Here is a 56,211-nt window from a genome sequence, read left to right on the forward strand (position 1 = left end):
GATCACGGCCGAGCCGGCCGCCAACGCCAAGGACGCGCCGGTCCTCAAGCCGGTCGTGCTGAAGGTCGCCGACGGCAAGCTCACCGAGTGCAAGCTGACGGCCGAAGGCGGCAAGGACGTCAAGGGCGACACCTCGCCCGACGGGCTCACCTGGACCAGCTCCGAGCCGCTCGGCTACGGCAAGACCTACAGCTACGCGGCCAAAGCCACCGGTTCGGACGGCAAGCCGGTCGAGTTCACCGGCAGCTTCACCACGCTCGCCCCGGCCAAGCAGGTCCGGGCCACGCTCAACCCGGCCGACAACCAGACCGTCGGCGTGGCCATGCCGATCAGCGTCAAGTTCCAGTCGCCGGTGAAGAACCGCGCCGCGGTCGAGAAGGCGCTCACCGTGAAGACGGACAAGGACGTCGAAGGCGCGTGGGGCTGGCTCTCCGACAGCCAGGTCGACTACCGGCCGAAGGAGTACTGGCCGCAGAACATCACCGTGAACGTCGAGGCGAAGCTCTTCGGCGTCGACCTGGGCGGCGGCGCGTACGGCAAGGCCGACGTCACCACGAAGTTCAAGATCGGCCGCAACCAGGTGGTCAAGGTCAACACCCCCGACCACCAGATGCGCGTCTTCCACAACGGTTCGCAGGTCAAGAGCTACCCGTGCGCCAACGGCCTGGACGCCGAGGTCGACCGCAACACCCCGAACGGCACCTACATCATCATGACCCGGGAGCCGACGGCCGTCTTCGACAACGCCCGCTACGGCTACACCAACGTCAACAAGAAGTGGGCCTGCCGGTTCTCCAACCACGGCGAGTACATCCACGAGAACCAGGACAACGCGGCCAACATCGGGAAGACCAACAACTCCCACGGCTGCGTCAACCTGCTCGAAGCCGACGCCAAGGACTTCTTCGACTCCGCGCTCATCGGCGACCCGGTGGAGATCACCGGCTCGAAGCTCAGCCCGCCGATGGCCTCGGACGTCAAGGACTGGAACTACAGCTGGTCGGCCTGGCAAGGGCTGGGTGCGAAGTAGCCCGTGCGCACCGAAGTCGTCGGGCACGGCGGGGTCCGGCTCGGCCTGCGGGTCGAGGGCGCCGAGAACAGCAGGCCGATCGTCTTCGTGCACGGCTGGGCGCAGTCGGGCGGCTGCTGGGCCGCCCAGCTGGCCGATCCGGCACTGACCGAGCGGTTCCGGCTGGTCGCGATGGACCTGCGGGGGCACGGCGCCTCCGACGTCCCCTCTTCCGGGTACGACGACCCGCAGGTCTGGGCCGACGACCTCGCCGCGGTGCTCGACTTCGCCGGCCCGGACGCGATCGTCGTCGCCTGGTCCTACGGCGGCCTGGTGGTGACCGACCACATCCGGGTGCACGGCACCGCACGGCTGCGCGGGCTCGTGCTCGTCGGCGCCATCACCGAGATCGGCCGCGACCGGCCGGGCGGGCGCGTCGGCGCGCTGATGCGCGAGCACATGCGGGCGCTGCTTTCGGACGATCCGGACATCGCGGTCCCCGCGCTCACCGCGTTCAGCCGCGAGATGGTCGCGGGTCCGGTGCCCGGCGCGCAGGTCCAGGCCCTGCTCGGCGCGTTGCTGAGCGTGCCGCCGTCGGTCCGCTCCGCGCTGTTCCGCCGGGACATCGGCAGCGAAGAAGTGCTGGCGGGGATCGACAAACCGGTCCTGGTCGTGCACGGCACGGCCGACCGCGTGATCGACCCCTCGGCGGCCGAACACGCCCTCGGGAAGATTCCGGGTGCCGTCGGGCGTTGGTTCGTTGATGGGGGGCACGCGCCCTTCGCCGAGTCCGCGGCCGAGTTCGACGCGGTGCTCCGGCAGTTCGCCGAGGAACGCTGAAGTACGCAGGAGACGTGACCAGGTGACCAGCAACATCCGGAGGTTCCGGGCTGTGCCGCGCCGGATCGCGGTGCTGTCCGTGCACACCTCGCCGCTCGAGCAGCCCGGCACCGGCGACGCGGGCGGGATGAACGTCTACGTGAGCCAAACCGCGATCGAGATGGCCCGCCGCGGCGTCGAGGTCGAGGTGTTCACCCGCGCGACCGCCTCCGACCAGCCGCCGGTGGCCGAGCTGGCGCCCGGGGTGACCGTGCGGCACGTGCAGGCCGGCCCGTTCGAGCCGCTGGCCCGCGACGAGCTGCCCGCCCAGCTGTGCGCGTTCACCTCCGGCGTGCTGCGCACCGAGGCCTTCCACGAGCCCGGCCACTACGACCTCATCCACTCGCACTACTGGCTGTCGGGCCAGGTCGGCTGGCTCGCCCGCGACCGGTGGTCCGTCCCGCTCGTGCACACCGCGCACACGCTGGCGAAGGTGAAGAACGCCGCGCTCGCCGAGGGCGACAAGCCCGAGCCGCGCACCCGCGTGATCGGGGAGGAGCAGGTCGTCGCCGAGGCCGACCGGCTGGTCGCCAACACCGCGGTCGAGGCGCGCCAGCTCATCGACCTCTACGACGCCGAGCCGCACGCGGTGCACGCCGTGCCGCCGGGCGTCGACCTCGAACGCTTCAGGCCGGGATCGCAGCACGAGGCCCGCGCGGCCCTCGGCCTGGCCGACGACGACGTCGTGCTCGCCTTCGCCGGCCGGATCCAGCCGCTCAAGGCACCGGACGTGCTGCTGCACGCCGCGGCCGCGATGCTGCGCCGTCGGCCGGAGCTGGCTTCGCGCCTGGTCGTGCTGATCGTCGGCGGGCCGTCCGGCACCGGGCTGGAACAACCGCAGGCCCTGCGCGAGCTCGCCGTCTTCCTCGGCATCGCGCCGCAGGTCCGGTTCCTGCCGCCGCAGCCGGGCGAGGCGCTCGCCCGGGTCTTCCGCGCCGCCGACGTCGTCGCGGTGCCCAGCTACAACGAGTCGTTCGGCCTGGTCGCCCTGGAGGCGCAGGCCTGCGGGACGCCGGTGGTCGCGGCCGAGGTCGGCGGGCTGCCGGTGGCGGTGCCGCACGGCGTCTCCGGGCTGCTGGTGCCCGGCCACGGCGCCGAGGAGTGGGCGGACGCGCTGGCCGCCGTCGCCCTGCGCCCGGATCGGCGCGCCGAGCTCGGCGCCAACGCCGTCGTGCACGCGCGCCGGTTCTCCTGGCGCCGCACGACGGACGCGCTGCTCGACATCTATGCTCAGGCCACGAGCGCGTTCTCCCGCGCGCTGGACCTGCGCGCGGAGGTGGCGGTGTGAGCCTGGACGAGCTGATCCAGTCCACTTTGGACGCCGCGGAGCTGAAGTACGACAAGCGCGGGCCGGGCAAGTACTTCGTCACCCTGCCGGGGACCAAGAAGCTGCAGACGAACGCGTGGCTGGTCGACGGCGACCACGCGTTCTCCGTGGAGGCCTTCGTCTGCCGCCGGCCCGACGAGTCCCATGAGGACGTTTACCGGTTCCTGTTGCGGCGCAACGCGAAGCTTTACGGCGTCCACTACACAGTGGACAGTCTCGGGGACATCTACCTGGTCGGCCGGTTCGGCAAGGAAACGCTGTCCGCCGACGAGCTCGACAAGGTGCTCGGCCAGGTGCTCGAAGCCGCCGACGGCGACTTCAACACGCTGCTCGAGATCGGCTTCGCCACGTCGATCAAGCGCGAGTGGGACTGGCGCGTCTCCCGTGGCGAGTCGCTGGCGAACCTCCAGGCGTTCAAACACCTCGTCACCCCCGAGAAGCCGCACGAACCGGGCTTGACCGAGTCGTGACCATGGCCGTGCAACGGCCCTGAACCGGACATCCGTCTCCAGGCCAGTCGAAACTGGAGGGAGACGCAGGATGCGGACTCGATGGAGAGCCGGGCTCGTGCTCGCGGGTGTGGTGCTGGTGCTGGCCGGCTGCTCGGCGGGGGAAAACGGGGCGTCGTCCACGGCGGACAGTGCCGGCGTCGCGCCCGCCGTCCCCCAGCAGGGAACGGGCAAGGGCGGAGCGGAGAAGGTGACCCCGCCGCAGGCGGGCGCCACCGACCGCAAGCTCTCGCGCAGCGCGCGGCTCGAACTGACTGCCCCCAAGGTCGCCGACGTCGTCGCGCAGGCCCGCGCGATCGCGCAGGGCACCGGCGGCTACACCGGGCAGGAAAGCACCGCCGAAGACCTGGCGACGCTCAACCTCGCGGTGCCCGCGGACAAGCTCGACGGCGTGCTCGACCAGCTTTCGCACCTGGGCAGCAGCAGCCTGGTGAAGCGGGAGCTGAACACCCAGGACGTGACCGAGCAGGTCGTCGACGTCGAAGCGCGGTTGGCGACGCAGCGGGCGTCGGTGGCGCGGATCCGCGCGTTGCTCGCGCAGGCGACTTCGGTGTCCGAGATCGCTTCGGTCGAAAGCGAGCTGACCAGCCGCGAGTCGGCGCTCGAATCGCTCGAACAGCAGCGGAACTCCCTGGCGGGCAGTGTCGCGATGGCGACCGTGGCGCTGACGATCCGCGGTGTCGCCGCGCCGCCGGCATCCCCGGGGGAAGACCACAGCGGGTTCCTCGGCGGGCTGGCCGGCGGCTGGCACGCGTTCCTCGTCTTCGGCGGCGGCCTGCTCACGGTGCTGGGCGCGATCGCGCCGTTCCTGCTGTTCATCGTGCCGCTGGGCTGGCTCGGCTGGTGGGTGCACCGCCGTCGCCGGGTGACGGCGCCGGAGCCGACGCCGAGCGAGAGCTGAGCGGAACAGGCGGGACGGCTCGAGGGAGGGGGAGTCGCGACTCGAGCCGCCCCGCTGAAGTTCCCGCCGATCAGGACCCGGTGACGAGGGGGGTGTCAACGGGGCCGGCGGGCCGCGGCTCGGCAGGGGGGAGACGAGCCGCGGTCAAAGCCCGAATCCGGCCGGGGAGTGCGTGGAATCCGGCCGCTCGGGACGTAGTCAACCTGTCAGATCCCGCCGGGTAATCACAAGACTACTGGCTAGCCCGTTCGAGTGAATTTTCTCGATGTCGATAACGGTGCGCAGTCTGGGGCGGGGATTTTGCGCGTTGTTGGCCGCCGGACTGGCTGCGGAGTGAGGTGTTACTTGCAAGTAACACACTCTCGGTAGGACGTCGGGTGCGGCGGAGGTCACCCGTGGCCCCGGCGGCGCGTTCTGGCAGGCTGTGGGCATGGGCCAGATTGGGACGTTGGTGCTGCTGCGGCACGGGCAGAGCACGTGGAACGCGGAAAACCTGTTCACCGGCTGGGTGGACGTACCGCTTTCGGAGCAGGGCGAGGGCGAAGCCCGCCAGGGCGGTCAGCTCCTGGCCGGCGCCGGCCTCCTGCCGGACGTGGTGCACACCTCACTCCTGCGGCGCGCGATCTCCACCGCGAACCTCGCGCTGGACGCCGCCGACCGCCACTGGATCCCGGTGAAGCGCGACTGGCGCCTCAACGAGCGCCACTACGGCGCACTGCAGGGCAAGAACAAGAAGCAGACCCTCGACGAGTTCGGCGAGGAGCAGTTCATGCTCTGGCGCCGCTCGTACGACACCCCGCCGCCGCCGATCGACCCGAACGACGAGTGGAGCCAGGCCGGCGACGCCCGCTACGCGAACCTCGGCGACAGCGCACCGCTGACCGAGTGCCTGAAGGACGTCGTCGAGCGGCTGCTGCCGTACTGGGAGTCCGAGATCGTGCCGGACCTCCGCGCGGGCAAGACCGTGCTGGTCGCCGCGCACGGCAACTCCCTGCGCGCGCTGGTCAAGCACCTCGACGGCATCTCCGACGCCGACATCGCGGGCCTGAACATCCCGACCGGCATCCCGCTGCGCTACGACCTCACCGAAGACCTGCAGCCGCTGAAGCCGGGCGGCGAGTACCTCGACCCGGACGCCGCCAAGGAAGCCGCCGCCGCGGTGGCCAACCAGGGCCGCTGACGGCCGGCTCCGTGAAGGCCACTTGAGGAACGCCTCAGGTGGCCTTCACGGCGTTCAGGCCGTGGTGACCGGCCGGACGGCGGTCGCTTTCCAGGTGGTGCCTTCGCGGACGAGGTCGAGTTCGGTGGTGAAGGGACGGCTGGTCACCCGGCCCGCCGCGTCGGTGACCTGCAGCGTCGTGAAGAACAGCACGATCCCCCGGCCGCCGGTGAGCGCGACGGCCCCGGCCATCGGGTCCGGCCCGAGCGCCACCTTCGAACCGCTCGTGCGGATCGCCTCGACGTAGGTGACCTTCTTCGCGCGGTAGTCGCTGCGCAACGGCTCGGCCACGACCGCTTCGGCCCGCGCGTAGCTGCCGTCCGGATCGGCGCTGTCGGTCGTGAACAGCGCGCCGGCCACCGTGCGCGCGCCGGCCAGCGCCGAGTCGCGCACCCCGCTCGTGCTGCCGTCGTCGGGGTGCGGTGCGGGCCCCGGCTGGGCCGGGTTCACGGCGATGCCGGAAAGCCGCCAGCGCCCCCCTTCCCGCACCGCGGTGAGGGCGACCGTGGCCAGCCCTTTCGTGGCGCCGCTGTCCTGCGGGAGGACGGCCAGCTCGCGGACCCGGTCGCCGGTGAACTCCACCGCGGCGGTCTCCCGTACCCGGGTGACCAGGCGCACCGCCTGCGCACCCTTCCTGATCGCCTCGAACAACGCGGCGAGCTGGGTCTTCGCGGGCCCGGTGAGGTGGGTCGCGACCGCCTGGTCGTACGCGGCCGGGTTCGCGGAGTCGTAGCTGAACACCGCCTCGGCCGCGGTCTTCACCCCGTCGAGGGCCGCGCCCGTGCCGCGCGCGTCGACCAGCGCGAGGTTCCCCGTGAGCGGGACGGCGGTGCCGGTGACCGTGCACGCCGAGGTCGTCAGGGCGAGCGCCAGCAGTGCTCGTTTCACAAGAGCCCGGCTTCGCGAGCCCGTGCGCCCGCCTGGAACCGGGACGACGCGCCGAGCAGCTCCATCAGCTCCGCCACCCGCCGCCGGTAGGTCCGCAGGCCGACGCCGAGGGCACGGGCCGCCGTCTCGTCCTTGCAGCCGGACGCCAGCTGCTCGAGGATCTCCCGCGCGCCCAGTTCGGCGAACCGGGCCTGGTAGGACTCCAGGTCGGTGGCGCCGGCCCAGGCCGCCTCGAACAGCGACCGGATGCCCTGGACCAGCGCCGGGCTGCGCACGACGGTGTAGCCGCGGACGCCGCCGACGTGGTCGCCCGCCACGATCGCGATCCGGCGGTCGAGCAGGATCGTCTCGTTGATCTCGCGCTCGGTGATCCGGATCCGGGCGCCGTGCGCGGAAATCTGCCGCAGGTGCTCCGCCAGCGCCGGGTCGAACAGCACGCCGGGCTGGTACACCTTGCGCACGGTCAGCCCGCGCACCGACCGCTCGCGCTCGGGTTCGGTCGGGTGCGCCACCGACCACGTGTGCAGGTCGCGGGCCGCGCACGAGATCTCCGTCGCCGCCTCGAACAGGTGTGCCGTCCGCTCGAACAGCTCGGCCTCGCCCCGCACCATGACGACGTCGGTCACTTTCTCCACGCATTCCAGTGTGGCAGCAAACTGCCAAACCCGGTGGTCACGAGGGGCACGCCGGAAGGCTGGAGCCATGACCACGACGAACACCCTCCCCGCCGCCGCGGCGGGCACCTGGAAGCTCGGCTCCTTCGAAGTCAACCGGCTCGGCTACGGCGCCATGCGCCTGATGTCTACTTCGGACGGTGGCATCCGCGACCGCGAGACGTCGATCGCCGTGCTCCGGCGGGCCGTCGAGCTGGGCGTGAACCACTTCGACACCGCCGCCTTCTACTTCGCCGGGCCGCGCTCGGCCAACGAACTGCTCAACCGCGCGCTGGCGCCGTACGACGACCTCGTGCTCACCACCAAGGTCGGCCCCGGCCGCGACTTCGAAGGCACCTTCCACACCGCCCGCCCGGACCAGCTGCGCGCCCAGGTCGAAGAGAACCTGCGCCAGCTCGGTCTGGACCACCTCGACGTCGTCAACTACCGGATCGGCCAGAACCTCGACCGCGGCGAGGGCTCGCTCGCCGAGGGCTTCGGCGTGCTCGCCGAGCTGCGCGAAGCCGGGCTGATCCGCGAGCTGGGCATCTCCAACGTCGGCCCGGAGCACCTCACCGAGGCCCTGGCCATCGCGCCGGTCGTCTGCGTGCAGAACCAGTACGGCCTGACCGCGCGCCGCGAGGACGACGAGCTCGTCCGGATGTGCGCCGAACGCGGGATCGCGTTCGTGCCGTTCTTCGCCGTCGCGAGCGGGGCGGGGGAGGACGCGCGGGTCGCCGAGGTCGCGCGCCGCCACGACGTCACCCCGGCGCAGGTGCGGCTCGCCTGGACCCTCCACCAAGGACCGCACGTGCTCGCCATCCCCGGCACGGGCGACGTCGCGCACCTCGAACAGAACGTCGCGGCGGCGGCGCTGGAGCTCACCGGCGGCGACTTGGCGACCCTCGACGGAAACGGGTGAATTCGCCGGAATGTCTCGCCGGGGAATCGATCGGGTGAACGCCGCCTGAAGCCCCGGCGAACATGTCCTCCGCAGGTGTCGCGGTGCTCACGACAAGGCGGACAACGCTAGGCCGAAGGGCCACATCACCGCTTACGATCGGCCTGTGACCACGCCTGTTTCCCTCGCACTGGCCATCGGCGCACTGGTGGCCGGTGCGGTGGCCGGATACCTCATCGCGCGGGCGAGGACCCGGCGGGAAGAGGCCCGGCCGCCAGGCCCGACCGTCGCGGAACTCCTCGAGCGGCTGGTCCGGTCCTCCGGCAACGGCGTCGTCGTGCTCAACCGGTTCGGCGACCTGGTGCTGCACAACCCGCGTGCCTACGAGCTGGGCCTGGTCCGGGTCAACCAGGCCGACCCGCGGGCCCGCAAGGCCGCGGAGCAGGTCGCCGAGACCGACGAGCCGCTGGAAATCGACCTTTCCCCGCTCGAAGCGCGCGGCCGCCAGCCGGAAGCGGTCCTCGGCCAGGTCCGGCCCCTCGGGGACGGCTTCACCGTCGTCGAGGCCGTCGACCACTCCGAGGCCATCCGGCTGGAGGCCGTGCGCCGCGACTTCGTCGCCAACGTCAGCCACGAGCTCAAGACCCCGGTCGGCGCGATCGCGCTGCTCACCGAGGCCGTCCTCGACGCCGCCGAGGACGTCGAAGAGGTCCGCCGCTTCGGCGGCAAGATCCTGCGCGAGTCCACCCGGCTCGGGCAGCTCGTCACCGAGCTGATCGCGCTGTCGCGGCTGCAGGGTGCGGAGCGGCTGCCCGACCTCAACGTGGTCGAGGTCGACGCCGTCGTCCGCGAGGCGCTCGGCCGCACGACGCTCTCGGCGGAATCCGCCGACATCAGCATCACCACCGACCACCCGAGCGGCCTGCTCATCGAGGGCGACCGCACGCTGATGGTCACCGCGCTGTCGAACCTGCTGGAGAACGCCGTCGCGTATTCGCCGGCAGGCAGCCCGGTGTCGATCTCCCGGCGGCTCGCCGACGGGATGGTCGAGATCGCCGTCACCGACCGCGGCATCGGCATCGCCGAGGACGAGCAGCAGCGCGTGTTCGAGCGCTTCTACCGCGCCGACAAGGCCCGCTCCCGCGCCACCGGCGGCACCGGCCTCGGCCTGGCGATCGTCAAGCACGTCGCGGCCAACCACGGTGGTTCGGTCGGGCTGTGGAGCCGTCCCGGCACCGGCTCGACGTTCACCCTCCGCATCCCCGCGCACGTGAGCCCCGAACCGGCCGCCGAGCCGGCGCGGGCCACCAAGACCCCGCCGGCACCGCGGCAGGAGAAGACCCCCGAGCGCACCCCGAGGCTCGTGGTTACCGGGCAGGACAGCCCAGATCATGGAGGAAACCTGTGACCAGGGTTCTCATCGTCGAAGACGAGGAGTCGTTCGCCGACCCCCTCGCCTTCCTGCTGCGCAAGGAAGGGTTCACCGCGGCCGTGGCGGGCACCGGCCAGGCGGCGCTGGAGGAGTTCGACCGCAACGGCGCCGACATCGTGCTGCTCGACCTCATGCTGCCCGGGATGAGCGGCACCGACGTCTGCAAGCAGCTGCGCCAGCGCTCGGCCGTGCCGGTGATCATGGTGACCGCCCGTGACAGCGAGATCGACAAGGTCGTCGGCCTGGAGCTGGGCGCGGACGACTACGTCACCAAGCCGTACTCGGCCCGCGAGCTCATCGCCCGGGTCCGCGCGGTGCTGCGCCGCGGCGGCGAGCCCGGCTCGGACGGCGAACTGGCCCCGCTGGTGCTTTCGGCGGGCCCGGTCCGGATGGACGTCGAGCGGCACGTCGTGACCGTCGGCGGCGCCGAGGTGTCGCTCCCGCTCAAGGAGTTCGACCTGCTCGAGTACCTGCTCCGCAACGTCGGCCGGGTGCTGACCCGCGGCCAGCTCATCGACCGGGTGTGGGGCGCGGACTACGTCGGCGACACGAAGACGCTCGACGTCCACGTCAAGCGGCTCCGCTCGAAGATCGAACCCGACCCGGGCTCGCCGCGGCACCTGGTGACCGTCCGCGGCCTGGGCTACAAGTTCGAGACGTAACCCCGCCACTTTCACGTGAAAGTGATCCGGAGCCCTCAGCTCCACGTCGCTTTCACGTGAAAGTGCCGCTTTGGGCGAAGGGGAGGCGCGCCGGGGCGAGTGTTGTTGGTTACATGTTCGAGACCTGGCGCTGGGGCCGGTACGCTGGACCCCCGTGCGCCTAGGGGTCCTCGACGTCGGTTCCAACACCGTCCACCTGCTGGTGGTGGACGCCCACCGTGGCGCCCACCCGACGCCGATGCATTCCGAGAAGTCCGTGCTCCGGCTGGCCGAGCAGATCACCCCCGGTGGCGACCTCGCCAAGGCGGGCGCCGACGAGCTGGTGACCGCGGTCGAATCCGCGAAGGAAGCCGCCACCCGGCTCGGCTGCGAAGAACTGATGGCGTTCGCCACGTCCGCGGTCCGCGAAGCGAAGAACTCCGCCAAGGTCCTGGCTCGCGTGGCCGACAAGACCGGCGTCGAGCTGCGGGTCCTTTCGGGCACCGACGAAGCGAGGTTCACCTTCCTCGCCGTCCGCCGCTGGTACGGCTGGTCGGCCGGGCAGCTGCTGGTGCTGGACATCGGCGGCGGCTCCCTCGAGGTCGCGATGGGCCGCGACGAGGAGCCCGTGCTGGCCGAATCGCTGCCCCTCGGCGCCGGCCGCACCACGCGGACCCGCTTCCGGCACGACCCGCCGACGCGCTCGGAGCTCGTCGCGACGTCCGCGTGGCTGGACGACCAGCTCACGGATCTGGCCCGCAAGGTCACCAAATGGGGTGAACCCGACCGGGTCGTGGCGACGTCGAAGACGTTCCGTTCCCTCGCCCGGCTGACCGGCGCCGCCCCCTCGGCGGCGGGTCCCCGCGTGCGACGTACCCTCACGGACACCGCATTGCGCCAGCTCCTGGCCTTCGTTTCGCGGATGCCGTCGGCCGACCTCGCGCAGCTCGAGGGCGTCAGCTCGAGCCGAGCGCACCAGCTGGTGGCGGGCGCGCTCGTCGCGCAGGCCACGATGCGGGCGCTCGGCGTGGCGGAACTCGAGATCTGCCCGTGGGCTCTGCGAGAGGGTGTCATCCTGCGGCGGCTGGACCATTCCAACGGCGCGGATGAAACTGGAGCCGCCCTCGCCGGGCGCTTCGTCGCACAGGAGGACCGGTGAAAGCACACGGCTGGACTTCGCACACAGGAGACAGGCACGGTGGAGAGGTGACGGACATGCAGAGGTCGGCGTACACCACGCGCGGCGCCGCCGGTGTGCCGTCGGGTACCGCTTCGCCGAGTGCCGACGGTGACAACTCGGTGCACGCAGGGGACTACCAGGTATGACGGACCAGACCGGAGGCGACCAGCCGCAGAAGACCGTGGCCGAGCTGCTCGCCCAGCACGGCGCCCAGGTCGACGGCGGCCGCCGTCGTCGTCGGCGCGCGGCCGACGACGAAGACGAACCCGGCACCCCCGAAGCCCCGCCCCCCGCGACCGGCTCGCACCGGCGGCCCGGGGTGAGCGACACCGGTCCGCAGGCGATCATCGACCGGGTGGCCGCCGAAGGCCCGCCGTCTCCGCAGGCACCGCCGCCGCCCGGGCGTCCGGCCGGCCGGCGCCGCGCCGAGCCGCCGCCCGCACCCCGCGCGGTCCCGCAGGACTCCCAGCCACTGCCCCGGCCGGTGCCGCCGCCTCCGGCGCGGCCCGCCCCCGGCGGTGCCGAGTCCGGCCAGTACGCCCGCCCGGTCCCGCAGGAGTCCGGGAAGTACGCCCGGCCACCGCAGGAGTCCGGGCAGTTCGCGCGCCCGCAGGAACCACCGCAGCCGCCGCGGCCGCCCGAGTCGGCCCAGCTCCCGGTGCCGCCGCGCGCCGCGCCGCGCCGCCAGCCGCCGCCCCCGCAGCCGTCACAGCAGCTGCCGGCACCACCCCAGCCGTCGCAGCAGCTGCCGGTCCCGCCCGCGGCCGAGGAGACCCGCGCGGCCGTCCCGCCGGTCCGGCGCCGCCCCGGCCCGCCGCAGCCGTCACAGCAACTGCCGACGCCGCCGCAGCCGTCCCAGCAGCTGCCGGTCCCGCCACCGCCCGGCGGGCCGCTGTCGGCCCGGCTCGACGGCCTCAACGGCACCCCGGACGCCGACATCGACGTGCCGCCGGGTCCGCCCGCCGGGTCGTTCCCGCCGCCGCCCGCCGCGCCCGGCCGCCCGCGCCGCGCACCGGCACGCCGCCCGGAGCCGAAGCGTGAGGACCACACCGAGCAGTTCTCGGCGGTCGCCGACGACGAGCCGCTCGCCCCGCCGGTGCCGCCGAAGGGCAAGAAGCCCGAGCCGCCGGAGCCGTCTTCGCCGGCAGGCCTGGCGAACTGGCGCAAGCGGCGGCAGAAGGAGCAGATGGAGGACACCGAAATCGGCGTGATGCCGGTGGTGCCCACCGATGCCCCGGACGACGGCTACCCCGAGGACGACTTCGAACCCGACGGCTTCGCCCCGGAGAGCAGCGGCTACCAGGCCGCCTACGACGCGGGGCCGCCGACCGGCGGGTACCCGCCGCCGATGCCGTTCGCGCCCGGCGACCGCGCCTCGCGGACGCCGATCCCGGACGACCTCGAGCCCTACGAGCGCGAGTTCGCCGACGACTACCCGGCGGACGGCCCGGACTTCGAGCAGGACGACTACGCCTACGAGCAGGGCGAAGGCTACGAAGACGACGAGTACGACGACGTCCCCGAGCCGGCCCTGGAGCCGGAGCCCGCGGCCTCGCCCGGCAAACAGTGGCTGGCGCTGGCCGGCCAGCTGGCGATGGGCGTCGTCGGCGGTGCCGCCGTCTGGCTCGGCTTCAACTGGCTCTGGGTGAACATCCCGGCCGCCGCGCTGATCGCGGCGCTGCTGGTCGTCGTCGCGCTGGTCTGGATCGTGCGGAAGATCCGCCGCGCCGAAGACCTGCAGACCACGGTGCTGGCGGTGCTGGTGGGCCTCGTGGTGACGGTCTCCCCGGCCGCGCTGCTGCTCGTCGGCCGCTGACCCGGCCGCTGCCGCCGCCGGCCCGCTCCGGCGGGCGGTGAGCCGGGCCGGTGCCACGCGGTGATCCGCGTCCCGTTAGCGGCCCGGCGGCGCCGCGCACCGTCGGTGACGAGGCAGGATGGCGCGCGTGACAGACGAGCAGCCGATCCCCGTGGGACTCAGCACGGCGTCCGTGTGGCCCCTCAAGGCGGGGACGGCCTTCGAGCTGGCCGCCGAACTCGGCTACGACGGCGTCGAGGTGATGGTCTGGGCCGACGCCGTCAGCCAGGACGTCACGGCGCTGCGGCGGTGGTCGCGGCGCACCGGGGTGCCCGTGCTGTCGGTGCACTCGCCGTCGCTGCTGATCACGCAGCGGATCTGGTCGCCGGACCCGGCCGTGCGGCTGCGGATGTCCGTCGACGCCGCCCTCGAGCTCGGCGCGCGCACGGTGGTGGTGCACCCGCCGTTCCGCTGGCAGCGCCGGTACGGCGATGCGTTCGGCGATCTGGTCGACGAACTGGAGGAGTCCAGTGGCGTCGAAATCGCCGTCGAAAACATGTTCAAGGTCCGCCCGCCCGGCGGTTCGCGGAATTCCCGCATGTCCGCGTTCCGGCCGTCGATCGATCCGACCGACGTCGGGTTCCGGCACTACACGCTCGACCTGTCCCACACAGCGGCAGCGGAGATGGACGCGCTGGCACTGGCGGAGCGGATGGGCGAGGGCCTCACCCACGTCCACCTGGCCGACGGCACCGGTGTCCCCAAGGACGAACACCTGGTACCCGGGCGCGGCGGCCAGCCCTGCGCCGAACTGCTCGAAAAGCTGGTCAGCAACGGTTTCGGGGGCCAGATCGTGCTGGAGATCAACACCCGGCACGCCGTCACCCCGGCCCAGCGGGTGCGCGATCTGGCCGAGGCGCTGTTGTTCGCGCGGTTCCACCTCGGGCAATAACCGAGCACGTTCCGACAGGACACAACTGCGCCCGAGTGCATTTCCGCGGGTCGAACCCGTAAAGTTCGGACCGTGAAACCGTCGCTCTCGTTGCTCGTCACCTACCCCGATTCCCGAAATGGCGCGGACCGTTCGTGAGCGGAATGGACGGCACCGCCGTGTCCTTCGACACGGCGAGTGCGGCGCGGTCGCTGGGGGACGGCACCTTCACCGCGGTGCTGCGTGCGGAATGGGCCATCGGCTCGCACCCGCACGGGGGTTTCCTGCTCGCTCTGCTGGCGAAGGCGGCGATCTCCGCACTGCACGAGCGCGGTGAGCCGCACGCGGAGCCCCTCGTCGTCAGCGCCGAGTTCCTGCACGCCCCCGCGCTCGGCCCGGTGCTGCTGCGCACGGACGTCCGCAAGGTCGGCCGCCGCGCGACGGTTGTCGAGGTCCGGCTCGAACAGCGCGGCCGCAGCTGCGTCGAGGCCAGGATCACCACGGGACGGCTGCCGATGCGGCGCCCGGAGTGGACGGACGTGCCGTCGATGCCCGCCGAGCCCCCGCCGGGCGCGCTCGCCATGTCCGACAGCGCCGAAGGCCCGTTCAACCTGGCCAAGGGCTGCGAGGTCCGGCTGGATCCGGCGACCGCGGGCTACCTGAGCGGCCGCACGGGCGAGCCGCCCCGGATGCGGTTGTGGGTCCGGCCGCGCCACGGCCTGGCCGACCCGTACTTCACGCTGCTGGCGTCCGATGTGAACCCCCCGGTGGTGATGAACCTCGGCCGGATCGGCTGGGCACCCACGGTGCAGCTGACGGCCCTGTTGCGAACCCGCCCCGCGCCGGGCTGGCTGCGGGTGCTGGTCGAGTCGAGGTCGGTGCACGAGTCGTGGTTCGACTCCGACGCGACGGTGGTCGACGCCCAGGGCCGGCTGGTGTGCCAGGCCCGCCAGCTGGGCCTGGCACCGGCACCGGGCGGCTGAGCGGCCCGAGCGACATCGGGGTGCGCGCGGCCGCTCCTGGTTCCGGGGGTGGCAGCCGCTTTGGTGCCCTGCGCCCCGGCACCGGGCCGCCGAGGCGCGTTTGGCACGCTGGGAGCCATGACGGTCATCGCGGTGCTGGGTGCGGGCAAGATCGGCGAGGCGTTGCTTTCGGGGCTGCTGCACGGCGGCCACGAGCCGGGCGCGCTTCTCTTCACCGAGCGGTATCCCGCGCGCGTCGAGGAGCTCACCGCGCGCTACGGCGTCCGCGGCGTCGAGGTCGAGGAAGCCGCGAAGCGCGCCGACATCCTGGTCGTGGCCGTGAAGCCGCAGGACATCGAGCCGGTGCTGGACGAGCTGGCACCGCTGCTCGGGCCGTCGTCGCTCGTCGTGTCGCTGTGCGCCGGGCTGCCCACCTCGCTGTACGAACGCCGGCTCGCCGAGGGCGTCCCCGTCGTGCGGGTGATGCCGAACACGCCGATGCTGGTCAACGAGGCCATGAGCGCCATCTCCGCGGGCCGGTACGCGACCGCGGACCACCTGGCCGTGGTGCGGGACCTGCTCTCGCACGTCGGCCGGGTCGTCGAGGTGCCCGAAGCGCAGCAGGACGCCGTCACGGCGCTGTCCGGGTCCGGGCCGGCCTACTTCTTCTACCTGGTCGAGGCCATGATCGACGCCGGGATCCTGCTGGGTCTGCCGCGGGCGCTGGCCGGGCAGCTGATCATCCAGTCGGCCGTCGGGGCGGCGAAGATGCTCGCCGAGTCCGACGAGCACCCCGTGCTGCTGCGCGAGGCCGTGACCTCGCCCGCGGGGACGACCATCAACGCCATCCGCGAGCTGGAGAAGCACGGGGTTCGCGCGGCGATGCTGGCGGCCATCGAGGCGGCGAAGGACCGGTCGGTGGAGCTCGGGAAGGCCCACGAGAGCTGACCCGACGGCCCCCGATTCGCCGGAAAGGGCGATTCCGGAGGTCTTGCACGAGCGGGTGCTTGTGCGTTAGCGCTGGTAGGAGCCCATCTCGGTGACAGGCGTCGCATTAGTCCCACCAGTCCCGCTACTCTCGATAGAGCACGTGCGTGTCGATACCACAGGTGGGGAAGCCTCGTGGCGCGACACGTGTCGAAGGACGCGGTAAACATGTCGCCGAACAAAAAGGAGGATTTGCCCGCAGTCGGGCAGGTCCAGTTCTTGACGGTCGCCGAAGTGGCCACGCTGATGCGGGTCTCCAAGATGACCGTCTACCGTCTCGTGCACTCGGGTGAGCTGCCCGCCGTCAGGGTCGGGAAGTCCTTCCGGGTGCCGGAAAAAGCAGTGCACGAGTACCTGCAGGGTGCCTATTACGACGTGGGCTGACGGTCGCCGGGCACGCCGTGGCCTGCGGCGCGCAGCGCTACAGCGTGCCCGCTGACCGGCCCGCGAACCGTCACGGGTAACCTGGAAAACCGCTCGTGCCTGTGCGCTCCACCCGTTGGACGCTGCGCCGGGCAGCGTGACCGACGTCGACCTAAGGAGCGCCCATGGGCTCTGTGATCAAGAAGCGCCGCAAGCGCATGTCGAAGAAGAAGCACCGCAAGTTGCTTCGCCGCACGCGAGTGCAGCGTCGCAAGGCCGGCAAGTAAATCCGGCTTAGCGCAACCGTGGCCCGTCCAGTCTCTGGGCGGGCCACGTCCATGCGGTGGGCACGTCCGCCCGTTCGAGTGAGGCGTGCGTCGCTTTCCGGCGAACCGTGGGCAATAGCACGTGAGACAGGCCCGAGCTACCACTGAAGAGCGGTAACATCTCAACGGCGTCCGCGCGATGCTTCCAGTGAGTGCAGGTTCGCGCGCCTCGGGTGACCGTCCACCCCGCCACACGCCCTACGCCGCAGGGAGTCGCATGCCCTCGAACATCGTGCTCGTCACCGGGGTCGCCGGGGAACTCGGCGGGAAACTGCTCGCCAGGCTGGGCAACAACCCCGACTTCGAACGGGTCATCGGTGTCGACACCGTCCCCCCGCACAAGACCGTCCTGCAACGCATGGGCCACGCGGAGTTCGTCCGCGCCGACATCCGCAACCCGCTGATCGCCAAGGTGATCAGCACGGCCGGGGTCGACACGGTGGTGCACGCGTCCTGCACCGTCCACCCCGCCGGACCGGGCCGCCGCACGGCGATCAAGGAAGTCAATGTCATCGGCACCATGCGGCTGCTGGCCGCCTGCCAGCGGTCCCCGCTGGTCCGCAAGCTGGTGGTCAAGTCGACGGCGGCCGTCTACGGCGCCGGCGCCCGCTCGCAGGCCGTGTTCACCGAGGACTCCGAGCTCATCCCCACCTCGACCAGCGGGTACGCGAAGGACGCCGTCGAGATGGAGGGGTACGTGCGCGGCCTGGTGCGCCGCCGCCCCGACATCACCACGACGCTGTTCCGCTTCGCCAACATCATCGGTCCCGAGACCGACACCGTCCTCGCCCGCTACTTCGCGCTGCCTGTGGTGCCGACGGTCTTCGGCTACGACGCGCGCATCCAGCTGCTGCACTCCTCGGACGCGTTGTCCGTGCTCGAGCGGGCGACCTTGATCGACAAGCCCGGCGTGTTCAACGTCGGCGCGGAAGGGGTACTCACCCTTTCGCAGGCGATCCGGCGAGCCGGCCGGGTCGAGCTGCCGATGCCGCGGAGCGTGGTGCCGTCGGTCGGCAAGGTCCTGCGCGGCGCCCGCGTGGTGGACTTCTCCGCCGACCAGGTCCGGCTGCTGAACTTCGGCCGGGTCGTCGACATCGCCAAGCTGAAGCGGGAGTTCGGGTACACCCCGCGGTGGACCACGCGGGAGGCGTTCGACGACTACGTCGTGGGACGCGGGCTCCGCCCGGTGCTCGACGGCGGCAGGCTGGCCGGACTGGCCGGCAAGGTGCTCGTCGCCGCGGCGACCGGGCAGAGCCGATGAGCAGGCCTTTCGGGGGTCCGGGTGGCGGAGCCCCCGGCCGGGAGCGAAGCTCCGATGGGCATGGCAGGCCTTCCGGCGGGCCGGGACGGCCCAGCAGACCGCAGGACTTGGACGACTTCGAAAGCGAGGCGGAGACCGTGGGCGGTGCCGAGGCGCAGGTCATCCCCCTGCACGGACCGGGCCGGGAGAAGCCCGAAGCGGTGACCGCGGAGCAGGATCTGCGCGAAGGAGAAGCAGCCCGGGAAAACGCGGCGCCGGTCGTCGCCTTCCCCGGCGCCGATCAGGAGGCGCAGGCCCCCGAGGTCCTTTCGGACGCGGCCCGCTCCGCGCTCACCTTCATCCGCGACCGCCTGACGGGCGACTACACCGTCGACGAGTTCGGCTTCGACGCCGAGCTGACCGACGTCGTGTTCCTCCCGCCGCTGCGCGCGCTGTACAAGAAGTGGTTCCGCGTCGACACGCACGGCGTCGAAAACCTCCCCGCGTCCGGCGGCGCGCTGCTGGTGTCCAACCACTCGGGCACGATCCCGCTCGACTCCCTGATGACGGCGGTGGCGGTCCACGACGAGACCGGCGGCCGGCACCTGCGCGGTCTGGGCGCCGACCTGGTGTTCCAGGTGCCGCTGGTGGGGTCGTTCGCCCGCAAGTCCGGTCAGACGCTGGCCTGCCACGCGGACGCCGAACGCCTGCTGCGCCAGGGTGAGCTGGTCGGGGTGTGGCCGGAGGGCTTCAAGGGGGTCGGCAAGCCGTTCGCCTCCCGCTACAAGCTGCAGCGCTTCGGCCGCGGCGGCTTCGTGTCGGCCGCGCTGCGCGCCGGCGTCCCGATCATCCCGGTGTCGGTCATCGGCGCCGAGGAGATCTACCCGAAGGTCGGCGACATCAAGGTGCTGGCCCGGATGCTGGGGCTGCCGTACTTCCCGGTGACGCCGTTCTTCCCGATGCTGGGCCTGCTGGGCGCGGTTCCGCTCCCGACGAAGTGGAGCATCGAGTTCGGCGAGCCGATCGCGACCGACTCCTACGGCCCGGACGCCGTCGACGATCCGATGCTGGTGTTCCAGCTGACCGACCAGGTGCGGGAGTCGATCCAGCAGACGCTTTACCGGCGGCTTTCGCAGCGGAAGTCGGTCTTCCGCGGCTGAGCTGCCCGGTGCTCTATCCTCTCCGGGATGGCCACCGAGGACGCCCGGCCGTGGCACCCGGTCGTCCGCGCCCGTGCTGCGCTGGACGCGCTGGAGCGGCTCGTCGTGGGCATGGGCACCGCCGTGCTGGCGGTCGCGGCCTCGCTGTGGGTGCTCGGGACGGCAGTGCTGTGCGTGGCCGGCGTCGGCATCCTGCTGGTGCCCGCCGCTCTGCGCCTGGTGCGCACCGTCGCCGACCGGGAGCGGACGCGGCTGGAGGTCCTCCACCCGCCACCCGTACCGGGGAACCCGCGTGCCGCCCTCGCCGAGACCTCCGTCCGGCGTGAACTGGGCTGGGTCGTCTGCCACGGCACGTTCGGGCTGCTCCTCAGCCTGACCGCCCTCACCCTGGCCGTGGACGTCATGCACGACGCCTCGTTCCCGGTGTGGTGGTGGTTCGTCGCGCCCGGCGACGCCACTCCGGCCCAGGGGTTCTTCACGGCGACGGACTGGGGGGACGCCTTCGCGATCTGCCTGTTCGGCGTCGCGACGCTGGTCGTCACGGTCGTGGTCGTGCCGGTGCTGGACCGGTGGCAGGCGTGGCCGGGGAAGCGGCTGCTGTCGCCCCACCGCGGGATGGACCTCGCACTGCGCGTCGTCGAGCTCACCGCCACGCGCGCGGCCGCACTCGACGCCCACGCCGCCGAACTGCGGCGGATCGAACGGTCGCTGCACGACGGCACGCAGAACCGGCTCGTCGCGGTGAACGTGCTGCTCGGTGCCGCGAAGCGGGCGCTGGCGCGGGATCCCGCCGCCGCCGAGGAGATCATCGGCCGCGCCCAGGACGCCGGCGAGCAGGCGCTCGCCGAACTGCGCGGGGTGGTGCGCACCATCCTGCCGCCGGTGCTGACCGAACGCAGCCTTCCCGACGCGCTCACCGCGTTGGCCGCCGACTGCCCGGTGACCTGCCGGATCGACGCCGATCTGCCCGCCCACCCGGCGGTCTCGGTCCAGGTGACCGCCTACTTCGTGGTCGCCGAGGCGCTCACGAACGTCGCCAAGCACAGCGGGGCGAGCGCCGCCACGGTCCGGCTCCGCCACGAGCGGGATCGAGACCGGGTGCAGGTGGAGGTCACCGACGACGGCCGCGGCGGGGCGGATGAGGACACCGGGTCGGGGCTCACCGGCATCCGGCGCCGCGTCGAAGCCCACGACGGGACCTTCGCGCTGGCCAGCCCGGCCGGCGGCCCGACGACCCTGGTGGTGAGCCTGCCGTGCGGATCGTGATCGCCGAGGACGACCCGCTGCTGCGCGAGGGTGTCGCGATGCTGCTGCGCGCCGAGGGTGTCGACGTGCGGGCCGCCGTGGCCAACGCCGAGGACTTCCTCGCCGCGGTGGACGAACACGCGCCGGACCTGGCCATTGTGGACGTCCGGATGCCGCCGACGCACACCGACGAGGGGATCACCGCCGCCGTCGAGGCCCGCCGCCGTCAGCCGGGGCTCGCGGTGCTCGTGCTCTCCGCCCACGTCGAGCAGGCGTTCGCCACCGAGCTGTTCACCGACGGCGGCGCCCGGCTCGGCTACCTGCTCAAGGAGCGCGTCGGCCGGGTCGAGGAGTTCCTCGACGCCCTGCACCGGGTCGTGGACGGCGGCACCGCGATCGACCCGGAGGTCGTCGCCCAGCTGCTGACGCGCAGCCGCCCGGGCAACCGGCTCGAGCGGCTCAGCGCGCGAGAGCGCGAAGTGCTGGCGCTCATGGCGGAAGGCCTCGGCAACGGCGCCATCGCCGAACGGCTCGTCGTCACCGACGGCGCGGTGCACAAGCACATCCGCAGCATCTTCGCGAAGCTCGGCCTCACCCCGGCGGATCGAGCCGACCGCCGGGTCACCGCCGTGCTGCACTACCTCAGGGACACCGCCCGGCTCGGCCGGTGAGACGTCAGGGCGCGGGTTCCGTCGCCGCACGCTGGTAGCCGAGGCGCCCCCGGGTCGCGACGAGCAGCACGAGCGACACCACGCCCGAGGCCAGCAGGAACGCGTGCGTGGTGTCCCGGGCCGTCAGCCCCGGGAACATCTCCGACCAGGCGAGCGAGAAGAAGTTGTTGACGCTGGTGTGCAGCAGCATGGCCAGCGGCAGGCTCTGGCCGGTGCGGTTGAACACCCAGGTCATCACGATGCTGAAGGTGACGCAGGTGGCGATGAACTCGATCGGCGTCAGCCAGGTCACGTCCGGCCAGCCGCCCCACTCGGTGAAGAACAGGGGCAGGTGCCACACGCCCCACAGCGGGCCGAGGATCAGCGTGCCGCCGAGGGGTCCGTAGCGGCGCTGGAGGCGGGGCAGGGCGAAGTCCCGCCAGCCCGGCTCCTCGGCGAGACCGGTCGTGACCATTTGCAGGAGCAGGCCCGGCAGGTACGCCGCCAGCGTGGCCACGGCCGGCACGAGGGGGTTCTGCTCCGACAGCGCGATCGTGGCGCCCGTGAGGACGGCGGGCACGCTCAGCACGACACCCACGTACCAGAGCCAGTGGACGCGCCACTTGAACAGCCGCCCCGTCCAGCGGCGGAGCCCGGCGCGGCCGTCGGCGACCGCGGTCACCAGGAAAGCCGCGCCGATGGGGCCGAGGTAGGCGCCCGGCAGGACGCCGGCGAACTGCGCCGTGCCGAGGACCTCCGGGAAGCGGAAGTGCAGGACGCCCAGCCCGTTCTCCGACAGGATGTAGGGCGTCCACGCGATCCAGCTCAGCAGGTTGGCCAGGCCGAAGAACCACGTCAACGGGTGACGGCGGATCCGATCTCGCCACCCGGTACCGCCGTCGGTCCGCTCTTCTCCGATGTCCACACGGGTCGTCACCACACTGTCCCTTCGGGAGCCGCTGTTCCGGTGGACGAAGCACACCAGCCGGCGGGGGGTGAGGTCACTCCCGCGGACACCCCGAAGGCCGGTACAGCAGGCTGTACCGAAGACAGCGTCAGCGGCGGCGGTAGGCCATCCCGGCCGCCACCGCGCCGGCCAGCGCTCCCGCGCCCAGCACCGACGGCACGCCGATCTTCGCCGCCTTGCGGCCGGTGCGGAAGTCGCGGATCTCCCAGCCGCGCGCCCGGGCCACGTCGCGCAGCCCGCCGTCCGGGTTGACCGCCACCGCCGTGCCCACCACCGACAGCATCGGGATGTCGTTCGCCGAATCCGAATACGCGGTGCAGCGCTTGAGGTTCAGCCCCTCGCGCGACGCCAGCGCCCGCACCGCGTGGGCTTTCGCGCGGCCGTGCAGCAGGTCGCCGACCAGGCGGCCCGTGTACACACCGTCACGCGTCTCCGCCACCGTGCCGAGCGCGCCGGTCAGCCCGAGCCGGCGGGAGATGATCGCCGCCAGCTCGATCGGGGTCGCGGTCACCAGCCAGACGCGCTGGCCCGCGTCCAGGTGCATCTGGGCCAGTGCGCGCGTGCCGGACCAGATCTTGTCCGCCATCAGCTCGTCGTAGATCTCTTCGCTGATCGACGTCAGCTCCGCCACCGTGCGGCCGGCCACAAAGGACAGTGCGCGCTCGCGGTGGGTCTTGATGTCCTCTTTGTTCTCGCGGCCGCCGAGCCGGAACTTGATCTGGCCCCAGACGAACCCGGCCAGGTCCGAGGACGTGAAGAACTTCCGCGCCGCGAGCCCGCGGGCGAAGTAGAAGATCGACGCGCCCATCATCATCGTGTTGTCGACGTCGAAGAACGCGGCGGCGGTGAGGTCCGGCGGCGCCGGCGGGGCGGGGGGCTCAGCGGCTTCGGAGACCACGCGGGCATGGGCGGCCTCGGCCGACGCCTCGCCCGCGAGCGCGGCGAGCCGTTCGAGCTCCTGACTCTTGTCCCTGCCACGCCAAGCTGACACGCACACCGCCTCCACGACTGCCCACGTCTGGCCACGTCCCTGCGGACGTCCGGTCCTTTGCACAGGGTAGCGAGCCGCCCACCGCGTCGTCGCAGGTGTGGGCCGGACCTCAGCCGATCACGATCGGCGGGAGACCCGGCAGCAAGGGCGGGATCGAAACCAGCGGCGGCGCGGGTGTCGTGGTGGTCGTCGCCGGGGGCCGGGACGTCGCCGGCGGCTGGCCGTACACCGGGGGCGGGGTCACCCCGCCGGTCGGAGCGGGGATACCGGGGGTCGCCGCGGCGTCCGGCGGCGGCAGCTGCGTGCCGGTCGCAGCCGGGTCCGTGCTCCCCGCCGACGACGGCGCGACCGAGGCCGACGTCGGCTGGCTGCCCGCGGCCGGGAGCGGCCGCCGCGTGCACTCGCCGGTCGCCGGGAGCGGGCCGAGGTCGTCGGACGTGCCGGTGGTGATCTGGTAGCAGTTCATCCGCGCCGCCAGCCCGCTGGTGCGCTGCTGGACCTGGCCCAGCAGGTCCCGGACGTCGCCGAAGACCGGGGCCGCGTCGGCCGGCAGCGGCTGCGCCGCCAGTCTCGCCGCCTGGTTGCGCGCCCACAGCCGGACGTCGGAGAGCGCTTGCGCCCCGCCACCGTCGCTGGTCGCCACGGCCGACATCTGGGCGACGCCGGCCCGCAGGTCGGTGGCGAAGTCGTCGTAGGCGGTCCGGTAGTCGGCTTCGCTCGCGTCCTGGGTGGCCAGCTCGCCGAGCTCGGTGATCCGGTTGGTGGCGAACTCGAGGTGCTTGCGGGCCTTTTCCTGGTCACCGAACGTCAGGCCCAGCGCTGTCGACTCGCCGGCGCGCTTCACGCCGTACAGCGGGTCACCGGGCAGCGCGGTGCGGGAGAGCACCAGCGTCAGGCCGGAGAGGACGAGGAAGAGGAAGAGCGCGGCGGCCACCAGGTCGGCGGTCCGCGGCCGCCACCTCCGACGTGGGGTGGTGGCCGCCGCCGTCTCCAGGCGGTCCGCGATCTCCGCGCGGATCCGCTGCCGCGTCTCCAGGTCCGGGGCCCCGGCCGCGCCGAGTTCGCGCAGCGCGCCGACGAGCGCGAGTTCGCCGGCGAACTCGCCGTCCCGGCTCACCGGCGACGGTTCCAGGGCGCGCGCGAACCGCTCGCTCTCGGCTCGCTCACGCGCAAACCTCACGGCGCTGCTCTCCATCCCGGGCTTCGGCCGGTCCTGACACCGGTCTGCGTGGGGTAACGATCCAGAAGCCGTGAGGGTTACCCGATTCGGCCGACGAACGGAAAAGTTCGCGGGTTCAGCGCAATCCGGTGGGCAGGAGTTGTGCCAATCGGCGTACCGCGCGGTGCTGCAGCGCCTTGATCGCGCCTTCGTTGCGGTTCATGATCTCGGCCGTCTCGGCGACGGACAGTCCCTGCAGGAACCGCAGGATGATGCATTCCCGCTGGTCGGCGCCGAGTTCCGCGACGCAGCGCAGCAGCTCGGCGCGGGTGGCGCGGCTGATCGCCTCCTGCTCGGGGCCCACCTGGGCGGTCGCGCCGACGCTGAACGGCGCCGAACCGGGTTCGGTCACCTCGTCGGTGACCACCTCGAGCTTGAACCGGCTCGATTTCACGTGGTCGAGCACGAGGTTGCGGGCGATGGTGACGAACCAGGCGCCGACGTCACGTCCCTGGTAGCTCACCGACGTGATGCGGCGCAGCGCGCGCAGGAACGTCTCGCTGGTGACGTCCTCGGCGAGGTCGCGGTCGCCGAGCCGGAACAGCACGTAGCGGTAGACGACGTCGACGTAGCGGTCGTAAAGCCGGCCGAAGGCGGACGAGTCGCCGTCCTGCGCGGCGCGCACCAGGTCCCAGGCCTCGGCCTTCGCCGCTTCGGCGCTCTCGTCGTCGGACGCCTGCCTGCTCAGCGGCACGGCCGACGGCCGCCCGAAGACGCGCTCGGCGAACATCGAGACGGGGCCGCGGCTCACGGCGGTCGGCACGGTCATCGGGCGGCACCTCCGGCGGCGGCTTCGACCCAGCGGGCCACGGTACCCCCGGCACCCGGACGAGCAGGGGCCTGCCGTCTCGCATGCCCCACGAACTCGTGGGCAGGCAAGTTCGTCACGGCGACTCCCTCTCTCCGGTCGCGGCGGTGATCAACGCCACCGGGCGCGACGCAGTGCAGCATACGTGTGGTTACCGCTAAGTAGGTAGTGGTTCCGGGGTTGCGCAGACGCGACGCTGCCGCTCGGCACCCATGACGTCGCTTCAGATGACAGACTTGCAACGGTTCGCGCCGGGCGAGGAGAGGCGGGTCGCGGGTGAGTGCGCAAGAGGCGACGCAAGCGGGAGTCGGCGGGCTGCTCGCCCGGGCCGTGGCCACGTGGCCGGACCACCCCGCCGTGCTCGAGACCGGCACCGGGAGAGGACTCACCTACCGCGAAGCCGACGCGGCCGCCCAGGCCCAGGCCCGCCGGCTGGCCGACGCCGGCGTCGGGCCCGGCGACCGGGTCGGGCTGCGGCTGCCGACGTCGGTGGACTTCGTGGTCGCCTTCTTCGGCGCGCTGCGGGCGGGGGCCGTGGTGGTGCCGCTGTCGCCGCAGGCGCCCGGGCCCGAACTGGGGAAGCTGCTCGAGCACAGCGGGGCGAAGGTCGTCATCCAGCGCGAAGCGGACGAGGCCCTGCCGGACGGCGTGAGCGGTCTCACGCCGGGAGGTGACCCGGACGGAGGAGGCGAAGGCGCCGACGCCGGCCGGGCCGGTGAGGACATCGCGGTCATTTCGTACACGTCCGGCACCACCGGGCCGCCGCGCGGGGTGATGCTGTCGCACCGCGCGCTGCTGGCGAACCTGGCGCAGATCAGCGCGGTCGACGGGGTGCTCGAGCACGACGACCGCGTGCTGATCACCATCCCGCTCTTCCACGTCTACGGCCTCGGGCCCGGCCTCCTGCAGGCCACCGCGGCCGGCGCGACCGCGGTCCTCTCGGAGCGCTTCGAACCGCAGCGCACGCTGGACGACTGCGCCGAACACCGCGTCACCTCGATCACCGGCGTCCCGACGATGTACGGCGAGTTCGCCGCGCTCGGCGCCGACGCACTCCGCCGCGGCCTCGCCACCGTGCGGCGGATGACGTCCGGCGCGGCGCCGCTGCACCCGAAGGTGCTGACCGCCATCCGCGAGGCCGCCGGCCTCGACGTCTACGAGGGCTACGGCCTCACCGAATGCGCGCCGGTGGTGACCTCCACGCTGGTCACCGGCTACCCGAAGCCCGGCTCGGTCGGCAGGCCGCTGCCCGGGATCGAGCTGCGGCTGGTGGACAGCGACGGCACCGACCAGTCCGTGCCGCTCGACCCCGACGACGTCGACGACGTCTTCGAGGCCGACGGCGAGACCGGGCTGGTGTCGATCCGCGGCGCCAACCTGTTCTCCGGGTACTGGCCCGACGGCGGCCAGGGGCCGGACGCCGAGGGCTGGTTCCGCACCGGCGACGTCGGCTACCTCGACACCGACGGCGACCTGCACCTGGTCGACCGGGCCAACGACCTGATCATCGTCAACGGCTTCAACGTCTTCCCGCGCGAGGTGGAGGCAGTGATCGATGAGCTGCCGGAGGTGACCGAGGCGGCGGTCGTCGGGGTGGTGGACGAGCGAAGCGGCGAAGCGGTGAAGGCGTTCGTCGTGCCCGCGGCCGGGGCGTCGCTGTCCGAGCAGCAGGTCGTCGACCACTGCGCGGCCCACCTGGCCGGCTACAAGGTGCCGCACGCGGTGGAGTTCGCCGAGTCGCTGCCGCACTCGGCCACCGGGAAGCTGCGCCGGCTGCGGCTGCGGTAGGAAGGACGGTATGGCGCACGAAGTGACGGTCATGGGCCGGGACGGCTGCCACCTCTGCGAGGTCGCGGAGGCCGACGTCGCCCGGATCTGCGGGGAGCTCGGCGTCGCCTGGAAGGCCGAGGACGTCGACACCGACCCGGAGTGGCGCGCCGAGTACGGCGACCGCGTGCCGGTGATCCTGGTCGACGGCGCCGAGCACGGGTACTGGCGCGTCGAAGAGGACCGGCTGCGGCGCGCGCTGGCCTGATCCGTAACACGTCCGTAAGCCACATCGGGCCGCCTTCCGGAGCGAGTGCTCCGAAGATGGAGGCGTGAGCACTCTCCAGGACGCGCCGCCCGAGACGCCGAAACGCCTGTCGCTGCCGGTCGCGACGCTGATCGGCCTGCTGGCGCTGGCCGCCGCCCTCGGGGTGGGCCACCTCGTCGCCGGTTTCGTCGGGTACACGGCTTCGCCGTTCATCGCGGTGGCCGACTACGTCGTCGACCACAGCCCGAGCGGCATCGTGAAGTGGGCCGAGCGGACGCTGGGCACCTGGGACAAGCCGGTGCTCAAGCTCGGCCTGGCGGTGGTGCTGGTCCTGCTCGGGCTGCTGGCCGGGCAGCTCTCGCGCCGGACGCCGCGGGCCGGGCAAGTGCTCGTCGTCGTGCTCGGTGCCGCCGGGGTCGCGGCGGTGTTCGCGCGCAGCGACCTCGGGCAGGTGTCGCTGCTCGCGCCGGTCGCCGCCCTGGTCGCCGGCCTCACAGTGTTCACCTTCCTGCACCGAGCGGCACTTTCACGTGAAAGCGACCACCAGGGGGCGGCACTTTCACGTGAAAGCGGCGCTTCGGGGGCGTCGCGGCGCAAGTTCCTGCGTGCCGGGGTCGGCGTGGCCGCGGGGTCGGGCGTCGCCGCCGTCGTCGGCCAGGTGGCCGGGACCAGCTCGAACGCCGAGGACTCGCGGATCGCCGTCGGGCCGCTCGTGCCCGCCCGCACCGCCCCGCCGCTGCCCGCCGACGCCGACTTCGTGAAGCTCGGCTCCCCGCCGTTCATCACGCCGAACGCGGATTTCTACCGCATCGACACCGCGCTGGTCGTGCCGCAGGTCCGCGCCGAGGACTGGAGCCTCCGCGTGCACGGGATGGTCGACCGCGAGGTGACGTTCTCGTACGCGGACATCCGCACCCGGCCGCTGGTCGAACGCCGGGTGACGCTGACGTGCGTCTCCAACGAGGTCGGCGGCCCGCTCATCTCGAACGCGACGTGGATCGGCGTCGACCTCGCCGGTCTGCTGGACGAGGCCGGCGTGCAGGCGGGCGCCGAGCAGATGTTCGCCACCAGCGTCGACGGCTGGACGTGCGGCACCCCGGCGAACGTCGCGCTCGACCCGGAGCGCGGCGCGATGCTGGCGATCGGGATGAACGGCGAGCCGCTGCCGGTCGAGCACGGCTTCCCGGCGCGGATCGTCATCCCCGGCTTGTACGGCTACGTGTCGGCGACGAAGTGGGTCAAATCCCTCGAATTCACCCGATGGGATGCCCGGCAGGCGTACTGGCTCAGCCGGGGGTGGGCCGAGCAGGCGCCGATCAAGACCGAATCGCGGATCGATACGCCGAGCGGGTTCGCCGGCGTCACCGCGGGCAAGGTCCGGCTCACCGGCACGGCCTGGGCGCAGCACACCGGCGTCGCGAAGGTCGAGGTCCGGCTCGACCAGGGGGAGTGGCGGGAAGCCACGCTCGCGGCCGAGGTGAGCAAGGACACCTGGCGGCTGTGGTGGATCGAGCTCGACGTGCCGAAGGGGACGCACCAGGCGTCCGTCCGGGCCACCGATGCGGGTGGTTACACCCAGACGGAGAACCGCGCGGACCCGGTGCCGGACGGGGCCACCGGCTGGCACTCGATCACCCTCGACGCCCACTGAGCCACCCCGCCCGCAGCAGTCGCGGCCCCGGGATGGCGCCCGGCTCGCGGGAGCCGTTCACCGCGCAGGCCGGTCCGCTCGCCGCGCCGGCGAGGGCAGCCACGGGCACGCACTCGATCACCGTCGACGCCCGCTGAGCCCGGAAGTGCCTGGCGGACAAGGATTCTGACGCCGTGTCGTGATCGCCGCCACCCGCGCGCGGCTCCCGAACCGCCTCCGACCTGTGACTTTGTGCGTGCGTTCACAAGTGGTCTACCGTAGGGCCATCGCCCGGGCGGCCGGTATCGAACCGGACGCCGGGTCCTGGGTCAAGACACAGTTCCGAATGGTCGTGGCGATGCCGCCAGTCGGGCACAGCGGGCAGGAGACAACGGCGTGGTGACACAGCGGGGGAGGCGCGACGCGGCGGACGCGGCGGCTCCTCCGGGGCGAACGCCACGACGGCCTCGCCGTCCGGCCACCCCGGACGCCGACAACGCACCGACCGCCGAGATGCCCGCGGTACCCGCCGAGGCGAACGGCCGCAACGGGGATGCCCCCGAGGCCGTCCGGGCGAAGTCCATTCCCGAGGCCGCGGTCGCCCGGCTCGCCGTCTACCTCCGCGTTCTGTCCGGAATGTCCGAGCAGGGTGCGACGACCGTTTCGAGCGAAGAGCTCTCGCAGGCGGCGGGCGTCAATTCCGCGAAGCTGCGGAAAGACCTCTCCTACCTGGGTTCCTACGGCACCCGCGGGGTCGGTTACGAGGTCGGCGTCCTGGTCAGCCAGATCGAGCGCATCCTCGGCCTGACCCGCCAGCACAAGGTCGCCGTGGTCGGCATCGGCAACCTGGGCCACGCGCTGGCCAACTACGGCGGCTTCCCGGGGCGCGGCTTCCCGGTCGAAGCGCTGTTCGACCTGGACCCGGACCTGATCGGCGTGCCGGTCGGCGGCCTCCCGGTGTCGCACATGGACGACATCCCCCGGATCTGCGCCGAGCGGGGCGTCTCCATCGGCGTGATCGCCACCCCGCCCACCGCCGCGCAATCGGTGTGTGACCGGCTGGTCGCGGGCGGTGTCCAGTGCATCCTCAACTTTGCTCCCGTCGTGCTGCAAGTTCCGGCTCACATTGAGGTCCGGAAAGTGGATTTGGCCGTGGAGCTGCAGATACTCTCGTTCCATGTGGCCCGCCGAGCGGACAGTGAAGCCTCAGCCGCCGGTAATCAGGGCAATTCCGGATTATCGGGTGCGGTGCTTCCGGCCGAGAATGGCAACGGCAGGCGGAACGGCACGGGTCCGGACGGCGGACGGGGAATGGTGGTGCGCTCATGAGCGTGTTGGCGGTCGGTCTTTCGCACCGGAGTGCGGAGCTGAGCACGCTCGAGCGCGTCGCGGTGCCGACGCCCGAGGTGGGCAAGGTGCTGGACGAGCTGCAGCAGGCCGAGCACGTCAGTGAGGTCATGCTCGTCTCGACCTGCAACCGGATCGAGGTCTACGCGGTCGTCGAGACCTTCCACGGCGGCCTCAACGACGTCTCCGAGGTGCTGGCCCGCCAGGCGGGGATGGCTCCGGCCGAGCTTTACGACAGCCTGTACGTGCACTACGCCGGGGCGGCCGTCGAGCACCTGTTCTCCGTCGCTTCGGGCCTGGACTCGATGGTCGTCGGCGAGACGCAGATCCTCGGCCAGGTCCGGTCGGCCTACGCCACCGCGCGTGAAGCCGGCACGCTCGGCCGCACGCTGCACGAGCTGATCCAGACCACGCTTCGCGTCGGCAAGCGCGTGCACACCGAGACCGGCCTCGACGCGCTCGGCGCGTCGGTCGTCTCCGAAGCGCTCGCCGCGGCCGGGGACATCACCGGCAAGCACGCCGTCATCGTCGGCGCCGGCTCGATGGGGGCGCTGAGCGCGTCGCAGCTGCGGAAGGCCGGCATCGGCGAGATCACCGTGGCCAACCGCACCGACGCCCGCGCCCGCCGGCTCGCCGCGAACGTCACCGAGCAGGGCGTGCCCGCCCGCGCGATCCCGCTGTCCGCGGTCACCGACGCCGTCCGCGAGGCCGACGTCGTGATCTGCTGCACCGGCGCGCAGGACGCCGTCTTCGGCCCGGAGCAGGTGCTGCCGCGCGGCGGCAGGCCCCTCGTCGTCTGCGACCTCGGCCTGCCCCGTGACGTCGACCCGGCGGTCGGCGAGCTGGCCGACGTGCGCGTCGTCGACCTGGCCACCATCCAGCGCCGCATGCGCGAGGCCGGCACGCCGACCACCGAGCGCCAGACGGCCAAGGCGACCGGGATCGTCCTCGACGAGGTGCGCGACTACCTCGCCGCGCAGCGCAGCGCCGAGGTGACGCCGACCGTGACCGCGCTGCGCCGCCGCGCGGCCGAGGTCGTCGACGCCGAGCTGCTCCGGCTGGACAACCGCCTCCCCGAGCTCGACGCCGGGGTCCGCGAGGAGGTCGGCCGCACGGTCCGCCGGGTGGTCGACAAGCTGCTGCACGCGCCGACGGTGCGGGTCAAGCAGCTGGCCGCCGAGACGGCCGAGACCGACTACGCGAACGCGTTGCGCGAACTGTTCTGCCTCGACCCGCAGGCGCCCGCCGCGGTGGCGAGCCCGAAGCCCCCACCAGAGAAGAAGTAGTAGTGACCAGAGTCATTCGCATGGGTACGCGCGGTTCGAAGCTCGCGCTCGCCCAGACCGGGACCGTCGCCGACGCCCTGCGCGCCACCGGCGCCGAGGTCGAGATCATCAAGGTGACCACGCCCGGTGACCAGTCCTCCGCCCCGATTCCCACGATCGGGGTCGGCGTCTTCACGTCGGCGCTCCGGGAAGCCTTGCTGCGCAACGAGGTCGACGTCATCGTTCACTCGTACAAGGACCTGCCGACCGCGCCCGAACCGGGCATCGCGCTGGCCGCCGTGCCGCCGCGCGAGGACCCGCGGGACGCCCTGATCGCGCGCGACGGGCTCACGCTCGGTGAGCTGCCGCCCGGCTCCAGCGTCGGCACGGGCTCCCCGCGGCGCACCGCGCAGCTGCGCGCGCTGGGTCTCGGTTTGGAAATCGTGCCGATCCGCGGCAATATCGACACCCGCATGCGCAAGGTCACCGACGGCGAGCTCGATGCCGTCGTCCTCGCGCGTGCCGGACTGGCCAGGATCGGCCGGGCCGAGGCGATCACCGAGACCCTCGACCCGATCCAGATGCTGCCCGCGCCCGCACAGGGAGCGCTGGCGGTGGAGTGCCGGTCCGCCGACGTGGACCTCGAGCAGCTGCTCCGGTCCACACTGGACGACGAGGGTACGCGGGCCGCGGTGACGGCCGAGCGGGCTCTGCTGGCCGCGCTCGAGGCGGGGTGCAGCGCGCCGGTGGGTGCGCTCGCCGAGATCGTCGAAGATCTCGACGCCGACGGCAAGGTCGTGGAACGGATCTCGCTGCGCGGCACCGCCGCCGCGGAAGGCGAGAACGGTGCGGTGGACATGGTCCGGGCCATCGCACTGGCAGACCTGGACCAGGCCGCCCAGCTGGGCAAGGACCTGGCCGCCGAGCTGCTGGACCTGGGGGCCGGAGCACTCTCCGACCCCGCCGAGTGACCTGGGCGTCACCCATCCGAACGTAGGAGACCTGTGGCCGGGCGATCCCGCACGGCCGCCGCAAGAGGAGAAACGCACAGATGACCCCCGCGCGAAAGACCACCGGGCGCGTAGCCTTCGTGGGCTCCGGGCCCGGCGACGCCGGCCTGCTCACCGTCCGCGCCCAGGAACTGCTCGCCAAGGCCGAAGTCGTGGTCACCGACCCCGACGTGCCGCAGGCCGTGCTGGCCATGGCCGCCGAGGGCGCCGAGGTCCGGCCCGCCGTCGGCGAGGCCGCCGAGGTCGCCAAGGACCTGACCACCGAAGCCAAGTCCGGCCGGCTCGTGCTGCGCCTGATCGCGGGCGACCCGCTGACCACCCCGGCCGTGGTGGCCGAGGTCCAGGCGGTCGCGCGCACGAGCGCCGTGTTCGACGTCATCCCGGGCGTCTCCCCGGCCGCGGCCGTCCCGGCGTACGCCGGCGTCGCACTGGGCGGCACGCACACCGAGGTCGACGTCCGCGGCGACGTCGACTGGGCGGCCCTGGCCGCCGCGCCCGGCCCGCTGGTGCTGCACGCGACGTCGGCGCACCTGGCCGAGGCCGCGTCGGCGCTCACCGGCAACGGCGTCCCGGCGTCGACCCCGGTCGCGGTCACCGCGAACGGCACCATCAACACCCAGCGCACCCTCGACACCACGCTCGAGAAGCTCGCCAACGACGCGGGCGAGCTCGTCGGGCCGCTGATCGTCACGATCGGCCAGGCCGCCGGGCAGCGCTCGAAGCTGTCGTGGTGGGAGTCGCGCGCGCTGTACGGCTGGAAGGTCCTGGTGCCGCGCACCAAGGAGCAGGCGGGCGAGATGGCCGAGCGCCTGCGCGGCCACGGCGCGACGTCGCACGAGGTGCCGACCATCTCGGTCGAGCCGCCCCGCAGCCCGGCGCAGATGGAGCGTTCGGTCAAGGGCCTCGTCGACGGCCGCTACCAGTGGATCGTCTTCACCTCCACCAACGCGGTGCGCGCGGTGTGGGAGAAGTTCGAGGAGTTCGGCCTGGACGCCCGCGCGTTCTCCGGCGTGAAGATCGCCTGCGTCGGCGAATCGACCGCGGCGAAGGTGCGTTCGTTCGGCATCATCCCGGAGCTGATCCCGTCCGGCGAGCAGTCGTCCGAGGGCCTGCTGGCCGAGTTCCCGCCCTACGACGACGTCCTCGACCCGGTCGACCGCGTGCTGCTGCCGCGGGCCGACATCGCCACCGAGACGCTGTCGGCGGGCCTGCGCGAACGCGGCTGGGAGATCGACGACGTGACGGCCTACCGGACCGTCCGGGCCGCCCCGCCGCCCGCCGACACCCGCGAGATGATCAAGACCGGCGGTTTCGACGCGGTCTGCTTCACCTCGTCTTCGACCGTGCGGAACCTGGTCGGCATCGCCGGCAAGCCGCACACCCGCACGCTGGTCGCGTGCATCGGCCCGAAGACCGCCGAGACCGCGGTGGAGTTCGGGCTCCGGGTCGACGTCCAGCCGGAGAAGGCGGACGTGCCGCACCTGGTGGACGCGCTGGCCGAGCACGCCGCCCGGCTGCGCGCCGAAGGTGCGCTGCCGCCGCCGCGCAAGGCGAAGCGGGCCCGCCGCTCCTGAGTCCGTGGTTCGTGAAGGCCACCTGGAGGAACTTCGAGTTCCTCGAGGTGGCCTTCACGGCTTTCCGGGCACCCTTGCGGAACCGGGGCGAAAGCGGCGGGAGTAACTTGGAGGGGTGTTCCCCGAGCATCGTCCCCGCAGGCTTCGCACCACCCCGGCCATGCGCAGGCTGGTGGGCGAAACGACGCTGCGGCCACGCCAGCTGATCCTCCCGATGTTCGTCGGCGAAGGGCTCGACGCGCCCCGGCCGATCTCGAGCATGCCGGGCGTCGTCCAGCACACCCGCGACACGCTGCGGAAGGCCGCCGTCGACGCGGTCAACGCCGGGGTCGGCGGGCTCATGCTGTTCGGCATCCCCACCACCCGGGACGCCGAGGGCTCCGGGGCTGTCGACGAAAACGGCATCCTCAACGTCGCCCTGCGCGACCTGCGGCAGGAGCTGGGGGACGCCACCGTCCTGATGGCCGACACCTGTCTCGACGAGTTCACCGACCACGGCCACTGCGGCGTCCTCGACGCCGACGGCGCGGTCGACAACGACGCCACCCTGCGGATCTACGCCCAGATGGCCGTCGCGCAGGTCGAAGCCGGGGCGCACGTGCTCGGGCCGTCCGGGATGATGGACGGCCAGATCGGCGTCATCCGCCGCGCGCTCGACGAGGTCGGGCACAAGGACGCGGCGATCCTCGCGTACGCCGCGAAGTACGCCAGCGCGTTCTACGGCCCCTTCCGCGAGGCCGTCGATTCACAGCTCAAGGGCGACCGCAAGACCTACCAGCAGGACCCGGGGAACGCCCGCGAGGCGCTGCGCGAGATCGAGCTGGACCTCGCCGAGGGCGCGGACATGATCATGGTCAAGCCCGCGCTGTCGTACCTGGACGTCGTCAAGGCGGCCGCGGACATCTCCCCGGTGCCGGTGGCGGCGTACAACATCTCGGGCGAGTACGCGATGGTCGAAGCCGCGGCGGCGAACGGCTGGCTCGACCGCGAACGCACGGTCCTCGAGGTGCTGACGTCGATCCGCCGCGCGGGTGCCGACCTGATCCTCACCTACTGGGCCGCCGAAGCCGCAGCCTGGCTGGACTGACCGGCTAGAGTCACCGCCGTGGCGGACAAGGACACCGAAGACCTCAGCGGTCTCACCGACGACGAACGGCGCCAACGCGGCCGTTCGCCCGATCCCGTGCTGCCCGGCGAGCACGCGCCGAAGGCCGCGCCGCCGCGCCCGGTGGCCATTTCGTTCTGGCTGTGGGTGGCCGGCGGTGTCGTGCTGATCCTCGGTTACGTGCAGCTGCTGGCCGGCAAGTCCGCGGTCATCGACCGGTACGTCGAGGGGACCACCGATCCGAAGATCACGCCGCAGATGATCGCGGACGGGGTCACGGCGATGCTGTGGTACCTCTTCGGCGGGTCGATCGCGTTCGTCCTGCTGTTCCTGCTCTTCGCGTACAAGGCCCGCGAAGGGACCCGCTCGGCCCGGACCGTGCTCACCGTCCTGCCGATCGTGATGGTGCTGCTGATCTTCACCTTCGCGCCGGTCCTCACCTACCTGACGCTCGTCGCGGTGCTGTTGTTCGTCATCGCGCTGGTGCTGCTGTACCTGCCGTCGGTGAGCGGCTACTTCCCCAAGGCCGGCAAGCGGCCGTGAGCGACCGGCTCTACGCCGAGTCCGGCGTGAGCTGGGCCGCCATCGGGTGGGGCCCGGTGTTCGCGCTGGTGGGGGCCCTCGCCGAGCTCGTCACCGGCGGCCCGGTGCACTACGTGGGCTGGCTGATGGTCGGGGCCGGGCTGTGCGTCATCACCATGCCGTGGGTGTACGCGCGGCGCCGGTTCCTCTCGCTGGAAGTCACCACCGAGCACCTGCGGCAAGGCCGGGAGCAGCTGACGGCCGCGCAGATCGCCGAAGTCGCCGACGTCGGCACGCCGGTCGGCGCGCGGGTGCTCGGCGGTGGCTGGTCGGTGCCGCGCAAGTACGACTCGCTGCCGGTGAAGCTCGCCGACGGCACGGTCGTGCTCGCCTGGGCGAAGGACGTCGAGGCGCTCCAGGACGCGCTCGACCGGCTCGTCCGGGCGACGCCGCGTGAAGCATGAGAAAATCGCCGGTGTGATCGACCTTCCGCAGCCCACCGGCGCCGAGCTCTGGCCACCGGACGAACCCGGCCCGCACGCGCGGCTGCACAAGCCGTGGCGGGGGCTGGTCGCCGCCGTGGAGGTCGTGCTGGCCGTGCTCGCCGGCTGGGCGGCCTACGCGTGCTGGCACAGCAGCGTCGCCACCGTCGTCACCCGGACCGACGACGGCGCGGTGCTCGAGTCGCACCGCTACTTCGGCGGGCTGCTCGCGGCCGCCATCGGGCTCGGCACGGTGGCCGCGCTCCTGCTCGTCGACGCGGTCCGTCAGCTGACGCTCGCGGTCCGTGCGCGGAGTTCCCGGGCCGAGGGCTGATACACAGCTCGTACACAGGCAACGAACAGTCAATTGCTAAGCACCGGCACGACTGTTGCCGCATGACGCGCGTGCGTGCCTCGAAGGCATGGCTGATCAACGGAGCTCTGGTCGTTCTGCTGGCCGGGGCGGCATTCGGGATATACCAGGCATTCAGCCCCGCACCGAGCTCGGCGCAGGCCCAGAGCCGCAGTACCCCCGTCCGCCGGGCGACGGTCACCGAGACCATCTCGGCCGCCGGGACCCTCGCCAGCAGCTACACCGGTGCGGCGAACTTCTCGTCGGCCGGCAAGGTCACCTCGATCGACGTGAAGGTCGGTGACGTCGTCAGTGCCGGGCAGAAGCTCGCCACCATAGACAGCACCCAGGCGGCGAAACAGCTTCAAGTCGCGAAGGCGAACCTCGCGGTCGCGCAGGACAACCTCGACACCGCCGAGACGGCCGAAGACACCCCGGCCACCTCGCAGAACAGCCAGAACGGCCAGAACGCGCAGAACAGCGCCCAGTCCGCGGCCAACAACGTCACCTCGGCGCAGGCGAAGCTCGACCAGGCCCAGCTCGACGTCCAGACCGCGCAGCAGGCGCTCGACAACACGACGCTGTACGCGCCCGGCGCCGGCACGGTCACCGCGGTCAACGGCTCGGTCGGGCAGCAGTCCTCCAGCGGCTCGGCGGCGAGTTCCCAGTCTTCGAGCGGCAGCGGCCAAGGCGGCCAGGGTTCGTCGTCGAACTCCAGCTCCGCCTCGTCGAGCAGCAGTAGCAGTAGCAGCTCCGGGTTCATCACGATCACGAACCTGAGCGGCCTGGTCGTCAACACCTCGGTCGCCGAGATCGACGTCAGCAAGGTCAAGGCGGGGCAGAACGCCACGGTGACGCTGAACGCGCTGCCGGACAAGCCGATCCAGGCGACCGTGTCGAGCGTCAACCTGACCCCGACCACGAGCGGCAGCGTCGTGTCCTACGGCGCGCAGCTGGCGCTGACCAGCCCGCCGGACGGGCTGCGGCCCGGCCAGTCGGCGAGCGTCGTGATCACCGTCGCCGAGGCGCAGAACGCGCTGAGCGTGCCGGCCGCGGCGGTGCAGACCGTCGGCAGCACCAACGTCGTCACGGTGCAGGAAAACGGCCAGAACGTCAGCAGGCAGGTGCAGGTCGGCCTGCGCGGCGAGTCGACGGTCCAGATCACCTCCGGGCTGACCGAGGGCGAGAACGTCGTCCTCACCGCCACGGCCGCGACCGGCTCCACCGGCGGGACCAACCGCACGGGCGGGACCGGGGGCACCGGTGGGTTGGGCGGGACCGGCGGTTTCCCGGGCGGCGGCCAGCGCGGCACCGGCACCGGCACCGGCGGCTTCGGCGGACGCGGATGAACCCCGTGATCGCGGTCTCCGGACTGCGCAAGACCTACGGGGCGGGCGAGACGGCGGTGCACGCGCTGCGCGGCGTCGAACTCACCGTGTGGCCCGGCGAATACGTCGCGATCATGGGCGCGTCCGGCTCCGGCAAGTCGACCCTGCTGAACATGCTCGGCTGCCTCGACGTCCCGACGTCCGGCCAGTACCTGCTGGACGGCTTCGGCGTCGGCAAGCTGAACGAACGGCAGCTGGCCCTGCTGCGCAACCGGAAGATCGGTTTCATCTTCCAGTCGTTCAACCTGGTGCCCCGGACGTCGGCGTTGTCCAATGTGGAGCTTCCGTTGGTCTACAGTGGACTCCGCCGGGCCGAACGGCGCCGTCGCGCGCTCGCGGCGCTCGACATGGTCGGCCTGTCCGACCGGGCCAAGCACCTCCCGAGTGAGCTCTCCGGCGGCCAGATCCAGCGCGTCGCGGTGGCGCGCGCGCTGGTCACCGGCCCGGCGATGCTGCTGGCGGACGAGCCGACCGGCAACCTCGACCGGCGCAGCACCGAGGACGTCCTCGGCGTGTTCGACCGGCTCAACCGGCTCGGCCGCACCATCGTCGTGATCACGCACGAGGACGAGGTCGCCGAGCACGCGCGCCGCGTGGTCCGGGTCGATGACGGGCTGATCGTGTCGGACGAAGTGACGCGCGTGACCGGCACCGTCGGAGCCGTCTCGTGAACCTCCTCGAAATCCTGCGGTTCGCCGTGCGCGGGCTCACGGCGAACAAACTGCGCTCGGCGCTCACCACGCTCGGCATCACCATCGGCGTGGCGGCGGTGATCCTGCTGGTCGCGGTCGGCAACGGCGCGTCGGCGGCCATCGCGGCCAGCATCCAGGGCCTCGGCACCAACGTCGTCAACGTCTCCCCGGCGCGCGGCGGCGGGCAGGGCGCGTCGGCGCGGCCGCTGACCGTGCAGGACGCCCACGCGCTCGTCGACCCCGTCGGCGCCCCCGACGTCAAGGCCTCCTCGCCGGTGGTCAACACGACGGCGACCGCGACCTACGGGCAGACGTCGTACGACATCTCCAGCGTCGCCGGCACCGAACCCGCGTACTTCACGACGACCAACCGCGACCTGGCCGAAGGTCAGCTGTTCACCAGCGAGGACGTCACGGCCGCGCGCAAGGTCGTCGTCCTCGGCCCGACGACGGCGGAGTCGATCTTCGGCAGCGCCACGGACGCGGTCGGCAAGAACGTGTTGCTGAACAGCATCCAGTTCACCGTGATCGGCGTGCTGCAGGCCAAGGGCAGCACCGGCCTGCAGAACGCCGACGACGTCGCCATCGCACCGATTTCGGCGGTCCAGAACTCCCTCGCCGGGTACGGCAGCCTCAGCCAGATCGCCGTCCAGGCCACCAGCGCGGACTCCGTCTCGCTGGCCCAGTCGGAGATCACCGCCATCCTCAACGCCCGCCACGGCATCCGGCTCGGCGGCACCCCGGACTACCAGATCCAGAACTCCGAGCAGCTGCTCGCGACGCGGACGTCGGCGACCGAGACGTTCACCGTGCTGCTGGCGGCGGTCGCGGCGATCTCGCTGCTGGTCGGCGGCATCGGCGTCACCAACATCATGCTCGTCACGGTGACCGAGCGGATCCGCGAGATCGGCATCCGCAAGGCCATCGGCGCCCCGCGCTCGGCCATCCTCGGCCAGTTCCTCGCCGAAGCGACCATGCTCAGCCTGTTCGGCGGGCTGCTCGGCGTCGCGATCGGGCTGATCGGCAGCCGGTTCACCATCTCCGGGATCAAACCGGTCGTGGTGCCCTCGTCGATCCTGCTCGCCTTCGCCGTATCCGCCCTGATCGGGCTGTTCTTCGGCAGCTTCCCGGCGAACCGGGCCGCCAAGCTGCGGCCGATCGACGCCCTGCGTCACGAATAAGGAGTTCCCGATGTCTTCGTCCACCGAACCGTCACTTTCACGTGAAAGTGCCGCTTTGCCGCACAAAGTGGAGCTTTCACGTGAAAGTGCCGCTTTGGAGCCGACCGCCGAGCAGATCGTCGCCAGCCCGGCGGTCGACACCGACTTGAACGCGGAGATGCACCGCGCCGCGAAGCCGTTCTCCCGGAGCACGCTGGTGCTGGCCGGGCTCGTCGTGCTCGCGATCGCCTTCGGCGGCGGCGCCTGGACCCACGCGGCGTTCGGCTCTTCGACGTCGTCGTCGCCCACGCGGCCGTCCGGGGGCACCCCGGGCGGCACCGGGCAGACGGCAGGCGCCGGGCAGCAGGGCGGCGGCTTCCGCGGAGCCGGCGGCCGCGGCACCACGGGCACGGTGGACCGCGTCGACGGCACCACGGTGTACGTGAAGACCGCGCAGGGCACCGACGTCAAGGTGTCCACATCGGACTCGACCACGGTCGGCGTGACCCAGCAGGGGAAGCTCTCGGACCTCAAGCCGGGCTCGACGGTCGTGGTCCAGGGCCAAGCGGGTGACGACGGGACGGTCGCCGCGCAGGCCATCACCCAGCAGGCGGCGCGCTAGTTCAGGACGACGATCGCGGTGGTGAGCGCCGTCGCGTAGAGGATCCAGCCGAGGTAGGGCACCAGGAGCGCGGCGGCGGCCTTCGACCGGCGGCCGAACAGGACGATCGTGATGACCACGACGACGTCCAGCACCACGATGTCGGCCAGCGCGAGCCCGGCCGCGCGGCCCTCGAAGAACAGCGGCGTCCAGAGCAGGTTGAACAGCAGGCCGATGCCGTAGGCGGCGAACCCGCGCGTCTCGCCGTCGGTGCGCCAGTACAGCCAGCCGGACACCGCGATGGTGACGTACAGCACCGTCCACACCGGACCGAACAGGGACGCGGGCGGCGCCCACGGCGGCTGCTCGAGCCGCGCGTAGACGTCCTTGGCCGACGTCGCGGCCAGTGCGCCCACCACGGCCACCACGGTCACGACGGCGAGGAAGCCGGCCAGCACCAGCCACGGGTTGCGGTGGGGGACGCGTTCGGTCACCGGCTGTTCCCCCTCCCGGGCGGCTGCCCGCCATCCTAGGCGGGTTTGCGAGACTGAACCTCATTCTGGTCAGGCCGGCGCTACGGATCGTGACCGACCCGCCTCCGGTGACCTGTCGCGCCGGTCGACGGCTGAATGAGGTTCACTGAAGGGGTGAGCACTGGAACCGAGCAGTCCAAGGCATGGTTCGAACGCGCGAAGGCGGCCATCCCGGGCGGGGTGAACTCGCCGGTCCGGGCGTTCAACTCGGTCGGCGGCACCCCGCGGTTCATGGTCCGCGGCGAGGGCCCGCACCTGTGGGACGCCGACGGCAACCGCTACGTCGACCTGGTGTCGTCCTGGGGGCCGATGATCCTGGGCCACGCGCACCCGGCGGTCGTCGAGGCCGCGCGCCGGGCGGCGACGTCCGGGCTCTCGTTCGGCACGCCGACGATCGGCGAGGTCGAGCTGGCCGAGGAGATCATCGGCCGGGTCGCGCCGGTCGAGCGGGTCCGCCTGGTCAACTCGGGCACCGAGGCCACGATGAGCGCGATCCGGCTGGCCAGGGGGTTCACCGGCCGGTCGAAGATCGTGAAGTTCGCCGGGTGTTACCACGGTCACGTCGACGCGCTGCTCGCGCAGGCGGGCTCCGGCGTCGCGACGCTCGGCCTGCCGACGTCGCCGGGCGTCACCGGTGCCCAGGCCGCGGACACGCTGGTGCTGCCCTACAACGACCTCGACGCCGTCCGGAAGTCCTTTCTGGACAACCCGGGGGAGATCGCCGCGGTGATCACCGAAGCCGCGGCGGGCAACATGGGCGCGGTCGCGCCGGAGGCCGGGTTCAACGAGGGACTGCGCGAGATCGCGCACGAGCACGGCGCGCTGCTGGTCATGGACGAGGTGATGACCGGCTTCCGCGTCTCGCGCGCGGGCTGGTTCGGCCTCGAAGGTGTGGCGGGCGACCTCTACACGTTCGGCAAGGTGATGTCCGGCGGGCTCCCGGCGGCGGCGTTCGGCGGCCGCGCCGACGTGATGGCCAAGCTCGCCCCGGGCGGGCCGGTCTACCAGGCCGGGACGCTGTCCGGGAACCCGGTCGCGGTGGCGACCGGCCTCGCGACGCTGCGTGCGGCCGACCACGCCGTGTACGCGGCTCTCGACGCCAACGCGAAGCGCCTCGGCAACCTCTTCCGCGCCGCGCTCGGCGAAGCCGGGGTCGCGCACCACGTCCAGTACGCGGGCAACCTGGTGAGCGTGTTCTTCGGCGAGACGCCGGTCCGCGACTACGCCGGTGCGCAGGCGTCCGAGACGTGGCGGTTCCCGCCGTTCTTCCACGCGCTGCTCGACGGAGGCGTGTACGCGCCTCCGAGCGCGTACGAGGCGTGGTTCGTCAACGCGGCCATGGACGAGGAAGCGTTCCAGGTGATCGAAGCGGCCCTGCCCGCGGCGGCGCGTGCGGCGGCCGGGGCCGTCCAGTGACCACCGTCGTCCACATGCTGCGGCACGGCGAAGTGCACAACCCCGAGAAGGTCCTCTACGGCCGCCTGCCGGGGTACCGGCTGTCCGAGCGCGGGCAGCGGCAGGCGCTGACGGTCGCCGAGGCGGTCGCGTCGCACGACCTCGCGCACGTCGTGGCGTCGCCGCTGCAGCGGGCGCAGGAGACGGCGGCCCCGATCGCCGCCGCGCACCGGCTCGACATCGCGACCGACGAGGGCCTGATCGAGGCCGGCAACCAGTTCGAAGGCCTGCACGTGGCCGTCGGCGACGGCGCGCTGCGGGAGCCGAAGCACTGGCCGAAGCTGATCAACCCGTTCAAGCCGTCGTGGGGCGAGCCCTACCTCGAAATCGCGCACCGGATGCTCGGCGCCGTCCACCGCGCGCGGGAGGCTGCGCTGGGTCACGAAGCCCTGTGCGTGTCGCACCAGCTGCCGATCTGGACGCTGCGGCGGTTCCTCGAGGGCAAGCCGCTGTGGCACGACCCCCGGCGTCGCCAGTGCTCGCTGGCGTCGCTGACGTCGCTGGTGTTCGACGGGGACGAGCTGCGGGAGATCGTCTACAGCGAGCCCGCCGGCGCCACCGACCCGAAGGTGACCGGGGCGTGAAGCGGCTCCTCGCCGGGGTGGTCGCGGTGCTGGCACTCGCCGGCTGCAGCGCGGGCAAGGACGCGGTGGTCCAGGGGAGCAGCTTCAGCTTCGTCTCCCCGGGCGGCAAGATCGACATCGCCTACGACGCCGCCCAGCGCCAGACGGCCCCGGTCCTCGACGGCGAAGACCTGATGAACGAGGGCAAGCACCTGTCGCTCGCGGACTTCCCCGGCAAGGTCGTGGTCCTGAACCTGTGGGGCCAGTGGTGCGGCCCGTGCCGCACGGAGGCGCCGGAGATGGAGTCGCTGGCCAAGCAGGGCGTCCAGGTGGTCGGCATCGACGTCCGCGACCCGGCGCGGGAGGTGGCCCAGGACTTCGTCCGGGACCGCGGCCTGACGTACCCGTCGATCTACGACCCGGACGGCCGGGTGCTGCTCAAGCTGAGCGGCTACCCGCGCAACATCATCCCGTCGACGATCGTGCTGGACAAGCAGCACCGGGTGGCGGCGGTCTTCCTGCGGCCCGTGCTGGCCCAGGACCTGCTCCCGGTGGCGCAGCGGCTGACGGCGGAAGCCTGAACCCCGCCCACATGACCACCGAGGAAGTGCTGCAGGACCAGCCGCACCGGCGGGTCGTCCGCATCGGCGACACGGTCCGCCGGCCGGTGCACCCGTGGACACCGGCGGTGCACGCCCTCCTCCGGCACCTGGCGGACGCCGGCTTCCCCGCGGCGCCCCGGGTGCTGGGCATCGACGACGAAGGCCGCGAGGTGCTGACCTACCTCCCGGGCGAGTCGGGTCCGGACGGCTGGGGCAAAGTCGTCGGCGAAGCCGGTCTGGCCGCGTTCGCCCGGCTCCTGCGGGACTACCACGATGCGGTGGCCGGCTTCCGGCCCGCCGCGGATCTCACGTGGTGCACCGGCACGACCGCCATCGGAGACGGCGAGGTGATCTGCCACGGCGATTTCGGTCCGTGGAACACCGTCTGGCGGGGCGAGCGGCCGGTAGGGATCCTGGACTGGGACTACGCCCGGCCCGCCGCCCGGATCCACGACGTCGCTTATGCGCTGGAGTACGTCGCCCCATTCCGGGACGACGCCGAATGCCTGCGCAACCTCCGTCACCCGGTGCCGCCCGACCGGCGCCGTCGCCTCGAACTGTTCGCGGAGGCCTACGGCCTCACGTCGACGGCGGGACTGGTCGACGCCGTCCTCGACGTCCAGCGGTCGGTGCGGGAGGAGGTCCGGCGGGCGGCGGCGCGGGGTCACCAGCCCCAGGCCCGATGGGCGGCCGAGGGGTACCTCGACGAGCTGGCGGCCAGGTTCGCGTGGAGCCGCACCCACCGGCACCTGTTCGAGGGCTGAGCGGGACCAAGGTCCTGAACTGCGGTGACCGAGGTCCTGTGAACTGCCCCCGGCGTTCTCACCAGGACCTCACTGCCTACCCTCAACGGGGTGAACTCCGTGACCGAGCTGGCGATCTCCGGACCGCTGCTGCTCGCCGCGGGTGTCGCGCTGCTGGCCGGAGCGATCTCCTTCGCCTCGCCGTGCGTGGTGCCGCTCGTGCCGGGGTACCTCGCGTACCTCGCCGCGCTGGTCGGTGCGGAGGCGCCCGCCGTCAGCGCCGACGAGGAGCGCAAGCGGGGACGCTGGGCCGTGGTCGGGGCCGCGCTGCTGTTCGTGCTCGGGTTCACCTTCGTGTTCGTCGCCACCTTCGGCACGCTCGTCTGGCTGACCGCCACCCTCACGCTCAACCAGGACCTCCTGCAGCGCCTCGGCGGCGTCCTGACCATCGCCATGGCGCTGGTCTTCCTCGGCTGGATCCCCGGCCTGCAGCGCGAGGTCCGCTCGCACCACGTGCCCCGCGGCGGCATCTGGGGCGCTCCGCTGCTCGGCGCCGTCTTCGGCCTCGGCTGGACACCCTGCATCGGCCCGACGCTGTCCGCCGTCACCACCCTGGCCAGCGCGACCGGCGGCGCCGAGATCCGCGGGTACGTGCTGATCGCCGTCTACTGCCTCGGCCTCGGGCTGCCGTTCCTGCTCATCGCGCTCGGCGCCCGCTGGGCCGTGCGCGCCACCGACTGGGTGCGCCGGCACGGCCGCCAGGTGCAGATCTTCGGCGGGGTGCTGCTGATGATCGTCGGCATCCTGCTGGTCACCGGCGTCTGGGGAGATCTGATGGGCTGGCTCCGCAACGAGCTCGCGGTCGACTTGAGGCTGCCGCTGTGACGCCCGCCGACGTACTTTTTCCCGCGGAGGCGGCATGAGCACAGTCGAAGCCCCGCCGAAGACTCCGCCGAGCCCCCGGCACACCACGCCAGGGAAGCGCGTGTGGGCGTTCGTGCGCAACACCTGGCGCGGCCTGACGTCCATGCGCACCGCACTGGTGCTGCTGTTCCTGCTCGCACTGGCCGCCCTGCCGGGTGCGCTCCTGCCGCAGCGGAAGCTCAACGCGCCCAAGGTCGCCGAATACATCGCCGCCCACGGCTGGTGGGGCACCCTGCTCGACAAGCTCGAGTTCTACGACGTCTACTCCAGCATCTGGTTCTCGGCGATCTACCTGCTGCTGATGATCTCGCTGATCGGCTGCCTGACGCCGCGGAGCTTCGAATACGTCAAGGCGATGCGCGCCAAGCCGGTGCTAACGCCGCGGAACCTGGCCCGGATGCCGCACTACCGGCTCGGCCGCCGCGACGCCGATACCACCGCCGACGTCGCCGCCGAGCTCGCTGCCGTCCACAAGCAGCTCTCCGGCTGGCGCCGCGTCGAGCGCGAGGAAGCCGACGGCGTCCGCACGATCTCGGCCGAACGCGGGTTCCTGCGCGAGACCGGCAACCTCGTCTTCCACTTCAGCATGCTCGGCCTGATCGTGTTCTTCGCCCTCGGCAAGCTCTACGGCTACGAGGGACAGGTCATCGTCCAGGCGAACGGCGACAGCTTCTGCAACGCCGGCATCTACAACTACGACTCGTTCAACGCGGGCCTGCGCGTCGACGGCACCGACCTCGACCCGTTCTGCGTGAAGGTCAACGACTTCACCGCGCGCTACACCGAGTCCGGCCAGCCCGACTACTACCACTCGAACATCGAGTACCAGTCCGGCCCGGACCTCGAGACCGGCACCTGGCGCCCGTACGGCCTCGAGGTCAACTCGCCGCTGCGCACCGTCGGCGACCGCGTCTACCTGCTCGGCCACGGCTACTCGCCGAAGTTCACGGTCACCTTCCCGGACGGCTCGCAGCGCACCCAGAACACCCAGTGGCGCACGGTCGACCCGACGACGATGCTCGCCGAGGGCGCGACGAAGTTCGACCAGCCCGGCATCACCGACGAGGTGCAGCGGCGGACCCGCCAGCTGGCCATCACCGGCCTCTTCGCGCCGACGGCCTTCCTGCACGGCAGCGTCCTGACGTCGTCGGCGCCCGAAGCGAAGGACCCCGCTGTCGCCGTCGACGTCCTGCGCGGCGACCTCGGCCTCGACGCCGGGCGCGGCCAGTCGGTGTTCGAGGTCGACCAGACCCTCGTCGACGACGGCAGGCTGAAGAAGGTCGCCCGCGAGAACCTGAAGGCCGGCCAGGAGATCAAGCTCGACGACGGCACGAGGGTCCGCTTCGACGGCGTCGGCCAGTGGGTCTCACTGCAGGTTTCCCACGACCCGACCCAGGGGTTCGTGCTCGGCTTCGCCATCGCGATGTTCCTCGGCCTCGGCGCGTCCCTGCTGGTCAAGCGGCGCCGGCTGTGGGTGCGGGTGAAACCGGGGACCGAGGGCGACCCGGGTACCGTGATCGAGGTCGCCGGGCTGGCCCGCACCGACCAGGCCGGGTACGGCGAAGAGTTCCAGCGGGTCAGTGAACGCCTGATCAGTGGTCAGAAGGGCTGAGGCATGCCGATCAACGAGACGCTGTCGACCTACAGCGACTGGCTGTACACCACCGCGGCGGCGATCTACGTCGTCGCGCTGATGTTCACCCTGATCGAACAGGGCTTCGGCGCCAAGGGCCGGCTCGCCACCGAGCGCGCCAAGCTCCGGGCGCGCGAGCTCGTCGGCGCCGGCGGCCCGCCGGTCGAGGAGCTCCCGGCCGCCCAGCGCGAGGTCGGCCGCCCCGAGCGGATCGGCCGGATGGGCGCGTCGCTGCTCGTGCTCGGCGCGCTGCTCCAGCTGACGGCGATCGTGCTGCGCGGCCTCGCCGTGCACCGCGCACCGTGGGGCAACATGTACGAGTACGGCATGGCGGTCACCTTCATCACGGTCCTCACCTGGCTGATCGTGATGTCGAAGTTCCCGGTCCGGCACCTCACCGGCTTCCTGCTGCTGCCCGTCGTGATCCTGATGTTCATCAACGGCACGCTGCTGTACACCACCGCCGCGCCGGTGCAGCCCGCGCTGCAGTCGTACTGGCTGGCCATCCACGTTTCCGCGGCCATCATCGGCTCCGGCGTCTTCCTCGTGCCGGGCGTCGCGAGTGTGCTCTTCCTGTTCCGCGCGGCTCACGAAAAGGACGCCACGAAGTTCGCCCGGTTCGCCTCGAAGCTGCCCGCGGCCGACGTCCTCGACCGGATCGCCTACCGGACCACCATCTTCGCCTTCCCGGTGTTCACCTTCGGCGTGCTCTGCGGCGCGGTCTGGGCCGAGTCGGCGTGGGGCCGGTTCTGGGGCTGGGACCCCAAGGAGACCGTCGCGTTCATCGCCTGGGTCGTCTACGCGGCCTACCTGCACTCGCGGGCGACCGCGGGCTGGCGCGGGGCCCGGGCCGCGGCCATCAACATCGTCGGGTTCTCCGCGATCATCTTCAACCTGTTCTTCGTGAACCTCGTCACCGCGGGCTTGCACTCCTACGCCGGGGTGGGCTGAGCATCCCGCGCGTCCGCCGACTACCGTCGACATCGGGGGCGGAGTGTCAGGCGGAGTGCGTGGAGGTTTTCACCGGTGACCGGACCCAGCGAAGAATCGGCTCCTGGCCACCGCGAACAGGCTGAGCCGGCCGCTGCCGCGCCGCAGCAGGGCCTGTTCGCCGACGATCGGACGGACTCACACCCGCACCCCGAGGCTTCGGGGGCGTACGACGTGCAGCCCACGCAGGCGGTGGCCCCGCCGCCCAACCCGGCGGTGTCGGGCCCGCACCAGGTGCCCAACCCGGCCGTGTCCGGGCCGCATCCGGTGCCCCATCCCGGCGTCTCGGGGCCGCACCAGGTGCCGCCGCAGTACGGCTACGACCAGAACCTCCCGCCGCTGCAGCCGCAGTACGGCGACCCGGCGCAGCAGTACCCGCAGGCCCAGTACCCGCAGCAGCAGCAGCAGCAGCAGCCGTCCGGCCTGCCGCAGCCACAGGGCGGCCGGCACGTGGCGCCGCCGCAGCCGGGGCACGGGCACGACCTGGCGACCGCGCACCTGGTCAAGCAGGTCAAGCGGCCTCCGCAGTCCGGCTGGCGCAAGGCCGTCTACGTCGGCACCGGGAAGCTGGTCAACCCGGGGGAGAGCCCGGCGGACACCCGGCGCCGCGAGCTCATCGGCCGCGTCAACCAGCCGCTGCGCGGGTGCTACAAGATCGCGATGCTGTCGCTCAAGGGCGGCGTCGGCAAGACCACGGTGACGACGACGCTCGGGGCGACGTTCGCCTCGCTGCGCGGCGACCGCGTGGTGGCCGTGGACGCGAACCCGGACCGCGGCACGCTGTCGCAGAAGCTCCCCCTGGAGACGACGGCGACGGTCCGCCACCTGCTGCGCGACGCGGCCCGCATCACGCGCTACAGCGACGTCCGGTCCTACACGTCCCAGGGCGCCAGCCGGCTGGAAATCCTCGCGAGCGAGCAGGACCCCGCCGTCTCCGAGGCGTTCTCCGAGGAGGACTACCGGCGCACGGTCAACCTGCTGGAGCACTTCTACAACATCGTGCTCACCGACTGCGGGACCGGTCTGATGCACTCGGCCATGAAGGGCGTCCTGGACGTCGCGGACGCGCTGGTCGTGGTGTCGTCCGGCTCGGTCGACGGTGCCCGCAGCGCCTCGGCGACGCTGGACTGGCTGGAAGCCCACGGTTACGGCGAGCTGGTCAAGCGCTCGGTGGCGGTGATCAACTCGGTCCGGCCCAAGGGCGGCTCGGTCGACCTCGACAAGCTGTCGGCGCACTTCGGCGCGAAAGTCCGGGCGGTCTGCAAGGTGCCGTTCGACCCGCACCTGGAGGAAGGCGCGGAGATCGAGCTGGACCGGCTGACCGGCGACACGCGCCTGGCGCTGCTGGAACTGGCGGCCACCGTCGCCGACGGCTTCGCGACCCCGCTCTCCCAGGGCTACCGCTGACCCGTAACTCGCGTGATCAGAGCCGGAACTCGCGTGATTGAAGCCGGAACTCGCGAGTTCCGGCTTCAATCACGTTGGTGACGGGCTGGATCACGCGAGTTACGGGTTCGGTGAAGGTAAAGGCCTGCCTAAAGGTCTTCGTCCCGGCGTTTGCGCTGCTGTTCGGCCAGCTGGCGCAGGAAGTCGGGGTCGTCGTCCGGGGCGAGGGGAGCGCGGCGCGGAGCCGAGGGCACCCCGATCCGCTGGCCGGCGAACGACCGCCACAGGAGCAGGGCGACGATCAGTGCGCCGACCGCCGCGAGCAGAGCGAGCATGCCGGATCCTTCCGTATGGCTGCCTGTCCCCCGAGGTTAACCGGTCCGGCCGTGTGGTGGGTCTCAAGCCGGGCCACCAAATGCACGAGGGCCGTGCGGGACGGGATGGTTCCCGTACCCGACACGGCCCTGGTGTCCGGATGGTTCAGGCGTTGCGCGCCGGTTCGCTGGCGTCGGTGGTCAGCTCGGCGAGGAGCTCGTTCACCTCGGACTCGCGGAACCGCCGGTGCCCGCCCGGGGTCCGGATCGAGCCGATGCGGCCCGCGGTCGCCCACCGCGTCACCGTCTTCGGGTCCACCCGGAACAGCGCTGCCACCTCGCCTGGGGTGAGCAGGCGTCCGCCCATCGTCGCGGTCATTTTCCGCCTCCTTAACGAACTCACTGCTATACCGGGAGGCGTCCGGGCCTTCTGCCCGTCGCGCCGGGGTAGCCAACAGCGCAATCGTTGCACTTCACCCGTCGGGTACTCGAACGGTTGTCCACGAGTAAAGAGCCCTTAAAGGTCAAAACGGACAGTTTGTTTGGGGTCGGCAACTACCTGCGGTCATCTGACGTGCAAAAACACCGCACCATCGGTCGCCGGCGGCGGGGCGTGGTGCCAATGGGGGATTGTCCAACCGCATAGAGTGATCCCGTGGATCAGTTGGACCGGAAGATCATCGCAGCGTTGCGCATCAACGGACGGGCCACTTACGCCGACCTCGGGCGAGCCGTCGGGCTGTCCGCGTCGTCGGTGCACGAGCGGGTGGGCAAGCTGGAAGCGGCCGGCGTGATCACCGGCTACCACGCGGTCGTCGACCCGAACTCGGTCGGCCTCGGGGTCACCGCCCTCGTCAGCATCCATCCCACCGACACCGCCACGGAGGACGACGTCGCCGACGCGCTCGCCGAACTCGACGAGGTCGAGAGCTGCTACGCGGTGGCAGGCGACGAGGCGTTCGTCGTCAAGGTGCGCGTGCCGACCGTCGACGAGCTGGAGCGCACGCTCGGCAGGCTGCGCCGCATCCCCGGCGTCGGGCGGACGAACACCACGGTGGTGCTCTCGACCCGCTTCGAGGGCCGCCCGAACAACGCGGGCCTGCAGAAGGACCGGTCAGGCGGGGCGTAGCCTGCGTTGATGTGAGCGACGTGAAGGCCGACCACCTGCCCCGTGACCTGACGCTGTACCTGCTGGCGCGGTTCGTGCTGGTCGGGGTGATCGCGTGGGTGCTGTCCCTGACGGGGGTGCCGCTGCTGGTCGCCCTGGTGATCGGCCTGGTCGTCGGGCTGCCGCTCGGCCTCCTGCTGTTCCGGCCCCTCAACGCCCGTGTGACGGCCGGGCTGGCGAAGCGCAACGAGAAGCGGGCCCGCGCCCGCGCCGAGCTGCGCGCGCAGCTGCGCGGCGAGGGACAGCCCGAGTGAGCCGCCTGCACAACCGCAGCTGGGTCCGCGAGGCCGTCCGGATCATCGAGGCCGACGCCAACCGCAGCGCCGACACCCACCTGCACGTCTTCCCGCTGCCCCCGGAGTGGGGTATCGACCTCTACCTCAAGGACGAGTCGGTGCACCCCACCGGCTCGCTGAAGCACCGGCTGGCGCGGTCGCTGTTCCTGTACGGGCTGGTCAACGGCCAGATCGGGCCGGACACGGTGCTCGTCGAGGCCTCCAGCGGGTCGACCGCGGTCTCCGAGGCCTACTTCGCCCGGATGCTGGGGCTGCGCTTCATCACCGTCGTGCCGCGGCGCACGTCGAAGGAGAAGATCGCGCTCATCGAGTTCTACGGCGGCGAGTGCCACTACGTCGACCAGGCTCCGGCGATGTACCCCGAGGCGGAGCGGCTCGCGGCCGAGTGCGGCGGGCACTACCTGGACCAGTTCACCTACGCCGAGCGCGCGACGGACTGGCGCGGCAACAACAACATCGCCGAGTCGGTGTTCGCGCAGATGCGCTCGGAGCGCCACCCCGTCCCGGCGTGGATCGTCGTCGGCGCGGGCACCGGTGGCACGAGCGCGACCTTCGGCCGGTACGTCCGCTACAAGCGCCACACGACGAAGGTCTGCGTGGTCGACCCGGAGAACTCGTCGTTCTACGGTGCCTGGGAGACCGGGGCGCTGGACTACGGCACCGGCATGCCGTCGCGGATCGAGGGCATCGGACGGCCGCGCTGCGAGCCGTCGTTCGTCCCCGGCGTCATCGACGAAATGTTCCAGGTCCCCGACGCCGGCTCCCTGGCGGCCATCCGGCTGCTGCGCGAGCGGACCGGGCACTGGGCGGGCGGCTCGACCGGCACCAACCTCTACGGCGCGTTCCGGCTCATCTCCCGGATGGTCGAGGACGGCCAGGCGGGCAGCGTCGTCACCCTGCTGTGCGACGGCGGCGAGCGGTACGCGCACACCTACTACAACGACGAATGGCTGGCCGAGCAGAACCTGGATCTGGCCCCGCACACGGCGTTGTTCGAGGAGTTCCTGACGACCGGGAAGTTCGTCCCGGAGAGCTAGAGGTTCAGGCCGACCGCGGCCAGTACCGCCCACGCGAGCATCGCGAGCCCGGTGTCGCGCAGGGCCGGGATGAGGTCGCGGCCGGTCGCGTCGTGGCGGATCGCGTTGACCGACGCGATCAGCATCGGTGCGCTGAGCAGCGGCAACCCGGCGAGCGGGTGCGTGACGAACGCCAGCACGATCGCGAGCACGTACGGCACCGCCACCAGCACCAGGTAGAGCCGTCGCGTGCCCTGGTCGCCCAGGCGGGTGGCCAGGGTGCGCTTGCCGGCCTCGACGTCGGTCGGGATGTCACGCAGGTTGTTGGCGGTCAAGACCGCCGTCGAGAAGCAGCCGACCGCGACCGCGCACGCCAGCGCCGCCCAGCTGACCCGGCCCGCCTGGACGTACACCGTGCCCAGGACACCGGCCAAGCCGAAGAAGACGAACACGGCGATCTCGCCGAAGCCGTAGTAGCCGTAGGGCTTCTTGCCGCCGGTGTAGAACCACGCGCCGACGATGCACAGCGCGCCCATCGCGAGCAGCCACCAGTACCCGCTGACCGCCACCAGGACCAGCCCCAGCACCCCGGCCAGGCCCAGCGCGACCAGCGCGGCGGTCAGCACGGCCTTCGGCTGGGCGACGCCCGAGCCGACCAGCCGCAGCGGACCGACGCGGTTTTCGTCCGTGCCGCGGATGCCGTCGGAGTAGTCGTTGGCGTAGTTGACGCCGACGATCAGCGAGAGGGAAACGAGCAACGCCAGCGCCGACCGCCACCAGGAGAACGCGTCCAGCGCGATCGCCGCGCCGGCGCCCGCCACCACCGGCGCCACCGCGTTGGGCAGCGTCCGGGGCCGGGCCCCTTCGATCCACTCGCTCAAGCTCGCCATGGCGTCATTCAACGCCATGGCGATCACGCCTGGCCGCCGAACCCGGGAAGTCAGTCCGAGGTCGGCAGCTGCCAGACGAGCGACCCGCTGTTGGGATCCACGCTGTCGGCGAGCGCCGCGCTCGCGGGCAGGAGGATCCCCAGCGTGACGGCGATGCTGATGAGGGCGGTGCGAAGCCAGCGCGTCATGGTGAGTAGCCAAGCTGGCGCACCCCGTCAATGTCAACGAAGTCCCGCCATTCAGCCGCCCGAACCCGGCTGAAGCCGGGCTTTCACCGCCGCCCGGTCGATCTTGCCCGGCCCGCGCAGCGGCAGTTCGGTGCCGAATTCGACGCGCTTCGGGGTCGCCGCCGCGCCCAGCTCCGCGCGGACCGCCGCGCGCAGGTCTCCGTGCGCACCGTCCGGGACGACCAGCGCCACGACAGCCTCGCCCCACTCCGGGTCCGGCACCCCGACCACGCACGCGTCCCGCACTCCCGGCTGCGCGCAGAGGCACCGTTCGACGGCGTTCGCCGAGACCTTCACGCCACCCGTGTTGATCATGTCGTCGGCCCGGCCGAGGACCTCGATGCGGCCGTCGGCGTGCCGGACCCCGCGGTCGGACGTCGTGAACCAGCCGTCCGAGAAGGACTCCGCCGTCAGGTCCGGCCGGAGCCGGTAGCCGTGCGCGAGGACGTCCCCGGCGATGCGGATCCGGTCGCCGGAGAGGTCGACGCGGACGCCGTCGAGGGGAAAGCCGTCGTAGACGCAGCCGCTCGCCGTCTCGCTCATCCCGTACGCCGGCACGATCCGGACCCCGGCGTCGGCGGCGCGTTCCCGCAGGGCCGCCGAGGTCGCCGCCGCGCCGACCACGATGGCGTCGAACGTCTTCGCCGCGGCCAGGCCGGGGCCGCCGTCGTCGAGCAGGCGGACCAGCTGGGTCGGCACCAGCGCCGTGTACCGCCGGCTGCCTTGCACCGTCGCGGCCACGGCGGCGAAGTCGTCCGGCCGGAAGCCGCCGCCCGTCATGACGGCGGGCTCGGTGCCGGCCAGCAGCGACCGGACCAGCACCTGTAGCCCGCCGATGTAGTGCGCCGGGGTGGCCAGGAGCCAGTGTCCCGGGCCGCCGAGGCGGGCGTGCGTGGCCTCGGCGGACGCGGTCAGCGCGCCGGCCGACAGCAGCACGCCCTTGGGCGCGCCGGTCGAGCCCGACGTGGCGATGACCACGGCGGTGCCCGGCTCGGCGGGCTCGTCCGGCGCCATGGCGCCGCGCAGGGCGGGATCGGTGAACGGCAGCACCGCCGGGCCGTCGGCCAGCGCGTCCGCGACGGCTCCGCGCAGCGTCCGCAGTGCCTCCCGGGAGCCGTCGAGGTGGATCGGGAGCAGCTCAGTAGTAATAGGGGACGTCCTTGAAATCGGGGTCGCGCTTCTCGAGGAACGCGTCACGGCCTTCGACGGCTTCGTCCTGCATGTACGCCAACCGGGTGGTCTCGCCGGCGAACAGCTGCTGGCCGACCAGGCCGTCGTCGGTCAGGTTGAACGCGTACTTCAGCATCCGCTGCGCCGTCGGCGACTTGCCGGCGATCGTCCACGCCCAGTCCAGCGCCTCTTTTTCCAGGTCGGCGTGCGGGACGACGGCGTTCACGGCCCCCATGCGGTGCATCTGCTCGGCGGAGTACTCCCGGCCGAGGAAGAAGATCTCCCGGGCGAACTTCTGCCCGACCATCTTCGCCAGGTAGGCCGAGCCGTAGCCGCCGTCGAACGAGCCGACGTCGGCGTCGGTCTGCTTGAACTTCGCGTGCTCGGCCGAGGCGAGGGTGAGATCGCACACGACGTGCAGGGAGTGCCCGCCGCCCGCGGCCCACCCCGGCACGACCGCGATCACCGGTTTCGGCAGGAACCGGATCAGCCGCTGGACCTCGAGGATGTGCAGCCGGCCCGCCCGCGCGGGGTCCACCGTGTCGGAGGTCTCGCCGCTCGCGTACTGATAGCCGGACCGTCCGCGAATACGCTGGTCACCACCGGAGCAGAACGCCCACCCGCCGTCCTTGGGCGAGGGGCCGTTCCCGGTGAGCAGGACACAGCCGACGTCGGCGCTCATCCGGGCGTGGTCCAGCGCCCGGTAGAGCTCGTCGACGGTGTGCGGCCGGAAGGCGTTGCGCACCTCCGGGCGGTCGAACGCGATGCGCACGACGCGTTTGCCCCCGCGGCTCTCAGCGGAGCGGTGGTAGGTGATGTCGGTGAAGGCGAAACCTTCGACCTCGGTCCACGCGGCCGGATCGAACAGCTCGGAAACTCGGGCGTCATCCACGTTTGGGAGAATAGGACCTGTGGACACAGAGGATCTGTTGGGAGCTTGCCGGTGAACCCTTCCACCGCGCAGGCCAGGGTCATCGTCGACGAACTCGTCCGCAACACCGTTTCGCACGTCGTCCTCTGCCCCGGCTCCCGCAACGCGCCGCTGTCGATCGCGCTCTACGACGCGGCGGCGGCCGGGAAGCTCCGGCTCCACGTCCGCATCGACGAGCGCGGCGCCGCCTTCCTCGCGCTCGGCATCGCCGCCCGCACCGGCCGTCCGGTGGCCGTGCTCTGCACGTCCGGCACCGCGGCCGCGAACTTCCACCCCGCCGTCCTGGAGGCCGACCGGGCCGGCGTGCCGCTGATCGTGATGACCGCCGACCGGCCGCCCGAGCTGCGGGCCGCCGGGGCGTCGCAGGTCATCGACCAGCACCAGCTCTACGGCGACGCCGTCCGCTACTTCGACGAGCTGGCCGTCGCCGAGCGGCGGGCCGGGCAGAACTCGTACTGGCGCAGCCAGATCTGCCGGGCCTGGAACGCGGCCTACGGTGAGTGGCGCTGCGGGCCGGTGCACCTCAACATCCCGTTCCGGGAGCCGCTGGTCCCGGATCTCGACGACAGTGGTGCTGCTGGCGAGTGGTACGAGTCCCTCGACGGCCGCGCGGACGGCTCGCGCTGGACGGAGCTGCCGGACTTCGGCGCGCTGCCGTCGTTCGTGGTGCCCTCGGCGCGCCACGGCCTGGTCATCGCGTGCGACACCGGCGTCCAGGCGGCCAGCGAGTGGGCCGAGCTGCACGGCTGGCCGGTCGTGTCGGAGACCGGCGGCCTCGGGCTGTCCGGCGGCACGGCGATCTCGTCCGGGGCGTGGCTGCTGGCCGTCGAGGAGTTCATCAGCAAGCACAAGCCGGAGCAGGTGCTGTGCCTCGGCCGGCCGACGGTGTTCCGGCAGATCCAGCAGGTGCTCTCGGACGCCGACGTCGAGGTGCTGCTGGTGCGCCCGGACTCGGACTGGCCGGCGCCCGCGCACAACGTCCGGCAGGTCGGCCAGTGGTTCGACGAACCGACCAAGCCCGCCG

General features: G+C 72.0%; 60 protein-coding genes (2 of these 60 cut by a window edge). 47 read left to right on the forward strand and 13 right to left on the reverse strand.

The genetic code is table 11. The features are described 5' to 3' along the window. The 6 genes from AB0F15_RS01240 to AB0F15_RS01265 all read left to right on the forward strand — a co-directional run. Positions 1-1,030, forward strand: the 3' portion of a protein-coding gene (locus AB0F15_RS01240) for an Ig-like domain-containing protein (RefSeq protein ID WP_360263332.1). The gene continues 152 nt to the left of window position 1, outside the view; the window shows 1,030 of its 1,182 coding nt (coding positions 153-1,182); its start codon lies beyond the left edge, outside the window; its stop codon occupies positions 1,028-1,030. 3 nt (positions 1,031-1,033) lie between these two features. Beyond that, positions 1,034-1,849: an alpha/beta hydrolase gene (locus tag AB0F15_RS01245; RefSeq protein WP_360263335.1), complete on the forward strand. Its 816-nt coding sequence runs from the start codon at positions 1,034-1,036 to the stop codon at positions 1,847-1,849. Positions 1,850-1,871: 22 nt separating this feature from the next. Beyond that, positions 1,872-3,176 carry a D-inositol-3-phosphate glycosyltransferase gene (gene mshA, locus AB0F15_RS01250; protein ID WP_360263338.1) on the forward strand — a complete coding sequence of 435 codons (1,305 nt, stop codon included), beginning with the start codon at positions 1,872-1,874 and terminating at the stop codon, positions 3,174-3,176. Continuing rightward, positions 3,173-3,685, forward strand: a complete 513-nt coding sequence (locus tag AB0F15_RS01255; protein WP_360263341.1) for a YbjN domain-containing protein — start codon at positions 3,173-3,175, stop codon at positions 3,683-3,685. Before mshA ends, AB0F15_RS01255 begins: the two co-directional genes overlap by 4 nt. 70 nt (positions 3,686-3,755) lie before the next feature. Beyond that, positions 3,756-4,625, forward strand: coding sequence for a DUF4349 domain-containing protein (locus AB0F15_RS01260; protein ID WP_360263343.1), 870 nt, complete (start codon positions 3,756-3,758; stop codon positions 4,623-4,625). 430 nt (positions 4,626-5,055) lie between these two features. After that, complete coding sequence (locus AB0F15_RS01265) at positions 5,056-5,805, forward strand: phosphoglyceromutase (RefSeq protein ID WP_360263346.1); 750 nt, start codon at positions 5,056-5,058, stop codon at positions 5,803-5,805. 54 nt (positions 5,806-5,859) lie between these two features. On the opposite strand, the gene AB0F15_RS01270 is transcribed toward AB0F15_RS01265, so the two are convergent. Next, on the reverse strand, positions 5,860-6,732 hold the full coding sequence (locus AB0F15_RS01270; RefSeq protein ID WP_360263349.1) for a hypothetical protein: 873 nt from the start codon (positions 6,730-6,732) through the stop codon (positions 5,860-5,862). Continuing rightward, positions 6,729-7,367 carry a DUF6879 family protein gene (locus AB0F15_RS01275; protein WP_360263351.1) on the reverse strand — a complete coding sequence of 213 codons (639 nt, stop codon included), beginning with the start codon at positions 7,365-7,367 and terminating at the stop codon, positions 6,729-6,731. Before AB0F15_RS01275 ends, AB0F15_RS01270 begins: the two co-directional genes overlap by 4 nt. 67 nt (positions 7,368-7,434) lie before the next feature. On the opposite strand from AB0F15_RS01275, the gene AB0F15_RS01280 reads away from it, so the two are divergent. The 14 genes from AB0F15_RS01280 to AB0F15_RS01345 all read left to right on the forward strand — a co-directional run bounded on the left by AB0F15_RS01280 (position 7,435) and on the right by AB0F15_RS01345 (position 21,219). Next, positions 7,435-8,307 carry an oxidoreductase gene (locus AB0F15_RS01280; RefSeq protein WP_360263354.1) on the forward strand — a complete coding sequence of 291 codons (873 nt, stop codon included), beginning with the start codon at positions 7,435-7,437 and terminating at the stop codon, positions 8,305-8,307. A 145-nt stretch (positions 8,308-8,452) separates the two neighbouring features. Further along, positions 8,453-9,694, forward strand: coding sequence for an ATP-binding protein (locus tag AB0F15_RS01285; RefSeq protein ID WP_360263356.1), 1,242 nt, complete (start codon positions 8,453-8,455; stop codon positions 9,692-9,694). Next, entirely contained in the window at positions 9,691-10,380 is a 690-nt protein-coding gene (locus AB0F15_RS01290; protein ID WP_360263359.1) for a response regulator transcription factor, read from the forward strand. Before AB0F15_RS01285 ends, AB0F15_RS01290 begins: the two co-directional genes overlap by 4 nt. Positions 10,381-10,534: 154 nt before the next feature. Further along, on the forward strand, positions 10,535-11,518 hold the full coding sequence (locus AB0F15_RS01295; protein ID WP_360263362.1) for a Ppx/GppA phosphatase family protein: 984 nt from the start codon (positions 10,535-10,537) through the stop codon (positions 11,516-11,518). 163 nt (positions 11,519-11,681) lie between these two features. Further along, the gene (locus AB0F15_RS01300; RefSeq protein WP_360263365.1) at positions 11,682-13,355 is read left to right on the forward strand and encodes a hypothetical protein; all 1,674 of its coding nucleotides are present in this window, start codon (positions 11,682-11,684) and stop codon (positions 13,353-13,355) included. A 118-nt stretch (positions 13,356-13,473) separates the two neighbouring features. Continuing rightward, complete coding sequence (locus tag AB0F15_RS01305; protein WP_360263368.1) at positions 13,474-14,286, forward strand: sugar phosphate isomerase/epimerase family protein; 813 nt, start codon at positions 13,474-13,476, stop codon at positions 14,284-14,286. 143 nt (positions 14,287-14,429) lie between these two features. Continuing rightward, a complete protein-coding gene (locus AB0F15_RS01310; RefSeq protein ID WP_360263840.1) occupies positions 14,430-15,248 on the forward strand; it encodes a thioesterase family protein in 819 nt (272 codons plus the stop codon). A gap of 117 nt (positions 15,249-15,365) precedes the next feature. Continuing rightward, positions 15,366-16,175 carry a pyrroline-5-carboxylate reductase gene (gene proC / locus AB0F15_RS01315; RefSeq protein WP_360263371.1) on the forward strand — a complete coding sequence of 270 codons (810 nt, stop codon included), beginning with the start codon at positions 15,366-15,368 and terminating at the stop codon, positions 16,173-16,175. A 207-nt stretch (positions 16,176-16,382) separates the two neighbouring features. Next, on the forward strand, positions 16,383-16,598 hold the full coding sequence (locus AB0F15_RS01320; RefSeq protein ID WP_013222402.1) for a helix-turn-helix domain-containing protein: 216 nt from the start codon (positions 16,383-16,385) through the stop codon (positions 16,596-16,598). A 164-nt stretch (positions 16,599-16,762) separates the two neighbouring features. After that, on the forward strand, positions 16,763-16,864 hold the full coding sequence (locus AB0F15_RS01325) for an AURKAIP1/COX24 domain-containing protein (RefSeq protein WP_007030867.1): 102 nt from the start codon (positions 16,763-16,765) through the stop codon (positions 16,862-16,864). A 256-nt stretch (positions 16,865-17,120) separates the two neighbouring features. Beyond that, positions 17,121-18,164: an NAD-dependent epimerase/dehydratase family protein gene (locus tag AB0F15_RS01330; RefSeq protein WP_360263374.1), complete on the forward strand. Its 1,044-nt coding sequence runs from the start codon at positions 17,121-17,123 to the stop codon at positions 18,162-18,164. A 107-nt stretch (positions 18,165-18,271) separates the two neighbouring features. Further along, a complete protein-coding gene (locus AB0F15_RS01335; RefSeq protein WP_360263376.1) occupies positions 18,272-19,303 on the forward strand; it encodes a lysophospholipid acyltransferase family protein in 1,032 nt (343 codons plus the stop codon). Between the two features lie 27 nt (positions 19,304-19,330). After that, positions 19,331-20,569 (forward strand): sensor histidine kinase, encoded by a 1,239-nt coding sequence (locus AB0F15_RS01340; RefSeq protein ID WP_360263379.1) that lies wholly within the window; start codon positions 19,331-19,333, stop codon positions 20,567-20,569. Further along, positions 20,557-21,219 carry a response regulator transcription factor gene (locus AB0F15_RS01345; protein WP_360263381.1) on the forward strand — a complete coding sequence of 221 codons (663 nt, stop codon included), beginning with the start codon at positions 20,557-20,559 and terminating at the stop codon, positions 21,217-21,219. The genes AB0F15_RS01340 and AB0F15_RS01345 overlap by 13 nt, the downstream gene beginning before the upstream one ends. 4 nt (positions 21,220-21,223) lie before the next feature. Here the strand turns inward: AB0F15_RS01345 and AB0F15_RS01350 are convergent, their stop codons facing one another. The 4 genes from AB0F15_RS01350 to AB0F15_RS01365 all read right to left on the reverse strand — a co-directional run bounded on the left by AB0F15_RS01350 (position 21,224) and on the right by AB0F15_RS01365 (position 25,144). After that, complete coding sequence (locus AB0F15_RS01350) at positions 21,224-22,135, reverse strand: CPBP family intramembrane glutamic endopeptidase (protein ID WP_360263383.1); 912 nt, start codon at positions 22,133-22,135, stop codon at positions 21,224-21,226. A gap of 118 nt (positions 22,136-22,253) precedes the next feature. Continuing rightward, positions 22,254-23,171, reverse strand: a complete 918-nt coding sequence (locus AB0F15_RS01355; RefSeq protein ID WP_285987918.1) for an HAD-IB family hydrolase — start codon at positions 23,169-23,171, stop codon at positions 22,254-22,256. Between the two features lie 94 nt (positions 23,172-23,265). Further along, positions 23,266-24,336 carry a DUF5667 domain-containing protein gene (locus AB0F15_RS01360; RefSeq protein WP_360263386.1) on the reverse strand — a complete coding sequence of 357 codons (1,071 nt, stop codon included), beginning with the start codon at positions 24,334-24,336 and terminating at the stop codon, positions 23,266-23,268. Between the two features lie 115 nt (positions 24,337-24,451). After that, positions 24,452-25,144, reverse strand: a complete 693-nt coding sequence (locus AB0F15_RS01365) for a sigma-70 family RNA polymerase sigma factor (RefSeq protein ID WP_360263389.1) — start codon at positions 25,142-25,144, stop codon at positions 24,452-24,454. A gap of 315 nt (positions 25,145-25,459) precedes the next feature. On the opposite strand from AB0F15_RS01365, the gene AB0F15_RS01370 reads away from it, so the two are divergent. The 15 genes from AB0F15_RS01370 (at position 25,460) to AB0F15_RS01440 (ending at position 40,367) form a co-directional block, all read left to right on the forward strand. Then, positions 25,460-26,971 (forward strand): long-chain fatty acid--CoA ligase, encoded by a 1,512-nt coding sequence (locus AB0F15_RS01370; protein ID WP_360263391.1) that lies wholly within the window; start codon positions 25,460-25,462, stop codon positions 26,969-26,971. A gap of 10 nt (positions 26,972-26,981) precedes the next feature. Further along, positions 26,982-27,218: a glutaredoxin family protein gene (locus tag AB0F15_RS01375; RefSeq protein ID WP_360263394.1), complete on the forward strand. Its 237-nt coding sequence runs from the start codon at positions 26,982-26,984 to the stop codon at positions 27,216-27,218. Between the two features lie 64 nt (positions 27,219-27,282). Further along, complete coding sequence (locus AB0F15_RS01380) at positions 27,283-28,869, forward strand: molybdopterin-dependent oxidoreductase (protein WP_360263397.1); 1,587 nt, start codon at positions 27,283-27,285, stop codon at positions 28,867-28,869. 375 nt (positions 28,870-29,244) lie between these two features. Beyond that, complete coding sequence (locus AB0F15_RS01385) at positions 29,245-30,177, forward strand: redox-sensing transcriptional repressor Rex (protein ID WP_360263400.1); 933 nt, start codon at positions 29,245-29,247, stop codon at positions 30,175-30,177. Continuing rightward, positions 30,174-31,481: a glutamyl-tRNA reductase gene (locus AB0F15_RS01390; RefSeq protein ID WP_360263403.1), complete on the forward strand. Its 1,308-nt coding sequence runs from the start codon at positions 30,174-30,176 to the stop codon at positions 31,479-31,481. Before AB0F15_RS01385 ends, AB0F15_RS01390 begins: the two co-directional genes overlap by 4 nt. Before the next feature lie 20 nt (positions 31,482-31,501). Continuing rightward, positions 31,502-32,431, forward strand: a complete 930-nt coding sequence (gene hemC / locus AB0F15_RS01395; protein WP_360263406.1) for a hydroxymethylbilane synthase — start codon at positions 31,502-31,504, stop codon at positions 32,429-32,431. 80 nt (positions 32,432-32,511) lie between these two features. Next, entirely contained in the window at positions 32,512-34,044 is a 1,533-nt protein-coding gene (locus tag AB0F15_RS01400; protein ID WP_360263409.1) for a bifunctional uroporphyrinogen-III C-methyltransferase/uroporphyrinogen-III synthase, read from the forward strand. Between the two features lie 115 nt (positions 34,045-34,159). Next, positions 34,160-35,131, forward strand: a complete 972-nt coding sequence (gene hemB, locus AB0F15_RS01405; protein ID WP_360263411.1) for a porphobilinogen synthase — start codon at positions 34,160-34,162, stop codon at positions 35,129-35,131. Positions 35,132-35,149: 18 nt separating this feature from the next. Next, positions 35,150-35,692, forward strand: coding sequence for a hypothetical protein (locus AB0F15_RS01410; RefSeq protein WP_360263414.1), 543 nt, complete (start codon positions 35,150-35,152; stop codon positions 35,690-35,692). Beyond that, on the forward strand, positions 35,689-36,135 hold the full coding sequence (locus AB0F15_RS01415) for a hypothetical protein (RefSeq protein ID WP_360263417.1): 447 nt from the start codon (positions 35,689-35,691) through the stop codon (positions 36,133-36,135). The genes AB0F15_RS01410 and AB0F15_RS01415 overlap by 4 nt, the downstream gene beginning before the upstream one ends. A gap of 13 nt (positions 36,136-36,148) precedes the next feature. Continuing rightward, entirely contained in the window at positions 36,149-36,487 is a 339-nt protein-coding gene (locus AB0F15_RS01420) for a hypothetical protein (protein WP_360263420.1), read from the forward strand. Positions 36,488-36,549: 62 nt separating this feature from the next. Next, positions 36,550-37,854, forward strand: a complete 1,305-nt coding sequence (locus tag AB0F15_RS01425; RefSeq protein ID WP_360263422.1) for a biotin/lipoyl-binding protein — start codon at positions 36,550-36,552, stop codon at positions 37,852-37,854. After that, positions 37,851-38,564 carry an ABC transporter ATP-binding protein gene (locus AB0F15_RS01430; protein ID WP_360263424.1) on the forward strand — a complete coding sequence of 238 codons (714 nt, stop codon included), beginning with the start codon at positions 37,851-37,853 and terminating at the stop codon, positions 38,562-38,564. The genes AB0F15_RS01425 and AB0F15_RS01430 overlap by 4 nt, the downstream gene beginning before the upstream one ends. After that, the gene (locus AB0F15_RS01435; protein ID WP_360263427.1) at positions 38,561-39,766 is read left to right on the forward strand and encodes an ABC transporter permease; all 1,206 of its coding nucleotides are present in this window, start codon (positions 38,561-38,563) and stop codon (positions 39,764-39,766) included. Before AB0F15_RS01430 ends, AB0F15_RS01435 begins: the two co-directional genes overlap by 4 nt. 94 nt (positions 39,767-39,860) lie before the next feature. Beyond that, complete coding sequence (locus AB0F15_RS01440; RefSeq protein ID WP_360263430.1) at positions 39,861-40,367, forward strand: hypothetical protein; 507 nt, start codon at positions 39,861-39,863, stop codon at positions 40,365-40,367. On the opposite strand, the gene AB0F15_RS01445 is transcribed toward AB0F15_RS01440, so the two are convergent. Further along, on the reverse strand, positions 40,364-40,840 hold the full coding sequence (locus AB0F15_RS01445) for a TspO/MBR family protein (RefSeq protein WP_360263433.1): 477 nt from the start codon (positions 40,838-40,840) through the stop codon (positions 40,364-40,366). The genes AB0F15_RS01440 and AB0F15_RS01445 overlap by 4 nt on opposite strands. 153 nt (positions 40,841-40,993) lie before the next feature. Between AB0F15_RS01445 and hemL the strand changes: the two genes are divergently transcribed. From hemL to AB0F15_RS01485, 8 genes are all read left to right on the forward strand, one after another. Next, the gene (gene hemL, locus AB0F15_RS01450) at positions 40,994-42,295 is read left to right on the forward strand and encodes a glutamate-1-semialdehyde 2,1-aminomutase (RefSeq protein WP_360263435.1); all 1,302 of its coding nucleotides are present in this window, start codon (positions 40,994-40,996) and stop codon (positions 42,293-42,295) included. Beyond that, the gene (locus AB0F15_RS01455) at positions 42,292-42,918 is read left to right on the forward strand and encodes a histidine phosphatase family protein (protein WP_360263438.1); all 627 of its coding nucleotides are present in this window, start codon (positions 42,292-42,294) and stop codon (positions 42,916-42,918) included. The genes hemL and AB0F15_RS01455 overlap by 4 nt, the downstream gene beginning before the upstream one ends. Next, positions 42,915-43,478, forward strand: a complete 564-nt coding sequence (locus tag AB0F15_RS01460) for a TlpA disulfide reductase family protein (protein ID WP_360263440.1) — start codon at positions 42,915-42,917, stop codon at positions 43,476-43,478. Before AB0F15_RS01455 ends, AB0F15_RS01460 begins: the two co-directional genes overlap by 4 nt. 11 nt (positions 43,479-43,489) lie before the next feature. Further along, the gene (locus AB0F15_RS01465) at positions 43,490-44,263 is read left to right on the forward strand and encodes an aminoglycoside phosphotransferase family protein (RefSeq protein WP_360263442.1); all 774 of its coding nucleotides are present in this window, start codon (positions 43,490-43,492) and stop codon (positions 44,261-44,263) included. Positions 44,264-44,353: 90 nt separating this feature from the next. Continuing rightward, on the forward strand, positions 44,354-45,127 hold the full coding sequence (locus tag AB0F15_RS01470) for a cytochrome c biogenesis CcdA family protein (RefSeq protein WP_360263445.1): 774 nt from the start codon (positions 44,354-44,356) through the stop codon (positions 45,125-45,127). 34 nt (positions 45,128-45,161) lie between these two features. Next, positions 45,162-46,778: a cytochrome c biogenesis protein ResB gene (locus AB0F15_RS01475; protein WP_360263448.1), complete on the forward strand. Its 1,617-nt coding sequence runs from the start codon at positions 45,162-45,164 to the stop codon at positions 46,776-46,778. A 3-nt stretch (positions 46,779-46,781) separates the two neighbouring features. Next, the gene (gene ccsB, locus AB0F15_RS01480; protein ID WP_360263451.1) at positions 46,782-47,750 is read left to right on the forward strand and encodes a c-type cytochrome biogenesis protein CcsB; all 969 of its coding nucleotides are present in this window, start codon (positions 46,782-46,784) and stop codon (positions 47,748-47,750) included. A 75-nt stretch (positions 47,751-47,825) separates the two neighbouring features. Continuing rightward, positions 47,826-49,196: an AAA family ATPase gene (locus tag AB0F15_RS01485; RefSeq protein ID WP_360263454.1), complete on the forward strand. Its 1,371-nt coding sequence runs from the start codon at positions 47,826-47,828 to the stop codon at positions 49,194-49,196. A gap of 128 nt (positions 49,197-49,324) precedes the next feature. Here AB0F15_RS01485 and AB0F15_RS01490 read toward each other — a convergent pair whose 3' ends face one another. Next, entirely contained in the window at positions 49,325-49,510 is a 186-nt protein-coding gene (locus AB0F15_RS01490; RefSeq protein ID WP_360263457.1) for a hypothetical protein, read from the reverse strand. 145 nt (positions 49,511-49,655) lie between these two features. Beyond that, positions 49,656-49,868 carry a BldC family transcriptional regulator gene (locus AB0F15_RS01495; RefSeq protein WP_003081896.1) on the reverse strand — a complete coding sequence of 71 codons (213 nt, stop codon included), beginning with the start codon at positions 49,866-49,868 and terminating at the stop codon, positions 49,656-49,658. Between the two features lie 276 nt (positions 49,869-50,144). Here AB0F15_RS01495 and AB0F15_RS01500 point away from each other — a divergent pair, with 276 nt between their 5' ends. The 3 genes from AB0F15_RS01500 to AB0F15_RS01510 are packed head-to-tail and all read left to right on the forward strand — an operon-like array spanning position 50,145 to position 51,990. Next, positions 50,145-50,618, forward strand: a complete 474-nt coding sequence (locus AB0F15_RS01500; RefSeq protein ID WP_360263461.1) for an Lrp/AsnC family transcriptional regulator — start codon at positions 50,145-50,147, stop codon at positions 50,616-50,618. 11 nt (positions 50,619-50,629) lie between these two features. Further along, on the forward strand, positions 50,630-50,911 hold the full coding sequence (locus AB0F15_RS01505; protein WP_360263464.1) for a DUF4229 domain-containing protein: 282 nt from the start codon (positions 50,630-50,632) through the stop codon (positions 50,909-50,911). Then, positions 50,908-51,990, forward strand: coding sequence for a PLP-dependent cysteine synthase family protein (locus tag AB0F15_RS01510; RefSeq protein ID WP_360263467.1), 1,083 nt, complete (start codon positions 50,908-50,910; stop codon positions 51,988-51,990). Before AB0F15_RS01505 ends, AB0F15_RS01510 begins: the two co-directional genes overlap by 4 nt. Here AB0F15_RS01510 and AB0F15_RS01515 read toward each other — a convergent pair. The 4 genes from AB0F15_RS01515 to AB0F15_RS01530 are packed head-to-tail and all read right to left on the reverse strand — an operon-like array spanning position 51,987 to position 55,148. Then, positions 51,987-52,859 (reverse strand): 1,4-dihydroxy-2-naphthoate polyprenyltransferase, encoded by an 873-nt coding sequence (locus AB0F15_RS01515; RefSeq protein WP_360263470.1) that lies wholly within the window; start codon positions 52,857-52,859, stop codon positions 51,987-51,989. The two genes, AB0F15_RS01510 and AB0F15_RS01515, sit on opposite strands and share 4 nt — an antisense overlap. A 50-nt stretch (positions 52,860-52,909) precedes the next feature. Then, positions 52,910-53,047 (reverse strand): hypothetical protein, encoded by a 138-nt coding sequence (locus AB0F15_RS01520; RefSeq protein ID WP_360263472.1) that lies wholly within the window; start codon positions 53,045-53,047, stop codon positions 52,910-52,912. Between the two features lie 51 nt (positions 53,048-53,098). Continuing rightward, on the reverse strand, positions 53,099-54,223 hold the full coding sequence (gene menE / locus AB0F15_RS01525) for an o-succinylbenzoate--CoA ligase (RefSeq protein ID WP_360263842.1): 1,125 nt from the start codon (positions 54,221-54,223) through the stop codon (positions 53,099-53,101). A 1-nt stretch (position 54,224) separates the two neighbouring features. Then, on the reverse strand, positions 54,225-55,148 hold the full coding sequence (locus tag AB0F15_RS01530) for a 1,4-dihydroxy-2-naphthoyl-CoA synthase (RefSeq protein ID WP_360263475.1): 924 nt from the start codon (positions 55,146-55,148) through the stop codon (positions 54,225-54,227). Between the two features lie 51 nt (positions 55,149-55,199). Here AB0F15_RS01530 and menD point away from each other — a divergent pair, with 51 nt between their 5' ends. After that, a protein-coding gene (gene menD / locus AB0F15_RS01535; RefSeq protein ID WP_360263477.1) for a 2-succinyl-5-enolpyruvyl-6-hydroxy-3-cyclohexene-1-carboxylic-acid synthase crosses the window boundary here: on the forward strand, positions 55,200-56,211 show its 5' portion. It continues 674 nt past the right edge of the window; 1,012 of the gene's 1,686 nt are visible here — the first part of the coding sequence; it begins with the start codon at positions 55,200-55,202; its stop codon lies off the right edge, out of view.

This window comes from Amycolatopsis sp. NPDC026612, from assembly GCF_040638285.1.
Classification (GTDB): Bacteria; Actinomycetota; Actinomycetes; order Mycobacteriales; family Pseudonocardiaceae; genus Amycolatopsis.

What these genes read in the sequence shown, in the direction of transcription:
- AB0F15_RS01260 (WP_360263343.1), top strand. Translation starts at nt 3,756, where the DNA reads ATGCGGACTCGATGGAGAGCCGGGCTCGTGCTCGCGGGTGTGGTGCTG.
- AB0F15_RS01265 (WP_360263346.1), top strand. Translation starts at nt 5,056, where the DNA reads ATGGGCCAGATTGGGACGTTGGTGCTGCTGCGGCACGGGCAGAGCACG.
- AB0F15_RS01280 (WP_360263354.1), top strand. Translation starts at nt 7,435, where the DNA reads ATGACCACGACGAACACCCTCCCCGCCGCCGCGGCGGGCACCTGGAAG.
- AB0F15_RS01300 (WP_360263365.1), top strand. Translation starts at nt 11,682, where the DNA reads ATGACGGACCAGACCGGAGGCGACCAGCCGCAGAAGACCGTGGCCGAG.
- AB0F15_RS01305 (WP_360263368.1), top strand. Translation starts at nt 13,474, where the DNA reads ATGGCGCGCGTGACAGACGAGCAGCCGATCCCCGTGGGACTCAGCACG.
- AB0F15_RS01310 (WP_360263840.1), top strand. Translation starts at nt 14,430, where the DNA reads ATGGACGGCACCGCCGTGTCCTTCGACACGGCGAGTGCGGCGCGGTCG.
- proC (WP_360263371.1), top strand. Translation starts at nt 15,366, where the DNA reads ATGACGGTCATCGCGGTGCTGGGTGCGGGCAAGATCGGCGAGGCGTTG.
- AB0F15_RS01320 (WP_013222402.1), top strand. Translation starts at nt 16,383, where the DNA reads ATGTCGCCGAACAAAAAGGAGGATTTGCCCGCAGTCGGGCAGGTCCAG.
- AB0F15_RS01325 (WP_007030867.1), top strand. Translation starts at nt 16,763, where the DNA reads ATGGGCTCTGTGATCAAGAAGCGCCGCAAGCGCATGTCGAAGAAGAAG.
- AB0F15_RS01330 (WP_360263374.1), top strand. Translation starts at nt 17,121, where the DNA reads ATGCCCTCGAACATCGTGCTCGTCACCGGGGTCGCCGGGGAACTCGGC.
- AB0F15_RS01340 (WP_360263379.1), top strand. Translation starts at nt 19,331, where the DNA reads ATGGCCACCGAGGACGCCCGGCCGTGGCACCCGGTCGTCCGCGCCCGT.
- AB0F15_RS01365 (WP_360263389.1), bottom strand. Translation starts at nt 25,144, where the DNA reads ATGACCGTGCCGACCGCCGTGAGCCGCGGCCCCGTCTCGATGTTCGCC.
- AB0F15_RS01375 (WP_360263394.1), top strand. Translation starts at nt 26,982, where the DNA reads ATGGCGCACGAAGTGACGGTCATGGGCCGGGACGGCTGCCACCTCTGC.
- AB0F15_RS01390 (WP_360263403.1), top strand. Translation starts at nt 30,174, where the DNA reads ATGAGCGTGTTGGCGGTCGGTCTTTCGCACCGGAGTGCGGAGCTGAGC.
- hemC (WP_360263406.1), top strand. Translation starts at nt 31,502, where the DNA reads ATGGGTACGCGCGGTTCGAAGCTCGCGCTCGCCCAGACCGGGACCGTC.
- AB0F15_RS01400 (WP_360263409.1), top strand. Translation starts at nt 32,512, where the DNA reads ATGACCCCCGCGCGAAAGACCACCGGGCGCGTAGCCTTCGTGGGCTCC.
- AB0F15_RS01425 (WP_360263422.1), top strand. Translation starts at nt 36,550, where the DNA reads ATGACGCGCGTGCGTGCCTCGAAGGCATGGCTGATCAACGGAGCTCTG.
- AB0F15_RS01430 (WP_360263424.1), top strand. Translation starts at nt 37,851, where the DNA reads ATGAACCCCGTGATCGCGGTCTCCGGACTGCGCAAGACCTACGGGGCG.
- AB0F15_RS01465 (WP_360263442.1), top strand. Translation starts at nt 43,490, where the DNA reads ATGACCACCGAGGAAGTGCTGCAGGACCAGCCGCACCGGCGGGTCGTC.
- AB0F15_RS01475 (WP_360263448.1), top strand. Translation starts at nt 45,162, where the DNA reads ATGAGCACAGTCGAAGCCCCGCCGAAGACTCCGCCGAGCCCCCGGCAC.
- ccsB (WP_360263451.1), top strand. Translation starts at nt 46,782, where the DNA reads ATGCCGATCAACGAGACGCTGTCGACCTACAGCGACTGGCTGTACACC.
- AB0F15_RS01490 (WP_360263457.1), bottom strand. Translation starts at nt 49,510, where the DNA reads ATGCTCGCTCTGCTCGCGGCGGTCGGCGCACTGATCGTCGCCCTGCTC.
- AB0F15_RS01495 (WP_003081896.1), bottom strand. Translation starts at nt 49,868, where the DNA reads ATGACCGCGACGATGGGCGGACGCCTGCTCACCCCAGGCGAGGTGGCA.
- AB0F15_RS01515 (WP_360263470.1), bottom strand. Translation starts at nt 52,859, where the DNA reads ATGGCGAGCTTGAGCGAGTGGATCGAAGGGGCCCGGCCCCGGACGCTG.
- AB0F15_RS01520 (WP_360263472.1), bottom strand. Translation starts at nt 53,047, where the DNA reads ATGACGCGCTGGCTTCGCACCGCCCTCATCAGCATCGCCGTCACGCTG.